Raw genomic sequence first — 54,722 nt, 5'->3', positions numbered from 1 at the left:
GCCGACGTGGAGAAGCTGTTCGCGCTGCTGGGGCGGGCGGAGCTGCTGCAGGACGCGCGTTTCTCGACGCCGGCCTCCCGCCTGCAGAACGCCGAGGCCCTGCGGCGCGAACTCGCGGTGGTTCTGCAGGCGCGGACCGCGGCGCAGTGGGAGCAACTGCTCGCGCCCCAGGGTGTGATGGCCTGCGAGGCCCGCGACATTCCCCACTTCCTCGCATCGCAGCACAGCGACGGGCTCGATCTGATCGAAACCCTGGCGCTGCCCGATGCCGGGCCATGCCCCCTGGTCAGGGTGCCCGGCGCGGCGCCCTGGCATGGGCGCCGCGCGCCGCCGCGCTTCCCTCGGGTGGGCGAGGACCTTCAACACATCCTGGACGGGCTGGACGCGATCGACCCTCCGCCGTCCACCGCCATCGATCAACGCATCGCATGATGAAAACAGACCCCGTCACGTCCTTCTTCAACCGCACGCCGCTGCGCCTGCCCGTGGTGGCCGCGCCGATGTTCCTCGTGTCAGGCCCTGAGCTGGTGCTCGAAGCCTGCAAGGCCGGCATCGTGGGGGCGTTCCCCACGCCGAACGCGCGCCCCATCGAAACGCTGGAGTCGTGGCTGCTCACCATCACCGAAGGGCTGCGGGCGCACCGGCAGGCCCACCCCGATGCCATCGTGGGGCCGTGGGCCGCCAACGTCGTCACGCACTCGTCCAACGCGCGCCTCTCGCAGGACCTGGCCTTGATCGAGAAGCACCAGCCACCGATCGTCATCACGGCGCTGGGCAGCCCCAAGCCCGCGCTGGAGGTGGTGCACGGCTACGGCGGCATCGTGCTGGCCGATGTCGTCAACCTGCGCCTGGCCAAGAAGGCGGCCGACGCGGGCGTGGACGGCCTGGCCTGTGTCAGTGCGGGCGCGGGCGGGCACACCGGCTGGATGTCGCCGTTCGCCTTCGTTCGCGCGCTGCGCGAATTCTTCGACGGCATCGTCGTCATCGGTGGCGGCATCGCCGACGGCTACAGCGTGGCGGGCGCCACCATGGCCGGCGCCGACCTGGTCTACATGGGCACGCGCTTCATTCCGACGCAGGAGAGCATGGCCTCACCCGCCTACAAACAGATGCTGATCGATTCGACGGCGGAAGACCTCGTCATCAGCAGCGGCATCACCGGCACCCCGGCGAGCTGGCTCAAGCCTTCGCTGCGCGCCGCGGGCCTGGACCCGGACGACCTGCCGCCCACACCGCCCCGGAATTACGACAGCAACCGCTCGTTCACCCAGCGCAAGTGGGTCGATACCTGGACCGCCGGCCAGGGCGTGGGCGCCATCAAGCGCATCAGCCCGGTGGCGGCGGTGGTGGACGAGCTGGAGCGCGAGTACGGGGAAGCGACCCGGCAATGGCGCCGGTTCGGTCAGCGGGCGGCCGAGACCGCGTTGTGATGTTTTGATATGCACCAAGGAGACAAGACGTGAAATTCTGGAAAAACTGGCTGGCGGTGGTGGCACTGGCGGTGTCGGGTTCGGCCACGGCCGCCTGGCCCGAGCGGCCCATCACCCTGATCGTTCCCTTCCCCGCGGGGGGCCTGGCCGATGCGGTCAGCCGCTCGCTCTCCGAGGAGGTCAGCCGCATCCTGGGCCAACCGCTGATCCTGGAGAACCGGCCCGGCGCCAACGGCCGCATCGGCCTGGAGCAGCTGTCGCGCGCACCCAAGGACGGTTACACCCTCGCCGCGACGGTGCCGGGCATGATGATCTTCCAGCCCCTGACGGAGAAGACCTACAAGTTCGACCCCCTGAAGGACTTCGAGCCCATCACGATCGCGGTGGACACGTACAACGTGCTGGTCACGCACCCGCGCGTCTCGGCCACGGGGGACCTGCGCGAACTCGTGGCCAAGGCCAAGGCCCACCCCGGGCAGATGAACTACGGCACACCCGGCAGCGGCAGCAGCTTCCACTTCAACACCGTGGTGCTGACGGACAAGCTGGGCATCCAGGCCACGCACGTGTCCTACCGTGGGGAGGCGCCGGCGCTGATCGATCTGGCCGGCGGTTCCATCGAGTTCATGCTGGCCGGGCAGTCGGCGCGGCCCTACATCCAGGACGGCAAGATCAAGCCCATCGCCGTAACGTCCCGCCAGCGCGTGGGCATCCTGCCCAACGTGCCGACCTTCGCCGAACTCGGCGTCGATTTCCGGACGGACGGGTGGGTGGGCTATGTGGCGCCCGCCGGTGTGCCCAAGGAGATCCTCGATCGCGTGAGCGAGGCCTTCCGCGCGGCCATCAAGCTGCCCAAGGTGCGCGAGCAGATCGCCGCGATGGGCTACGAGCCCGTGGGCAATTCCCGCGAGGAATTCCGCAGCCTGATCAAGGACCGGCTGGAGCACTACCGGGGGCTGATCCGCTCGGGCGCCGTGAAGATCGACTGAGCCCTAGCGGCCGCCGGGCACGAACTGGTTGGTGTAGAGCTCTTTCACCGGGGTCTCGCGCGGCACCACGCCGTTGGTGACGTAGAACTTCTGCAGCTCGGCCAGGCGGGCCTCGTCCATCGTGCCGGGCACCTTCTGCGCGGCGTAGACGTACTGGTTGAACATCTCGAAAGCCTTCTGGATGTTGGCTTCCTTGCCCTTGTGCACCGGCACGTGCGCCACGTAGGCGGTGGTGGCGGCCTTGGGGTCGGCCATGATGTCCTTCATGCCCTTGAGCGTGGCGCGCACCAGCTTCTGGATCAGCTGCGGGTTCTTGGCGATGGTCTCGTCGGAGGCGAGGATGGCCTGGGCCATGCTCTTGAAGTAGATGTCGGCCGGCAGGATGTCGACCTGCGCGCCGGCCTCCATCGCGCTCACCGTCCAGTCGGGCACCGTGGCCATGGCGGACGCGCGTTTCGCCGCGAACTGCTGCCACACACCGCCCGGGCCGGCGGCCTGGATGTTGACGTCGTTCTTGGTCAGGCCGACCTTGCTGAGCATGCCCAGCAGGGCGTAGTAGGTGGTGTCGGTGTAGGCCAGGACGGTGACGGTCTTGCCCTTGAGTTCGCGCGGGCTCTCGATCTTCTCGTCCTTGTGGCTCACGAGCTGGGTGAGCGAACCGGCGCCGAGCACGGCCACGGCCTTGACCGGGATGCCCTGGGCGCGGGCGATGATGGGGGTGTCGCCGATGGCGCCGCCGATGACGGCGTTGCCGGCACCGATCTGCTTGGCCACGTCCACGCCGCCGCGCGCGGTGACGAAGTTGACCTTGAGGCCTTCCTGCTCGTAGTAGCCCTTGGCCTGGGCCAGCATCCAGGGGCCGAAGGCCGGCAGCGTGGCCGGCGCGGGCAGCAGGTAGGTGACTTCCTGCGCTTGCGCGTGGGTCAGCAGCGGGAACGCGGTGCCGCTGGCCATGAGCAGTGCCAGCACGCTGCGGCGGCTCGTGCGGGCCAGGGGGCGGAACAGTCGGGGCATGGGAAGTCCTTTCAATGGCTGAGGGTGTGAAGCTGGCGGTAGAAGTCGTCCACGTGGGCCTGGGCGCTGGCGGGCAGCGCCTGCAGGGCCTGGGCATGGCGCGCCGGGTCCTGCTCGGCACCGGCGCGGCCCACGCGGTGCGAAGCCTCCTGCACGAAGCGGCACACGGGCGCGCGGCGCTCGCCGAAGCGGGCCAGGACCGCCGGCACCGGCGCGCCGTCTTCGAGCAGGCGGGCGAGCACCACGGCGTCCTGCACCGCGAGGGCGCCGCCTTGTCCCATGAACGGGGTCGATGCGTGGGCGGCATCGCCGATCAGCACCACGCGGCCCTGGTGCCAGGGCAGGGGCATCACCACCTCTTCCACCGCGGTGTAGAGCACCTCGGTGTCGGGCGAGATCTCGTCGAGGAAGGGGCGCACCGGCCCGCCGAATTCGGTGAAGCTCGCGCGCATGGTCTCGGGCCAGTGGGCGGGCTCGAACCAGGTGTCCTTCGGCTGCGCCACGGTGCCGAAGATGTAGAGGCGCTCCGGCGAAATCGGCATGATGCCCAGCCGCTTGCCCAGGCCCATCATCATGATCTTGTCCACCAGCGCGGGCGGGCGCCGGTGCACGCTGCGCCAGACGCCGAAGCCCGAGTAGGTGGGCTGCACCTCGGGCCAGAGCAGGGCGCGCAGGCCCGAGCGGATGCCGTCGGCGCCCACCACGAGGTCGAAGGACGCCTCACCGCCATCGGAGAAGCGCACTTGCGCGCCGCCCTCGTCCTGCCGCAGGGACAACACCGTGGTGCCCAGGCGCACCGGCACCCCCAGCGCGTCGAGCCGGCCGGACAGCACGCGGTGCATCTCGGCCCGCTTGATGCCCAGGATGGCGGGCGCGGGCGGTGAGCCCAGGCTGGGGTAGACCACGTCCACCAGGTGCCGCCCGTCCTGGTCCAGGTAGACGTTGCGGCCGGAGGCGATGGGAAAACCCGCCTCGACCAGGTCCTGCATCGCGCCGATCTGGCGGAAGTGGTCCAGGCCGTTGCTGTAGACGAAGATGCCCGAACTCTGGAAGCGCCATTGCGGCTGCTTTTCAATCACCTCGACCTGCCAGCCGCGCTGCGCGAGCGCCAGGGCGGCGGAACAGCCGGCAATGCCGGCACCAACGATCAGAACTTTTTTCATGGGGAACCAGAAGACCAACGCGGACGCGGTCGATTCTTGGTCAGGCCCCGCCCGTGTTCAACCTTCGGGGCGCCGGATCTGGGCACCGATCGTCCGCGACTTGATGCACTGGCTGGGCGTCTGCCCGGCCCAGCGCTCGAACGCGCGGGAAAACGCCTTCTCCGAGCCGTAACCCACACCCTGCGCCACGCGCCAGACGTCGTCCGCCCCTTTGAGGAACTGCTGGCGCGCGATGCCCATGCGCACCGAGGTGAGGTAGCGCAGCGGGGTGGTGCCCATGAGTTCCACGAAGCGCTCGCTGAACACCGAGCGCGACTGGTGGCTCACGCGGGCCAGGCTCTCCACCGACCACGGCAGTTCCGGGTGGGCATGCATCTGCGCCAGGGCCTTGCCGATGGCCTTGTCGCGCACGCCGTTGAGCCAGCCCTGGGCGCCGGCGGGGCCATGGTGCAGGTGCTCGCGCAGCACGTGCACCAGCAGCAGGTCGGCCATGCGCGCGGTGGACAGCTGCCAGCCGGGGCGCTGCTCGATGGTCTCGTCCACCATGGCCTGGGTGGCCAGCGCCAGGGTGCGCGTGGTGGCGATCTCGGCCGCGCGCAGCACGATCAGCGGCGGCAGCCAGGACAGCAATGAGACGCCCTGGTGCTGCGGCATCCACAGGTGCAGCGAGAAGAGCTCGGTGGCCGCGCCGCCACCGCCGTGGGCGAAGGTGATGGGGTGGTCGCCGTGCGCGCCGCGCATGTGCCGCTGCAGCAGCGAGCGGAACGGCACGGTGTCCAGGCCGATCTCGGAGGCGGCGACGTGGGGGCCGCCCTGCGGCAGCATCACGATGTCGCCGGGCTGCACGTGCACCGCGTCCAGCCCGTCCATCTGGATCCAGTAGGGCTCGCCGGTGCACACGCGCATCAGCAGGCCTTCCACGCCTTCGGAGCGCAGCGCCCACGGCGCCGTGAGCGAGAAGCGCGCCGTCACGGCGCGGTCCGTGCGCAGGGTGCCCAGGACCAGGCTGATCAGATCGCCGGACGAGGTGCCCATGAAGGTCCGGGAGGCGGGGCCGTCAGGCCGACGGCGCCTCTTCCAGTTGCGCCCGCAACGTGGCCACCTGCTCGCGCAGCGCGGTGTTCTCCGCCTGCAGCGCCGCGACCTTCTGGCGCAGGGCCGTGAGTTCATCGGTGCCTGGCTCGGCCGCTTCGCCGGCCGCGTCCGCATCGGCCTCGGGCGGCTTGCGGCGGGCCTCGCGCACGCGCTTGGCCGCGAGCTTGAGCTCGTCCTTGCCGGCCAGGGCGGCGGCCTTCTGTTCTTCCGGCGGCAGGCTGGCCACGGCCGCGGCGGCGTTGAGCGACACGGCCCCTGCCTTGAGCGCGTCCACGAGCTCGGGCGCGGCCTGCTTCTGGATCTTCTCGATCATCACCACCTGGCTGCTGCTCAGGCGCGCGGCCTTGGCGATGTCTTCGCGGCTGTGCAGCGGCCGGGGTTCGAGCGCGGCGACGGCCGGGTTTTGCGCGGCCACGGGCGCGGGGGCTTCCTCATCGGGCGGCAGGTCCTCCGGCGAGGGCGAGGTCGCCAGGATGCGGGTGCGCCGCTCGGCCAGGATCTCGCGCTTGCGCAGGGCCAGCACGCCGCGCTGGAAGTCCGACACGCTGCGCCGGCCCAGGTGCTGGTCGATCATCCACAGGTGCACGTCCTCCAGGGTCTGGAAGCGCGGGTTCTGCACGGTCTGGAAGGGCAGGCCGTGTTTCTGGCAGATGCCGTAGCGGTTGTGGCCGTCCACCAGCACGTCGCCCCACAGCACCAGCGCATCGCGGCAGCCTTCGGCGAGGATGCTGCGCTCCAGCGCATCGTGCTCGTCGGGCGTGAGGGGGTCGATGTAGGCTTTGAGTTCCGGGTTGACGGTGAGGTGCATGGGTCAGGCTGAGGGAGAGGCTTGGGGGCGCGAATTGTAGATGCCCCGCCCCACGCCCGGACCGGGGCGCGGGCGCCTCAGATGGCCGGTGACCGGCCGATGGCCTGCATGACCTCGGCGTCGCTGGTGTGCGTGGGCACCCACAGCACCAGCGCGTCCTCGGGGCTGACCGAGATGCACAGGTGGCCCATGCGGGCGTCGAAGTAGGCGCTGTCGCCGACGTTGAGCACAGTGGGTTCGTAGAACTCGGTGTGCAGCTCGACGGCGCCTTCCAGGACGATCATGAAGTCGTCGCCGTCATGGCGCACCCAGTCGGGGAAATCCTTGGTCGAGCGCGCGTGCACGCGGGCCTTGGAGGGCACCACGTTCTTGTGCGTGAGGTCGGTGCAGAGGAATTCGTGCGTGTAGTTGGTGGCCGTGTGCTGGCGGCCCTGGCCGGCGCGGGTGATGCTGCGCCGGCCCGAGGGCGGCGGCATGGTCCGGGGGGCCAGCAGCTCGTCCATGGGCACGCCCAGGCCGGTGGCCAGCTTGAGCAGCACCTCGAAGGTCGGCGAGGTCTGCTCGTTCTCGATCTTGGACAGCGTGGAGCGCGCCAGTTCGCCGCGCCGGGCCACTTCTTCCAGGGTGAGTTCCTTGTCCGCCCGGATGCGGCGGACGTGTTCGCCCAGCCGGAAGGAGCGGGCGGTCGGCGCACCCCTCGCCGCGGGCGGGGGAGGGGGGGCGGTCTTGGTGGGGGCGGGGGGCTTCTTGGGCATCGGGCTTGGGTCAGTGCCAGACATTATCGAACGAGAAGCCCCCCGGTTCCGCTGGCGCAGGTCAACCCGCGCTTTGCATGGTCTGGGCGCGCGCGCTCAGGGTCGCCGCGTCGAAGCCCGCCACCTTCTGGTAGCCCTGGGTGATCGCGGCGATTTCCTCGGGTGTGATCAGGTCGCTGACCACGTCGTCGGGCCCCTTGATGCGTTCGCGCGCCAGTTGCAGCACCGCTTCCGGGCCCAGCGTGCGGTTGCTCGCGACGACCTTCGCGGTGGCCGGCAGCCGGCGGCTTTCGTACAGCTTGAGCGCGGCGTGCACGTCCAGGTCCGCCTCGCTGAAGGCGGTGCCCAGCGCGTCCGCGTCCAGAATGGCCTGGGACGCGCCGTTGGCGCCGATGGGGTACATCGGGTGCGCGGCATCGCCCAGCAGCGAGACGCCCCCCTGGCTCCAGAAGGGCAGCGCCTCGCGGTCGGCCATCGGGTACACGAAGATCCGCTCGGTGGCGCGGAACAGCGCCGGCACGTCGAGGAAGTCGAAGTGCCAGTCGGCGAAGGCCGGCAGGAACTCCTCCACCGTGGCGGCGCGGTTCCAGTCCTCGCGCTGGTACTTGGCGTCGCGGCCGATGTTGATCTCGGCCACCCAGTTGATCAGCGAACGGCCGCGCTGGGCCGCCTCGCGCGAGATCGGGTAGATCACGGCCTTGCTGTCGTGGTGGCCGCAGATCACCATGGTCTCGGTGTCGAGGAAGGGCTCGCGCTCCACGGCGCCGCGCCACATCATCGTGCCGGAGAAGACCAGCGGCGATGCGTCGGGGTGCAGTTGCGCGCAGGTCGCCGAGTGGATGCCGTCGGCGCCGATGAGGGCGTCGAAGCGTTCGCTGGTCACCTCCCCGGTGCTGCCCTGGCGCATGTGCACCCGCACCCCGCTGCCTTCGTGCTCGAAGTGGTCCATGCGGTGGTCGGTGCGCACGGCGCCGATCTCGCGCTGCACGGCGCGGTGCAGCAGCATCTGCAGCTGGCCGCGGTGGATGGAGTACTGCGGCCAGGGCGAGCCGGCGTGCAGGCCGCGCGGGTCGCGCTGGATCAGCTGGCCGTACTGCGTGCGGTACTCGATGGCCCGGGTCTGGATGCCCGTGGCCTTGAGCTCGTCACCCAGCCCCAGGCCGTAGAGCACGCCCGCGCCGTGGGGCAGCAGGTTGATGCCCACGCCCAGCGGCTGCAGCTCGCGCGCGGCGTCGATGAGGCTGACCTTGACGCCCAGGCGGTGCAGCTTGAGGGCCGCGGTCAGTCCACCGATCCCCGCGCCGGCGATGAGGACGGACGGCTTCATTGCAGGTCCTCGGGAATGATGCGGCCGCTGTCGGCGATCAGTTCGTCGTCGAGGTAGAACTGGTGGTGGCGCAGCGCGAAGTCCTGGTGGCAGCCCGTGGTGTGCTTGCCGCCGAAGGTGGCGTTCTCGCCCAGCGCGAACAGCGTCGTGCCCCAGGCGGTGCGCCCGTCCTGGCCGATCACGTCCAGCGGATTCTGGAAGTTCAGCGAGTTCCACAGCGCGCGGCGGTGCGAGCCCCAGCCGGTGTGCGAGATCGCGAAGCCTTCGGGGTCCTGCCAGCCCTGGATGTAGTCGCGGATCAGGAAGGCGTCGAGCCCGCCTTCGATGGAGGTCACCGCGCCGTTCTCGAAGCGCATGGTCACCGGGGTGGTGATGTAGCGCTTGGCGGGGTACCAGATGTCGCCCGGGTCCAGCACGATGACGCCGTCGCCCTTGCCTTCGGACGGGATGGTGTACTGGAAGGCGCCGGGCCAGTGGTCCCAGCGGCCCGGCTCGTCGGTGTAGCCGTACTGGCCAATGATGGGGCGCCCGCCGATGTCGAACCAGACGTCCGAGCCGTTCTCCGAGGTGATGCGGATGCGCTTGGCGGCCTTCAGGCGGGCGATGCCGCGCTCCACGCGGGCCTTGTCCTCGATCGTGGGGAACATGCGCTCGAGCGCTTCGACCGGGTCATGGACCATCAGCATGCGCGTGCCGCTCTCCAGGATCAGGCGCTGTTCCTTGGAGTGCAGCAGCCCGCCCGTGGAGAGGTCGATCACCAGATCGGCCTGCTTGAGCGTCTCGATGGCCAGCGTGCCGCCGCTCAGGATGGCGGAGGACACGTTGCCGGTGCGGATCACCGGCACCTGCTCGGGGGGCGCGGAGGGGACCATGAGGATCAGCGTCTCGGCCCCGATGTCGCGCGCGGCACCGTACAGCGCGGCTGCGTAGTCCTGGTTGGCATCCGGCTCGGTCAGCACGATGAGCGATTCGGTGGCCTTGAGCTTGCACAGCTCCAGCATGCGCCTGAACAGCGGAACCAGTTCCGTGGTCTTGAAGGCCGTGGCGGTGGTAACAGACATAAAGCAAAGCTCCTGGTGGTTGAGGGAAAAAAGATTCTAAAAGGAAACTTAGTTTCCGATCAAGAACTTCTTGCCTTTTGCCCTGGCTTGCATATTGCTCACGCGGTCTCCACTGGCGTTGCGACAGCCTTTTCAGGGGCTCTCAGGCGCGGATTCGGGCATGCGAGGCAGCGATTTGCGCTTCAAAAGCACCGTTGATGTGCATGAAAACCCTAATAAGATGCATAAATTTCCTATTGTCATGTTTTGTTCTTTATAGGAAACTTTCGAGTCCAACGCTTGGTTTTTCGTCCGATCCCTCCCCACCACCCTTCAAAAGGAACTCCCCATGTCGACGATTCAACGATGGCTGGCTGCCACCTCCCTGGTTCTGGCTGGCGCCCTGCAGCCGGCCCTGGCCCAGTCCACGGTCACGCTCAAGGTCCATCACTACCTGCCGCCGTACTCGCTGGCCCAGAAGCAATTGATCGAGCCCTGGTGCGAGCGCATCTCGGCGCAGTCGGCCGGCCGGCTGAAGTGCCAGATCTTTCCGGCCATGCAGATGGGTGGCACGCCGCCGCAGCTGTTCGATCAGGCCAAGGACGGCGTGGCCGACGTGGTCTGGACGCTGCCGGGCTACCAGGCCGGCCGCTTCCCGTTGACCGAGGTCTTCGAGCTGCCCTTCATCACCAGCAACGCCGAACGCAGCAGCCGCGCGCTGTGGCGCTATGTGGCCCAGCACTCCAGCGCCGAATTCGCCGGCGTGCGCCCGCTGGTGCTGCACGTCAACGACGGCTTCCTGGTGCACACCACCGGGCGCCAGATCAAGGCGCTGGAAGACTTCCGGGGCCTGAAGCTGCGCGCGGCCACGCGCCTCAACGCCAAGCTGATCACCGCCCTGGGCGCCGCGCCCATCTCCATGCCCATGCCACCGGTGCCGGAGGCGCTGTCCAAGAAGGTCATCGACGGCGCGATCCTGCCGTGGGAGGTGATTCCCGCGCTCAAGCTGCAGGACATCGTGAAGTTCCACACCGACATCGACGCGTCGCTGCCGCGCCTGTCCAACACCGTGTTCGCGATGGTGATGAACAACGCGCGCTACGACTCGCTGCCGGCCGACCTGAAGAAGGTCATCGACGCCAACAGCGGCGAGGAGGCCTCGGCCCTGGCGGGCAAGGCGTTCGATGCGGCCAGCGTGCCCGCGCGCAAGACGGCCGAAGACCGCAACAACGTCTTCCACACCGTGCCCGTCGAGGAGGCGCGCCGCTGGATGGCGGTTGCCCAGCCGATCACCGACGAGTGGATCAAGGAGGTGACGGCCCGTGGCCAGGATGGCAGGAAGCTGCTGGACGCCGCGCGAGCCGCCGAGTAAGCGCATGGCCGCTCTGATTCACAAGACCAGCACGGTCTTCGCCGTGGCCGCGGGCGTGATCGCCTCGGCCGCCGCGCTGTTGACCACGCTGAGCATTCTGGGGCGCTGGTTCTGGTCGGCGCCGATTCCCGGCGACGTGGAACTCACGCAGTTCGGCATCGCCATCAGCATCTCGATGTGCCTGCCATGGTGCCAACTGCAACGCGGCAACATCATCGTGGACTTCTTCACTTCGCGCAGTTCGTCGCGCACGGTGCGGGTGCTTGACGCCATCGGCGCCGTGGCACTGGCCGCGATGATGGGCGTGCTCGCCTGGCAGACCGCCGTGGGCGCGGCCGCCTCGCGCGCCGTGGGGGAGACCACCATGATCCTGGGTCTGCCGATGTGGCTGGTCTACGCGGTGCTCGCACCCGGGCTGGCCATGACGATGCTGATCGCGCTGCTGCAGGCGGCCGGCGTCATCGCCGACCAGGACGAGGCCGCGTGCGAGCCGTTGCTGGGGGTGGCGCCATGAGCATGATGACCATTGCCCTGCTGATGTTCGCCGGCATGCTGCTCCTGATGGCGGTGCGCATCCCGATCGCGGTCGCCATGTTCGTGGCCGGCGCGCTGGGTTACCTCGCGGTCTCCGGGCCGCTGCCGCTGCTCGCCCTGCTCAAGGGCGCCGCCGTCGGGCGGCTGTCGGTGTACGACCTCACGGTGGTGCCGCTGTTCCTGCTGATGGGCCAGTTCGCCACCCAGGGGGGCCTGTCGCGCGCGCTGTTCCAGGCGGCCTCGTCGCTGGTGGGCCACGTGCGCGGCGGCCTGGCCATGGCGTCCATCCTGGCCGCGGGCGGCTTCGGCGCGGTCTGCGGGTCCTCGGTGGCCACCTCGGCCACGATCACCCAGGTGGCCTATCCCGAGATGAAGCGCCACGGCTACAGCGGCCGGCTGTCCACCGCCGCGCTGGCCACCGGCGGCACCATGGGCATCCTGATTCCGCCCTCGGTGCCGCTGGTGATCTACGCGCTGCTGACCGAGCAGAACATGGCCAAGCTGTTCGCGGCCTCGCTGATCCCCGGTCTCATCGCGATGTTCGGCTACCTGGGCGTGGTCTGGCTCTACTGCCGCCTGCGCCCCGATCTGGCCCCGCCGGCCGCGGCGATCGGCTGGCGCGAGCGGCGCCAGGCGCTGGCGAAGATCTGGCCCATCGCGCTGATCTTCCTCTCGGTCTTCGGCGGCATCTACGGCGGCGTGTTCACACCGACCGAGGGCGCGGCCGTGGGCGCCGTGGGCACCTTCGTGGCGGGCGTGGCCTTCGGCGAGCTGCGCAAGCGCGAGATCGCGCGCTCCTTCGTGGGCGCGGCGGAGACGTCGGCGATGGTGTTCATGATCTTCATGGGCGCCGACCTGATGAACGCCGCGCTGGCGCTTACCCGCATGCCGCACGAACTCTCCGAGTGGATCGGCCAGCTCGGCGTGTCGCCCGTGACCATCGTGGCCTGCGTGATGCTGCTCTACATCCTGCTGGGCTGCGTCATGGACGAGCTGTCGATGCTGATGCTCACCATCCCGGTGATCTTCCCGACCATCATGTCGCTCGACCTCTGGGGCCTGGGCGCGGAGGACAAGGCCATCTGGTTCGGCGTGCTGGTGCTGATGACCGTGGGCATCGGGCTGATCGCGCCGCCGATCGGGCTGAACGTCTGCGTCGTCAACGGCATCGTCAAGGACGTGCCCATCGTCGAGACCTACAAGGGCGTGCTGCCCTTCGTGCTCAGCGACATCGTGCGCCTGGCGCTCACGGTGATGTTCCCCAGCATCGCGCTGGTCACCGTCTGGTGGTTGTTCTGATGGGAGCCGACATGCCATGGCCTGTGAATGAAGGCTTCTTCGAACTGGGCGACCACCCGCTGGCCGCGGGTGGCCAGCTGCCACGCGCGCGCCTGGCCTGGAAGACCCACGGCACGCTCTCGCCCTCCGGCGACAACGTGATCCTCTACCCGACCAGCTTTGCCGTGCGCCACGGCGACATCGAATGGCTGATCTCGCCCGAGGGCATCCTGGACCCGACGCGCTGGTTCATCGTGATCGTGGACATGTTCGGCAACGGGCTGTCCTCCAGCCCGTCCAACACGCCGGACTACCCGGCGCTGGTGACGGCCGCCGACAACGTGAGCGCCCAGCGCCGGCTGCTGCGCGAGCACCTGGGCGTGCAGCGGCTGGCCTGTGTCTACGGCTGGTCCATGGGCGCGCAGCAGGCCTACCACTGGGCCGCGCTGTACCCGGACGAGGTGGAGCGGGTCGTCGTCAACTGCGGCAGCGCCCGCACGGCGGTGCACAACCAGGTCTTCCTGGATTCGCTCATCGCCACGCTGGAGGCCGCGCCCGAGCACCTGGGGCAGGGGCGCTTCTCGGCGCCACCGGCCGCCGCGTTGCGCGCCTTCGGCCGCATCTACGCGGCCTGGGCCCTGAGCCAGGACTTCTTCCGCGCGGACCTGCACCGCTCGGCCTTTGGCGCGCCCGACCTGGAGACCTTCCTGCGGGCCAACTGGGACGGGCGTTTTGCCGCGCGCCATGCGCAAGACCTGCTGGCCCATTTGCGCGGCTGGCACGCCAGCGACATCAGCGCCAACGCGCGGCATGGCGGTGATCTCACGGCGGCGCTGCGCGCCATCACGGCGCGCGTGCTGCTGATGCCGGGCGCCACCGACCTCTATTTCCGCGTCGCCGACAACGAACTGGAGCTGCCCCACCTGCGCCACGCGCGCCTGCAGCCCATCCCCAGCGTGTGGGGACACCTGGCCGGCAACCCGCAGCGCAGCCCCGAAGACGCCGCCTTCGTGCGCGCCGCGGTGCGCGAATGGCTGGCATCCTGACCGAGAGCCCGATGACATGAACCCCCAAGACTATGCGCGCCTCGGCGCGCTCGAACTGCGCAAAGCCATCGCCTCGGGCCGCACCTCGGTGCAGGCCGTGGTGGAGGCCGCGTTCGCGCACATCCACGCGCGCGAACCGGCCATCCACGCCTGGCGGCACCTGGACGAGGCCGGCGCGCTGGCCCGCGCCCGCGCGCTCGACCACCAGGGCGCCCCCGGCCTGCTGGGCGGGGTGCCGCTGGCGGTCAAGGACGTGCTCGACACCGCCGACATGCCCACGCGCTACGGTTCCCCCATCTACGCGAACCACCAGCCCACGAAGGACGCGGCCTGCGTGGCGCTGGCGCGCGGCGCCGGTGCCGTGCCCCTGGGCAAGACGGTGACCACCGAGTTCGCCTACTTCTCCCCCGGGCCGACCGCCAACCCGCGCAACACCCGCCATACCCCGGGCGGCTCCTCCAGCGGCTCGGCCGCGGCCGTGGCCGACGGCATGGTGCCGCTGGCCTTCGGCACGCAGACCGCCGGCTCGCTGATCCGGCCCGCGTCCTATTGCGGCGTGTTCGCGCTCAAGCCGACCTTCGGCAGCGTGGACGGGGCCGGCGCCAAGCGCTTCGCGCCCTCGCTGGACACCCTGGGCTGGCTGGCGCGCAACGCCGACGACCTGGAGCTCATGCGCTGCCTGCTCACGGGCCAGGCCCACCGCGAACTCGGTGTGCGGCCGGCCGCCACGCTGCGCCTGGGCCTGTGCCGCACGCACGAATGGGCGCAGGCCGACGCGGGCGGCCAGGCCGCCTTCGCAGAGGCTGCCGAGCGCGCGCAGGCGGCGGGCATGACCGTGGTGCCGGTGCCCATGCCGGACGCCCTGGCGGGCCTGCTGCAGGCGCAGAAGACCGTGATGGCCTACGAGGCGGCGATCGAGCTGGCGGCCGAGGCCGAGCGCCATGCCGATCAGCTGAGCCCGGCCATGCGCGCGCTGCTGGAGACCGGCCGCGCCACGTCGCGTGCCGACCACGAGAGTGCGCAGGCCCTGGCGCACGCCGGCCGGGCGGCACTGTCCGGCCTGGTGCGCGAGGTGGACGCCTGGCTGGTGCCCGCCGCACCCGGCGAAGCGCCCGAAGGCCTGGCGGCCACCGGCGACCCGGTGTTTTCCCGCGTGTGGACGCTGCTGGGCTGGCCCTGCGTGAACGTGCCCGGGCTCGTGGGACCGGGTGGCCTGCCCATCGGCATGCAGCTGGTCGGGCCGCCGGGCAGCGACCGCGCGCTGCTGGAGGCGGCCGCCTGCCTGCACCGCGTGCTGGCGCCCGCGGGCTGAGTCAGGCCTCGAGCAAGGCGGCGCGCAGCCGCTCCAGTTCGAGTGGGCCCAGGCCCATGGCGCTTTCCAGGTAACGGGGCAGGCCGCCGAACTCCTGCTCGATGGTGGTGAAGGCCGCGTCGAGAAAAGCGGGCTGCACGCTCCAGAGCACGTCCATCACATGCGCCGGGCCACGCGCTTCCACCAGCGGGCTGCGCACGTAGAGGTGGTTGGTGAGCAGGTAGTCCTGCACGATGTCGTCGCGCGAAACCCCCAAGGCGCTGAGCAGCAGCGCGGCCGCGAAGCCGGTGCGGTCCTTGCCGGCGGTGCAGTGGAACACCAGTGGCGTGGGCTGGTCGAGCAGGTGGCGGAAGAAGCGCGCGTACACCGGCGCGCCTTCGCGCGCGAAGCCCCGGTAGGTCTGGCACATCAGCGCCACGGTCTCGGCCTCGGTGGGCACCTGCCGGGCCGCGAGCAGTTCCTGCACGCGGTGCACCACGGTGGGTTCGATCGACAGCGCCAGCGTGGTCAGGCCCTCGACCTCGGAGGGCAGGGTGGCGCTTTCGGCCACGCCACGGAAGTCGATGCGGTGCGTGACGCCCAGGCCTTGCAGCGTGGCGCGGTCTTCGGGCGTGAGGCCCGCGAGGTGGTCGGAGCGGTAGACACGGCGCTGGCGCACGCGCCGCCCGTCCAGGCCGGCGTGGCCGCCGAGGTCGCGGAAGTTGGAGGCGCTGCTCAGCAGGCGCGGCGGAATGGCGGAGGGGGGCGGTGTCATGCGGCCATTGTCGCGCCCCGCCGATGTCAGGGTTTTTTGCTCGGCGCGGGGGCGGCCGCCACTGGCACGCACGGGTCGCCTGCGGTCTTGTCGCCTTGTTCGATCAGCGGGATCACGGCGGCCGCCGGGCCCGCTGCCGCGCCCAGCGCGAGGGCGCCGAGCAGCCGACCGGCCAGGCGCCGGCCCTCGATGCCGACATCGGGGTTGCCCAGCGTGCCGGTGACGGTGATGGGCGTGCGCAGCGAGAGCGGCGACCAGTCCTTGGGCTTGGCGACCAGGCGCAGGGCCATCGATTCGTCGCGCAGGTTGACGTGGCCGTCGATGCGCACGGTGCTGTCGCGGTTGTCGATCACCGCCAGCCGGGGTTCGAGCACACCGTTGCGCGCCACCATGTCGAAGCGCGCGCAGTTCAGGGGCAGCGGGTGGTCGCCCCGGATCAGCACGCCCAGGGCCTGCGCCAGGTCCAGGCCCATGGCCTCGGTGGCCAGGTGGGAGATGGTGCCGTCGCGCAGCGTCAGATCGACCGGGCCGTTCAGCGAGCCCAGGATGTCGGCCGTGGAGTTGCCCGCGCCGCGCACGTCCAGCTTGGCGGAGAGCACGCCGGTGACGTAGGAACGCACCGCCTGTTCGCCGCCCTGGCGCGCCTGTTCACGTTCCTTCTTCAGGGCCTTGGTGGCGTTGGCCGAGGGGGCGGGGGGCGCGGCGTCCTTGCGCATCCCGCGCATCCAGCCGGCGATGTCCACGCCGGCGACGTCCAGCCGCGCCTGCCATTTCGCGGGTTGCGCGTTGGCGTCGAGCTGGGTCATGCCCTTGAACTGGCCGCCCGACACCGAGGCCTGCAAGTCGTCCAGGCGCAACACGCCCGCGTCGAGGTGGATGCGGGTCTTGAGTCCCTTCAAGGGCGCCATGGCGTCGGTGCCGAAGTCCACTTCATCGATGGCCACGTTCACGTCGGCGTCCATCACTTTCAGCGAGGGCAGGTCGAAGCGGCGCTGCGGCAGCACGCGGCCCTGGGCTTGCTGCTGCGGTGGCGCCTTGGCGGTGCCGCCTTCGCCACCGATGGCCGGCCCCAGGTCGGCGAACGCGAGTTTGGGGCCGGTGAGCTCGCCCGTGAGGCGGCGCGGGCTGGTGAGCTGGTGAAAGCGCAGGTCGCCCGCGAGGCGGCTGCTGCCGATGGTGGCGCGCGAGGCCTGCAGGCGCCACACGCCGTCGGCTTGCGAGAGCCGGCCGCGCAGGTCGAAGGGCGGGGTCTGCGGCAGGGTGATGCCCAGCGGGCGGCCCACCTCGGCCAGCGAGCGGCCCTGGAACGACAGCGCGCCATCGAGCCGGGGTGTGCCCAGCAAGGCGGCGGCCTGGCCGTCGAACAGCAGCTTGGCCGAGGCCACCGTGCCCGCCACGCGCACCGGCACCCACTGCGCATCGGGCGCGGCCTCGGGGTCCTGCAGCAAGGGCAGGGTGCTGCCCGCGCGCACCTGCAGGTCCATGGGCATGGTGCGGTAGCGGCCCTTGAAGGTGGCCTCATAACCCGAGGCGGCGCCGGTCACGGCCTCGCCTTCGCTGCCTTTCACGCCGATGGCCAGATCGACGTCCTGCACCGCATCCTTCCAGGCGACCTGGCCCTGGCCGATCACGAGCGAACCGAAGCGCGGCAGGCCACCCAGCGGATCGCTGTTCTCTTCGGCGCGAGGCTTGTCGTCCTTATTGCCCAGCTGCCAGTTGGCGTCGCCACCGGCGATGCGCATCAGGTGCGCGTCGAGCTGATCCGCCTGCAGCCGCTGCAGCAGCAGGCGATCCCCGCGCTGCCAGCGCCAGATGTCGCCCCAGTGCCAGACCAGGGTGATGTGGCGCGCATCGAGCAGATGGGGGGCGCCGAAGCGCGCGTCCGAGGCGATGCGCAGGTGCTCCACCTCCAGTCGGGGCCGCCACAGCAGGTGCGTGCGCACCTGGCCCTGCATCTGCACCGGCACGCCGACGCCGCGCGTGGCGGCGTTCTCGATGGGTTGGCGCAGCACGGGCCAGCCGCTGTATTCGCCCCATGCCACGCCCAGAACGAGCACGGTGAGCACGCCACCGGCGATCCAGAGGGTTCGAGGGCGTCGCCTCTTCGATGGGGGAGGGTTGGTCTGAGCGTCCACGCTTCATTGGAACGCAGCATGGGCCGGATCGTTCGGTTTCGGCCCGATGACGCGGCCTTGTCCTACAGGGCGGCGGCGGCCAGCCCGCAGGCCGGTCGATAGAATCCAGATTCCGAATCTGAATGGGTTCTTCCATGCGCGATGCCCCGAGCGGAGATGCCGTGTCGGACACGATGGAGGTGAATGACGAGACGCATGCCCCGGATGCACGCTGGCTCTCACAAGGCGACGACTGGGTGTTGGAACTCAGCGGCGCCTGGCGCGAACACAGCGCCCCTCTCCCCGAGCTTCCGGCCACCGAGGTCGTGGGCGCCGTGCGCGTCCACGCGGACGGCCTGCGCTCGTGGGACGCGCCCCTGGCTTCCGCGCTGTGGCATCAGATCGAACCCTTCGCGCGTCGCGGCGCGGATGTCGACCTGCAGGCCCTGCCCGAAGGCCTGCAGCAGATTCTGGCGCTCGCGCTGGACACCCCGCCCCCCGCCACGGCGGCCCCGGCCGCCACACGCGGCCGCGTGGCCCGCCTGGGTGCGCGCGTCACGGCCTGGTGGGCCCTGCGCCGCAAGACGCTGACCTTCTTCGGCGAGGTGCTGCTGTCCCTGGGGCGGTGGCTGCGCGGGCGCAGCGACATGCGCGCCTCGGACCTCGCGTGGCAGATCGAACAGACGGGGCCGCGCAGCCTGCCCATCGTGGCGCTGGTGTGTTTCCTGGTCGGTCTCATCGTGGCCTACATGGGCGCGGCCCAGCTGCAGCGCTTCGGTGCGCAGAACTACATCGCCGACCTCGTGACGGTGGGCGTGGTGCGCGAGGTCGCGGCCCTGCTGGTGGGCATCGTGCTGGCCGGTCGCGTGGGCGCGGCCTTCGCGGCGCAGATCGGCAGCATGCGCGCCAACGAAGAGGTGGACGCGCTGGCCACCATGGGCGTGAACCCGGTGGACTTCCTGGTGCTGCCCCGCGTGCTGGCGCTGCTCATCGTCGGGCCCATGCTGACCGCCTTCGGCGCGCTGGTGGGCATGGCCGTGGGCTGGCTGGTGGCGGTGGGCATCTATGGCGTCACACCGCTGGAGTACGTGTACGCCAGCGCCCAGGCCATCACGCTGCCGCACGTGGTGGTGGGGCTGATCAAGGGCACCACGTACTCGGTGCTGGTGGCGCTCGCGGGCTGCCTGCAGGGCATGGCGGCGGGGCGCAGCGCGCAGGCCGTGGGCGACGCGACGACGGCCTCGGTGGTGCAGGCCATCGTGTGGATCGTGGTGGTGGCCTCCGCGCTCACCGTGGTGTTTCAACGCCTGGACTTCTAGATGAACGAACACCTGCACGCCCAACCCGCCCCGCCCGAGCCCGGTGCGGAACCGCTGGTGCGCGTGGAGAACCTGACCATGGCGTTCGGCAGCAACGTGATCCAGCGCGACCTGAATTTCGAGATCCTGCCTGGCGAGGTGCTGGCCCTGGCCGGCGGCAGCGGCTGCGGCAAGAGCACGCTGCTGCGCCACCTCATCGGCTTGCAGGTGCCGGCCAAGGGCCGGGTGCTCTACGGTGCGCAGGACCTGTACGCGGCCGACGACAAGGAGAAGGCCGCGCTGCTGCGCTCCTTCGGCGTGATGTTCCAGGCCGGCGCGCTGTGGAGCAGCATGACGGTGGGCGAGAACGTGATGCTGCCCATGCAGGTGCTGACCGACATGGAGCCCGAACGCCGCGAGCAGGAGGCCCGCTTCAAGCTCGCGCTCGTGGGGCTGGCGGGCAGTTTCGAGGCCGAGCCCGCCACGTTGAGCGGCGGCATGCGCAAGCGCGCCGCCATCGCGCGGGCGCTGGCGCTGAATCCGCAGCTGCTGTTCCTGGACGAGCCCTCCGCCGGCCTGGACCCGCTGACCTCCGCCCACCTGGACGAACTGATCATGCACCTGCGGGACGACCTGGGCACCACGGTGGTGATGGTCAGCCACGAACTCGAGAGCATCTTCGCGCTGGCCGACCGCCTGCTGTTCCTGGACGCGCAGAGCAAGACCATGACGGCGCTCGGCCCGCCCAAGGCATTGCGGCAAGACGGCCCGGAGGAAGTCCAGCGCTTCCTTCGGCGAGGCGCCGCCGCCCCCGTCAAAGAGGAAACCCCATCATGAAGCGCAAGGCCAATCCCACCCTCATCGGCACCTTCGTGGTGGCCGGCCTCGCACTCATCGCGGTGGCCATCATCACGCTGGCCGGCAGCAGCTACTTCACGCGCAAGGAGCGCACCGTGATGTACTTCAGCGGCTCCGTCTACGGCCTGCAGGTCGGCGCGCCGGTGGTGTTCCGTGGCGTGCGCGTGGGCAGCGTGGAGTCCATCGAGGTGTCCTACAACCGCGAGACCGACGCCTTCTCCATTCCGGTGGTGGCCTCGCTCGACAGCGATGCGCTGCGCGGGCTCGATGGCAAGCACGGCGATGCCGCCTCCGATTCCGAACTGGCGCTGCCCGCGCTGGTGGAGCGGGGCATGAGCGCGCAGCTTTCCATGCAAAGCCTGCTCACCGGCCTGCTCTATGTGGACCTGGACCTGCGCCCCAAGCGCGTGGCCAGCACGCATGGCACGCGGCGCGGCCTGACCGAAATCCCGACCGCGCCCACGGCGATCCAGACCTTCCGCGATCAGCTCGAAGGCATCGACCTGCGCAAGATCACCGACGACCTGGCGGCGATCGCCGCTTCGGCCCGCGCCGTGATCTCGGGGCCTCAGCTCAACCAGGCCCTGAGCGACCTGGCCGAGATCACCGCGACCTTCAAGCGCGTGTCCGAGCGGCTCGACAAGCGCCTGGACCCGCTGGCCAACGAATTGCAGCGCTCGCTCGTGTCCACCCGCACCGCGATGGACGGCATGGAGAAGGCGGCCAAATCGGTGAACGAGAGCGCCGTCGGTTTTGGCCGCACGTCCGAGCGCGTGTCCGACCTGCTGGCGCCCGACGCGCCCCTGGTGCAGAACCTGCAGCGTGCGGCCAACGAGGTGAGCCGCACCGCGGGCGCGCTGCGCGAGGCCACCGCGGGCGATTCGCAGCTGATGGTGGGGGCCGACCGCGCGCTGGACGACCTCTCGCGCGCCGCCCGCGCGCTGCGCGACCTGGCCGAGGCCCTGGAACAACAACCCGATGCGCTCCTGCGGGGCAGAAAGGTCAACGAATGAACCGCCCAGCCATGAACCGACGCGGCCTGCTCGCCGCCCTGGGCCTGGCGCCCGTGGTGTTCGCCGCCGGTTGCGCCGGCACCGATGCGCCGCCCACGCGCTGGTACGAGCTGCGCGCCGAGCCTCCGGAACCCCGGCCGGCGCCCCGCCCGGGCGATGGCGCGGTGTGGGAGGTCTCCGGCCTGGTGCGCCTGCCCGGCTCCCTGGACCGGGACGTGCTGATGGTCTCCAGCGGCGCGTCGTCCCTGCTGCCGCTGCCCGGGCACCGCTGGGCCGAGCCGCTGCGCGAGAGCGTGCCACGCCGCCTGGTGGCCGACCTGGCCCTGCTGCGGGGGGAGGGCCTGGTCTGGCGCGCGCCCGCGCCCTCGGGGGCGAACGTGACGCGGCAGCTGCGCGTCGAGATCGATTCGCTGATGGCCGACAGCGGCCGGCGCACCCTGCGCCTGCAGGCCCGCTGGTGGCTCACCGACCTGCGCGGCGGCGCCACGCCGCCCACGCTGGGTCAGGCCGACATCGAGGTCCCGCTGGCCGACGGCTCGCCCGACGCCCTGGCGGCCGGCCACCGCCTGGCCGTCTGGCGCCTGGCGCAGCGCATCGCGGGCGGCTGAACGGGGCCTCGAGAGGGCCCGTCCCGAGGGGGACAGCGCGTTCGTCGGCTGGATTTCAGTGCCGGCCGTTCATGTCGATAGGCCGGAGGTGATCCGATCCTTTTGCCTGAACCTCCCAACATGAACCTCTTTCGCCACATGACCGTGAACGCCAAACTCTGGACCGGCGTTCTTGCCATCGTGCTCGCCCTGGGCGCGATGTTGTCCTTCACCGGCACCCGCTCCAGTGCCTTGACCAAGGAAGCCGACGAAGTGCTCGGCCGGATGTCCGACAAGACCGTGATCGCCACGGAATGGGCCGGCCTGACCGAAACCAACGTGACGCGCGTGCAGGCCTCGATCCTGAGCACCGACCCGTCCATCGACCAGCTCTACAAGGACGTCATTCCCGTGGGCGTGGCCTCGATCTCCGCGCTGCAGAAGCGGCTGGACGCGATGCCCATGAACGACGCCGAGAAGGCCCAGCTCGCGAAGATCGCCGGGCTGCGCCAGGCCGTGCTGGGCTCGCTGGCCAAGGCCAACGAGATGAAGAAAAACGGTGACACCGCCGGGGCCGTGGCCGAAATCACGTCCCGCTTCAACGCGGCCGTGCCCCCCTACGTGGCGGCGCTGCGCGAGTTCGCGCAGATGCAGGTGAGCATGCAGGCCGAGGCCCAGGTGAAGTTCGCCGCCGATCGCGCCAGCAACCTGACCATGGCAAGCGCGCAGATCGGCCTGCTGATCCTGGGCATCATCGCGGGCGCCTTCTTCCTCATCCGCAATATCCGCACGCCGCTGCGCGAAGTGGTGGCGTTTGCCGAACGCGTGGCCGGCGGCGACCTGACCGCGCGCATCCGCAACGACCGCCGCGACGAGTTCGGCGCGATGACCAAATCCCTCTCCGACATGCGCGATCGCCTGGTGCACGTGGTGGCCGACGTGAAGCGTGGCACCGAGAACATCACCGTGGCGGCGCGCGAGATCGCTTCGGGCAACAACGACCTCTCGGCCCGCACCGAACAGACCGCCGCCAACCTGCAGCAGACCGCCGCCAGCATCGAGCAGATGTCGGGCGCGATCCGCCAGTCGGCCGACTCGGCGCGCGTGGCCAACCAGCTGGCCGACGTGGCCGGCCAGAGCGCCCAGAAGGGCGGCCAGGTGGTCAACGAAGTGGTGTCCACCATGGAGGAGATCAACCAGGCCTCGCGCAAGATCAGCGACATCATCGGCGTGATCGATGGCATCGCGTTCCAGACCAACATCCTGGCGCTGAACGCGGCGGTGGAAGCCGCGCGGGCGGGCGAACAGGGCCGGGGCTTCGCCGTGGTGGCTGGTGAGGTGCGCAACCTGGCGCAGCGCAGCGCCCAGGCGGCCAAGGAAATCAAGGTGCTGATCGGCGCCAGCGTCGACAAGGTGACCGCCGGCACCGAGCTGGTGGGCCAGGCCGGCCAGACCATGGGCGAGATCGTGGAGAACGTGGTGCGCGTGCGCGACATCATCGGCGAGATCGCCTCGTCGTCGAGCGAGCAGGCCGAAGGCGTCAACCAGATCAACGCCTCCGTCTCCAACCTGGACCAGATGACGCAGCAGAACGCGGCGCTGGTCGAGGAAAGCGCGGCCGCCGCATCGAGCATGAACGACCAGGCGCTGCGCCTGTCCGAGGTGGTGCGCATCTTCCGCGTGGACGCGGCCGATGCGGCCAGCTCGATCGCTCAACTGAGCGCCAACGACCTGCACAAGCGCGGCAACGCCGTGGCCGCCAAGCCGGTGGCCGCTGCGGCCGCCGCGCCGAAAGCGGCGCCTGCTCCCGCGAAGGCCGTGGCCAAGGCACCGGCGGCAAAGCCCGCCGCGGCCCCTGTCGCGGTGGCGAAGAGCCCCAAGCCCGCGCCGGTGGCCGCTCCCGTGCCCGCGACGGCGGGTGGCGCGGACGACTGGGAATCGTTCTGAACGAAGAAGGCCTCGCGGCCTTCTTCAGTTCACCATCACCAGCTTGCCCTTGACCGAACGCGATCCCATGATCGCGTAGGCCTTGTGCAGCTCGCTCATGGGCAGGGTCTGGTCGATCACCGGCTTGACCTGGCCCTTGGCGTACATCCCCGCCAGCGCCTGCATCATCTCGGCGTTGGCCTTGGGTTCGCGGCGCGCGAAATCGCCCCAGAACACGCCCACCAGGCTGGCGCCCTTGAGCAGGGTGAGGTTCAGCGGCAGGGCGGGAATCGGGCCGCTGGCAAAACCCACCACCAGATAACGGCCGCGCCAGGCGATCGAGCGGAACGCGGGCTCGGCGAAGTCCCCACCCACCGGGTCGTAGATCACGTCCGGGCCCTTGCCGTCGGTGAGCTGCTTGATCGCATCGCGCAGGCCCTCCTTGGGGGTGTGCACGCTGTAGTTGATGGTGGCGTCCGCCCCCAGCTGCTGGCACAGCTCGCACTTCTCGTCGCTCGAGGCGGCCGCGATCACGCGCGCCCCGGCGGCCTTGGCGATCTGGATCGCCGCCGTGCCCACGCCGCCGGCCGCGCCCAGCACCAGCACGGTCTCGCCGGCCTTGAGCGCGCCCCGGTCCATCAGCGCGTGCCACGAGGTGGCGTAGATCATGATGAAGGCGGCCGCGTCCACCGCCGGAAAGCCGGGCGGCAGCGGCATGCACAGCGCGGCCGGTGCGATGGTGTGGGTGCCGAAGCCGCCCGTGCCGCTCAGGCAGGCCACGCTCTGGCCCACCTGCAGGTGCTTCACACCTTCGCCCACGGCGCGCACCACGCCGGCGTATTCCGAGCCCGGCACGAAGGGCAGGGCGGGCTTCATCTGGTACTTGTTCTGCACGATGAGCAGGTCGGGGAAGTTCAGGCTCGCGGCCTGGATCTCGATCAGCACCTCGCCCGCCTTGGGCGCTGGCGTGGGCAGTTCCTTCCAGGTCAGGGCGTCGACGCCCACGGGGTTTTCGCAGAGCCAGGCATGCATGGTGTGTCCTCGTTCAAATGGTCATGAAACCGTTCCATGATAGGCAGCGGGGGCCGTCTTCCGCAGCGGGTAAGCCCCTTGCGTGTCCCGGGCGTGACCGGGGCGATCCACCTAAAATCGCGGCAATGAAAATACTCATCTCCAACGACGACGGTTACCAGGCGCCCGGCATCGTGGCGCTCTACGAGGCCCTCAAGGGGCTGGCCGAGGTGGAGGTGGTGGCCCCGGAGCACAACAACAGCGCCAAGTCCAACGCGCTCTCGCTGCATTCGCCGCTTTACGTGCACACGGCCTACAACGGTTTTCGCTATGTGAATGGCACGCCGGCCGACTGCGTGCACATCGCGCTCACCGGCCTGCTGGGCTACCGGCCCGATCTGGTGGTCTCCGGCATCAACAACGGCGCCAACATGGGCGACGACACCATCTATTCCGGCACTGTGGGCGCGGCCATGGAGGGCTACCTGTTCGGCGTGCCCGCCATCGCCTTTTCACAGACCGAAAAGGGCTGGGGCCACCTGGAAGACGCGGGCCAGATGGCCGCGCGCCTGGTCTCGCAGCTGCTGCCCTCGCTGGAAAACGGCCCGCCCGCCGAGCCCTGGTTGCTCAACGTCAACATCCCCAACCGGCCGCTGGCCGAGCTGCGCGGCTTCAAGGTGGCGCGCCTGGGCCGCCGGCACGCGGCCGAGCAGGTGATCTCGCAGACCAACCCGCGCGGCGACACCATGTACTGGATCGGCAGCGCGGGCAAGGCCAAGGACGACGCCGAAGGCACGGATTTCCACGCCTCGCTGCAGGGCTACGCCACCATCACGCCCCTGCAGGTGGACCTGACCGACCACGACCGCCTCGCCTACTGGGCGCCCACGGCCGCGAGCCTGTCCATGGGTGGTGCCGGCTCGTGAAGCGCGGTCTGCCGGTTCCTCCACCGCCGTCTTCCGCCCCCGCGGCGGGCGCGAAGCCCAGGCCGGGTTTTCCGGCGCGCCTGCCCGCCGCCGCGCCCGCACCGGTGCCGCGCAACCATCTGCAGCCCCGGCCGGCGGCGCGCGCCGTGGCACCGCCGGCCCTGCCGCAGCCCAAGGCCGCGCCCCGGGTGCCGGTACACCCGGTGGCGCCCACCGGCGTGGGCATGGAATCGCAGGCGGTGCGCGCCGCCATGGTGCGCAAGATCCAGGGGCAGGGCGTCACGCACCCGGGCGTGCTGGCGGCCCTGCAGGCGGTGGAACGCCACCGCTTCGTCGATTCGGCGCTGGTCAACCAGGCCTATGAAGACACCAGCCTGCCCATCGGCCTGGGGCAGACCATTTCCAAGCCCGGCGTGGTGGCGCGCATGCTGGAGCTGCTCTGCCAGGGCCGCGGCGAGAAGATGGGCCGGGTGCTGGAGATCGGCACCGGTTGTGGTTACCAGGCCGCCTTGCTCAGCCACCTGGCGCGCGAGGTCTACAGCATCGAGCGGCTCAAGGGGCTGCACGAAAAATCGCGCGAGAACCTTCGCTGGTTCCGCCTCTCCAACCTGCACCTGCTGTTTGGCGATGGCATGCTGGGCTACCCCAAAGGGGCACCCTATGCGGCCATCATCGCGGCGGCGGGTGGCAACGACATTCCGCAGGCGTGGATCGACCAGTTGGCCGTGGGTGGCCGGCTGGTGGCGCCCGCGGTCACGGCGGCCGGTCGGCAGAACCTGGTGGTGGTGGACAAAACCGCCACCGGCATCGTCCGCACCGAGCTGGAGGCCGTGCTCTTTGTGCCTCTAAAATCGGGTGTCGCATGATGTTGCACCGCCTCCCGGGCGGTGCAACGTGTCTTTTTCAGGGCCCTGACCGCGCAGGCGGCCAGGGTTCCTTGCAATTCGTGGGAGTTTTCATGAACAAGCGTGTTTTCCAATGCTCGGGGCGTCCCCAGGAGTCGGGTCGTCCTGCATGGCGAGGCGTCGCGGTCATGTCCATGCTGGCGGCGCTGATGGTCGCCGCCGGTTGTTCCTCCACCCGCCTGGACCGCCCGGCGCCCGTGGAAGACCGAGGCGGTTCCGCCGGCCCCCGCCCGGCCGAGGTGGTGCCCATGCCGGGCGCCGAGAACGCCGGCAAGCCGGGCTACTACACCGTCAAGGCGGGCGATACCCTGTTCCGCATCGCGCTGGACAACGGCCAGAACTGGCGCGACATCCAGGCCTGGAACAACCTCACCAACCCGAACGCGCTGGAAGTGGGCCAGGTGCTGCGCGTGCAGCCGCCGGGCGCCACCACCACGGCCACGGCACCGACAGGCCCCACCACGAGCCCGGTGACCAGCTCGGGCGTGGCCTCGCGGCCCCTGTCGGAAACCGCGCCCCCCGCGGCCTCCACCTCGCCCACCACCCCGCCGGCCCCGGCACCCGCCCCGGCCGCGGGCGGCGCCGACGAGATCAGCTTCATCTGGCCGGCCCAGGGCACCGTCATCACGCCGTTCGACGAGGCCAACAACAAGGGCGTGTCCATCGCCGGCAAGATCGGCGACCCGGTGGTCGCGGCGGCCGATGGCCGTGTGGTCTACGCCGGTGCCGGCCTGCGCGGCTATGGCAACCTGATCATCCTCAAGCACAACAACACCTACCTCACCGCCTACGCCCACAACCAGGCGCTGCTGGTGCGTGAGGACCAGGCCGTGCGCCAGGGCCAGAAGATCGCCGAGATGGGCAGCAGCGACACCGATCGCGTGAAGCTGCACTTCGAGGTGCGCCGCCTGGGCAAGCCGGTCGACCCGATGGGCCACCTGCCCAAGCGCTGAACACCGGCGCGGCATGGCCTGGCCGGTTCTCGTCTTCGACATCGAGTCCATTCCCGATGTGGCCGGGCTGCGCGCCCTGCGCGGCGCGGCGCCCGAGTTGACCGACGAGCAGGTCCACGCTGCCTGGCTGGCCGAGCGCAAGGAAAAGGGCCAGAGCGACTTCGTGCCGCTGCACCTGCAGCGCGTGCTGGTCATCAGCTGCGTCTTCCGCAACGCCGAAGGCCTGCGCATCCACTCCTTCGTGGACCGCGACGGGCAGAGCGAAGGCAAGGTGGTGCAGGCCTTCTTCCATTCCATCGAGAAGCACACGCCCCATCTGGTGAGCTGGAACGGGGGCGGCTTCGACCTGCCGGTGTTGCACTACCGCGGCCTGCGCCATGGCGTGGAGGCCAGCAAGTACTGGGACCTGGGCGAGGACGACCGCGAGTTCAAGTGGAACAACTACATCAGCCGGTACCACATGCGGCACCTGGACCTGATGGACCTGCTGGCCATGTACTCGCCCAAGAACAACGCGCCACTGGACGCCATGGCCAAGCTCTGCGGCTTTCCAGGCAAGCTGGGCATGGACGGCTCGCAGGTGTACGCGCAGTACCTGGCGGGGCAGACCGAAGAGATCCGCCGCTATTGCGAGACCGACGTGATGAACACCTACCTGGTGTACTGCCGTTTCCAGAAGATGCGCGGCGGGTTGACCGAGGCCGAATACGAGCAGGAAATCGCCATGGTCAAGGAGACGCTGGGCAACCTGGCCCCGGCCGAGCCGCACTGGGACGAGTACCTGCGGGCCTGGGCCTGAGACAATCGGGGGATGACAGCGTCCTCCCTCCACGAAAACAGCCTTCTCACCACCGCCAGCACCGAGGCGGCCCACGAAACAGCGGCCAGCACCCTGCCTGAGGGCTGGCTCGCGATCGAATCTCTCGACATCGATGCCCAGGGCATCGCCCGCCGGCCCGACGGCAAGGTGGTGTTCATCGAAGGTGCGCTGCCCTTCGAGCAGGTCAGCGTGAACGTGCATCGCAAGAAGAACAACTGGGAAGCCGGCACGGTGACGGCGATCCACCGCGAATCCTCGCAGCGCGTGCGGCCCGGCTGCCCGCACTTCGGCCTGCACGCCGGCGCGTGCGGCGGCTGCAAGATGCAGCACCTGCACGAGGCCGCCCAGGTGGCCGTCAAGCAGCGCGTGCTGGAAGACAACCTCTGGCACCTGGGCAAGGTCAGGGCCGAGACCATGATGCGCCCCATCGAAGGCCCGGCCTGGGGCTACCGCCACCGCGCGCGCCTCTCGGTGCGCCACGTGCACAAGAAGGGCGAGGTGCTGATCGGCTTCCACGAGCGCAAGAGCCGCTACGTGGCCGACATGAAGGTCTGCCCGGTGCTGCCCGCGCACGTGAGCGACATGCTCATGCCCTTGCGCGAACTCATCTTCGGCATGGACGCGCGCGACACCTGCCCGCAGATCGAACTGGCCAGCGGCGACGACGTGACGGCGCTGGTGCTGCGCCACCTGGAGCCGCTGAGCGAGGACGACCGCGCGCGCCTGCGGGCCTTCGGCCTCCAGCATGGCGTGCAATGGTGGCTGCAGGCCAAGGGGCCGGACACGGTCAAGCTGCTCGACGAGGGTGGGGCGGTGCTGTCGTATTCCCTGCCCGAGTTCGGCATCACCATGCCGTTCAAGCCGACCGACTTCACCCAGGTCAACCCGTTCATCAACCGTGTGCTGGTGGTGCGCGCCCTGCGCCTGCTCGACGCCCGGGCCGATGAGCGCGTGATCGACTGGTTCTGCGGCCTGGGCAACTTCACCTTGCCGATCGCCACGACGGCGGGCGAGGTGCTGGGCATCGAAGGCAGCGAGGCCCTGGTGTCGCGCTCCCGCGAAAACCTGGCGGGCAACCAGGCCGGCCGGGACCGCGCGCTCGCGCCCACCACCTTCGCGGCGCGCAACCTGTTCGAGATGACGCCCGAGCAACTGGTGGCCGATGGCGTGGCGCAGAAGTGGCTGGTGGACCCGCCGCGCGAGGGCGCGTTCGCCCTGGCCAAGGCCATGGCCGACCTGCACCAGAACCCGGCCCTGCGCGGTGACTGGACGCCGCCGCAGCGCATCGTCTACGTGAGCTGCAACCCGGCCACGCTCGCGCGCGACGCGGGGCTGCTGGTGCACCAGGCGGGCTACCGCTGCGTGGCGGCGGGGGTGGTCAACATGTTTGCCCACACCGCGCACGTCGAGAGCATGGCGGTGTTCGAGCTGGACCCGTCGAAGGTGCCGGGCGCCGATGCGGCGCCGGCGGTGGCCGACGAGGGCTGAATCAGGACTTCTGCGATTCGGCGCCGGGCTTGGCGCCGTCGGCGGCGGCAGGCGCGGCGCCGGACTCGGGTTCGGAGGGCATGCCCACCACCGAGTTCTCGCGCATGTACTGGTCCATCTCGCGCCAGCCGGCGAACACGGCGGCCTTGCCGGCGCGCGGGTAGTTGCTGAAGCAGCTTTCGATGCTGCGCACCGCATGCCGGCAGGCGCTGCCGATGGCCTTGCCCTCGGCTTCCTTCTTGGCCGCGACCTGCGTGGCGGTCTCGATGCCCAGCGCTTCGCAGCCGGTCAGCAGGCTGACGGCGGCCAGGAGGCAGAGGGTGAGGGCGGTGTGTCGCATGGCTGTGCAGTGGGTTTCAGCCTTGTTTCGGCGCCTGGGGCCCGAACTTGACGCCCCAGGCGGCAAAAATGTCACGTTGCCCGTGCGACAGGCCAAGAAAAAGGACCCGAAGGTCCTTTTTCGATGGGAGAGGGCCCGTTTACTCGCGGTCGCCGCCGAACATGCCCAGCAGCATCAGCAGGCTCTGGAAGATGTTGAACAGGCTCAGGTACAGGCCCAGGGTGGCGGTGATGTAGTTGGTCTCGCCGCCGTCCACGATGCGCTTGAGGTCGTACAGCAGGTACAGGCTGAACACCACGATCGCCAGGGTGGCGATCACGGCCATGCCGGCCGGGCTGCCCACGAACACGTTGATGATCGCGCCGATCATGATGGCCAGGGCGCCCACGAAGAGCCACTTGCCCAGACCGGAGAGGTCGCGCTTGATCACGGCCGAGAGGTTGGCCATGATGAAGAACACGCCGGCCGTGCCGCCAAAGGCGGTCATGATCAGGCTGGAGCCGTTGGAGAAGCCCAGCACCGCCGCCAGCAGGCGCGAGAGCATCAGGCCCATGAAGAAGGTGAAGGCCAGCAGCACGGGCACGCCGGCGGCGGAGTTCTTGGTCTTCTCGATCGCGAACATGAAGGCGAAGGCGCCGCCCAGGAAGACGATCAGGCCCAGGCCGCCCGTGAGCGCGGCGGTGATGCCGGTCTGCACGCCGATCCAGGCGCCCAGCACGGTGGGCAGCATGGACAGGGCCAGCAGCCAGTAGGTGTTGCGCATGACTTTGTTGCGCAGCGCATCGGAAGAGACGGCGGTGCCGAAGCGGCCGCTGGTCTGTGCTTGGTCGGTCATGGTGGTGATCTCCTTCATCATCTGACGCCCTAGGCCGGTCGCTGCGCGTCGGAATGACGCGCAACCGGCGAAATTGCATTGTAGGAGGCTGGTCCGCCGTGAGCATCCGGCGCGGGACAACGCATTTTTGGTATGGTCACTTGTGACCTCTGGTGTGCCAATGCACGCGTTATCGTTCGCACTTTGCGCCCGGGCGGTAAGCTCCCGCTCTGCAATTCCTTCTCTGATCCCCCATTTAGGACCAAGTTCATGAAAAACAAGGCAATGCTCGAAATCGCCGACGTCAAACTCATCGCCGCCGCGGCCGAAGCCGAGGCCGTGAAGAACAACTGGGCCGTGACCATCGCCATCGTGGACGACGGCGGGCACCTGCTCTGGCTGCAGCGGCTGGACGGCGCGGCCGCGATTTCCGCCCACATCGCGCCCGCCAAGGCTCACACGGCCGCCATGGGCCGGCGCGAGAGCAAGATCTACGAAGACGTGATCAACCAGGGCCGCATGTCCTTCCTGAGCGCGCCCACGCTCTCGGGCATGCTCGAAGGCGGTGTGCCCATCCTCAAGGATGGCCAGTGCCTGGGCGCGGTGGGTGTGAGCGGTGTGAAGTCGACCGAAGACGCGCAGATCGCGCGCGCGGGCATTGCCGCAATAAACTTGTGAGCTTTGACGGGTGGCATACCCGAAAAAAGTGCCTGGCTAACGGGGCCTTTGGTCCCTTGGCTGGCTAAAAACGACGCACGGGGATGGTGATGTCCCCGGGTCGCCCCACGATGAAAAACGGTGCGAGGCGGGCTGGCGGTGCCGCCTGGTTACTTGGTGAGGATCAGCTTGCCCTGCCGCGTCGCGTGCAGCCGGTAGAGCGATCCGTTGTGATGGATGGCCACCACCTTCTGGCCGCGAAGCAGTTCAGCGCTGGGCAGCACCGGCACGGGATGGCCTTCGTGCAGGAGCTGCAGCGTCGTCGGCGCATCGGATGCGGCTGCGTTGGCGGGCGCGGGGGTGGTGTCCGGATTCGGGTTCATGGCGTGCCTGGTTCCGTGATGAAGCCGATCTTGCGCACACCGCTGCGCTGCGCGCTGGCCATGGCTTGCGCCACGCGCTCATAGCGCACCGCCTTGTCGCCACGGATGTGCAGCTCGGGCTGGGGATCTTGCGCGGCCGCCGCCGCGAGGCGGTTGGCGAAGTCGGCGTCTTCCACGCGCTGGTCGTTCCAGTAATAGACACCGTCCGCATCCACCGACAGGCGGATGTTCTCGGGCTTGTCCAGCACCTTCTCCATGCTCGCCTGGGGCAGCTCGATGTTGACCGAGTGCTTGATCACGGGCACGGTGATGATGAAGATGATCAGCAGGACCAGCATGACGTCGATGAACGGGATCATGTTGATCTCGCTCATCACCTCGTCGCTGTCCGATTGGGTTCCGATGGCCATGGCGGGTCCTTACGAGGCCTTCTTCATCGGCAGCACCTTGCCGTCGGCCGCGCCGGCGGTGACGCGGGCGCCGGTGACGAAGTAGGCATGCAGGTCGTGTGCGAAGCGGTTGAGCTGGTGGCTGATGCCCTTGTTGCCGCGCACCAGGGCGTTGTAGCCCAGCACGGCGGGAATGGCGACCAGCAGGCCGAGCGCGGTCATGATCAGCGCCTCGCCGATCGGGCCGGCCACGCGGTCGATGCTGACCTGGCCGGCCGCGCCGATGCTCAGCAGGGCGTGGTAGATGCCCCAGACGGTGCCGAACAGGCCCACGAAAGGCGCGGTGGAGGCCACCGAGGCGAGCACCGACAGGCCGCTCTGGGCGCGGGCGGTGTGGTCGTCCACGCTCTTGCGCAGCGAACGCTCGACCCAGTCGCTCACGTCCAGGCTGTCGTGCAGCTGGCGCTGCGGCGGCGTGCCGTTGTGGCCGTCCTTGTGCAGGATGTGGCGGGTGGCTTCGCGGCCTTCCAGGGCCACGCTGCGGAAGGGGTTGCCTTCGGACGAGCCCAGCTTGTCCAGGCCTTCGGCGAAATCGGCGCTGTGCCAGAAGCCTTCGATGCCCTTGGCCTGGGCGCGCTGGGCGCGCTGGTCCAGGGCCTTCCACAGGATGATGACCCAGGTGGTCAGGGACATCGCCAGCAGCACGATGGCCACCGAGCGGGTGACCCAGTCACCTTGTGTCCAGACGTGGGCCAAGCCCGTCGAAGCGATTTGCGGATCCATGATTCTCTGACTCCAGGGGAAGAGGTTTATTCCAAAACGAAATTGATCGGGATGTTGAACCACATGGCTTCAGCCACCCCGTTGCGCTTGCCCGGCACATAGCGCCAGCGCAGCACGGTCTGTACGGCGGTCTGGTCCAGCCGGTCGAAGCCGCTGGAGGTGCGGACCTCGGCCTTGCTGGCCGTGCCGTTGGTCTCGATGAACACGCGCACCACGACCTTGCCCTGTTCGCCCATGCGTTTGGACAAGGCGGGGTAGGGCGGGCGCGGGTTGTTCAGGTAATCGGCGCTGCTGGAGGGCAGCTCCACGCGCGGCGGTGCGGGTGGCGCTGGCGGCGCGGGCGGGGCCGGTGGCGCGGGCTCGGCGGCCACGACGGGCGGCGCGGGTTCCGGGGGCGCCACCACGGGCGCCATGGGCGAGGGCTCCTGCTGCAACACCGGTTGCGGCGTGGGCTCGGGGCGCGCGATGGGCTTTGGCTTGGGCTGGGGCTTTTGCACCGCAGGCGCAGGCGGTGGCGGCTCGGGAATGATCTGCGGCTTCGCCGGCTCGATGATCTCGGCCAGCACTTCGACCGGGATCACCATCTCCACGGCGCGGCGCAGCAGACCGCTCTGCAGAGCCCAGACGGCCAGCACATGAAAGCCCACCACCGCGCCCACCACCAGGATGCGGCGGTTCATGCGGCGCGGTGGGGCGTCAGGCGAGGGGGAGATGGGAGGCGCCATGGTGGCGCTGGCGGTCGGCATGGTGAAGTCGGAAGAGGCTCGGCAGGACGGTGGCGTGGGGCCGTGGTGAAGGCCTCGTTATGAACTATCTGTGTCGAAAAATCCACCACGCGGCGATCAGCATGAGCATGAGGCTGGCGCCGAGGACAGCGAGGCCGGTGGTCATGGAAATCCCTTTCGCGTGGGTCGACAGTGCGACGTGTGACAGGAAACTGCTATCGATTCTAAACGAGAATGTTTCGCATTCTCATGATTGTGCCAAAAAAGAGCGGTTTTTTTAGCGGCCGGTGGGCGCCAGCACCGTGGAGGCCTCTGCCAGCGTGCGGCAACCGGTGAGCGCCATCGCGATTTCCAGCTCGTCGCGCAGCAGGCGCAGCACATGGGCCACGCCGGTCGCGCCCGCCGTGGCCAGGCCGTGCAGCACGGGGCGGCCCACCAGCACCGCGCTCGCGCCCAGGCCGATGGCCTTGAGCACGTCGGTGCCCCGCCGGATGCCGCCGTCCACCAGCAGGGGCAGATCGCCTTGCACGGTTTGCGCGATTCGGGGCAGGGCGTTGGCTGTGGTGATGGCGGTGTCGAGCGTGCGCCCGCCGTGGTTGGACACGATCAGGCCCGAGGCGCCGCAGGCCACCGCCTGGCGGGCATCGTCGGGATGCAGCACGCCCTTGAGCAGCACGGGCAGGAGCGTGATCGAGCGCAGCCAGGCCACGTCGTCCCAGCTGGGCGCGTGGGTGAGCAGGTCGTCGAACAGGGCGCTCTGGCCCGCGGCCAGTGTGCGGGGCGGCGGGTGGCGCAGGCCAGTGAGGTTGACCGCACCGATGCCGGCCGGCAGCCGAAAGCCGCTGCGCCGTTCGCTGTCGCGAGCGCCTTGCACCGGCGCGTCCACCGTGAGCACCAGCGCTTCGAAGCCGGCGGCTTCGGCGCGCTGCACGAGTTCGGCCGTGAAGCCCCGGTCGGGCTGCAGGTAGAGCTGGAACCACAAGGGACCGCGCCCAGGCTCCGGCAGGAAGCGGGCCGCGATCTCGTCCAGCGGTGCCGATGCCTGGGTGCTGAACACCAGGCCCGCGCCCAGTGCGGCGGCGGCCAGGGCGGTGGCGTGTTCGCCATCGGGGTGCGCCAGGCGCTGGTGCGCCATGGGCGCGACCAGGATGGGGTGGGCGAGGGTTCGGCCGAGCAGCTCGACGCGGGTGTGGCCCCCGGCCAGAGGCTTGAGCACGCGGGGCAGCAGCTCCAGCGCGCGCCAGGCCTCGATGTTGCGGGCGAAGGTCAATTCGTCGGCCGCCGCGCCGAACAGGTAGGCCCAGCTGGCCTCGTCCAGCACGCCGCGGGCGTGGCGCTCGTGATCGGCCAGGGTGGTCACGCCCGGGGGCAGGGCTGGGTGCGTGTGTTGGGGCGTCATGGGTTCGTGGGTGGGCGGCGGGCCTGGGAGCGGTGCAGCAAAAACAGGAGCAGAGCCTTTGGGGGATTCAAGCTGCTGTTTATAATGGGAACAATTCTCATTTATCGTTCATTATTGTCCATGCCGGGCCGGTTCGGCCGCTCCGGGCATGTCTCGACGAACCCTGGTCCATGCAAAAACGCTTTCACCCCCTGTTCCTGTCCGCCCTGTTCGTGGGGGCCGCGGCGCTGCCCGGTCTGGCGTCGGCCCACAGCCTGTTGCTGACCTGTAAGCCCGCGGCCGAGAACATGGTGCGCTGCGTCGGGGAGTTCTCCGATGGCAGCGACGCGGTCGGCATGTCGGTGCAGGTGAAGGCCTACGACGAGCGCGTGCTGTTCAAGGGCACGCTGGGCGGCGATTCGGCTTTGCAGTTCAAGCGGCCCGCGGGCGAATTCTTCGTGCGCCTGGAGGACGGCGGCGAGCACTCGGCCGAGGTCGATCACACCGACGTCAAGCCATGACCACGCAAGTGGTGCGCCCCGCCGGCGCGGGACACGAAACCTTGTGGGTGGTGCTGGCCGCGGCCTGCGTGCTGGCGGTGGCCGCGATCCTGATCGGCGCGCGCGCGCAGCCGCTGGCGGCGGCGGCCTTGTCGTCGCACCAGATCGACGCCCGCACGCAGCTCAACGCGGCGGAGCAGGGCGTGCACGCCGACCTGCTGGTGGCGGCCGAGGAAATCACCGCGCTGATCGAGACCGACAAGGCTCTGCCGGCCATCGAGCAGCTGCGTGGCATGGACCTGCCGCCCTTCGTCACCGGTGTCGGTGCCGCCGCGCGCGGTGGCCACGAATGGCGCACCCAGGTGCAAGGCCACGACGTGGCCTATGTGGGCCGCAGCGCGGCACCGGATGTCGCGGCGTCTTTCCTGTTGCGCCTGCCAGCCAAAGGCGAGGGTGAAGCATCGCCCAAGGCGCATGCGCACGACGACGAGGTCGAGGTCTGGGTGCACCGCGAGGGCCCCAACGCCTGGCCCGAGCAGCTGGACGATGCCTCGCTCACGCGCCAGGGCTGGCGCCAGGTCGTGGTGCGCTACGACGCCGGCGTGACGCGCAAGGACACCGCGCACTGACCTCTCTGTCTTTCGCGCTTCCGTTTTCTTTTCTTTCGGGATCCCTCTCATGTCAGACCACCACCCGCCTTCCGCGCGCCGCCGACACCTGCTGTCCGCGCTGGCCTGGGCCCCCATGGCCCTGGCCGCCACCAGCGTGCCGGCCTGGGCGCAGCAGGCGCGCAAGCTGCGCGTCGGCGTCACGCTGCACCCCTACTACAGCTACGTCGCCAACGTGGTGGGCGATCTGGCCGAGGTGGTGCCCGTCATTCCCGCCGGCTTCAACCCGCACGCCTACGAGCCGCGCACCGAAGACATCAAGCGCATCGGTTCGCTCGACGTGATCGTGCTCAACGGCGTGGGCCACGACGACTTCGCCGGCCGCATGATCGCGGCGAGCGAGAAGCCCGACCTGAAGGTGATCGAAGCCAACGCCCAGGTGCCGCTGCTCGCCGCGGTGGGCACCGGCCGGGGCACCTCGGGCAAGGTGGTGAACCCGCACACCTTCCTGTCGGTCACGGCATCGATCTCGCAGGTGAACACCATCGCCCGCGAACTGGGCAAGCTCGATCCCGCGAACGCCAACGCCTACACCGCGAACGCGCGCGCCTACGCGCAGAAGCTGCGCAAGCTGCGCGCCGACGCGCTGGGCCAGCTGGCCCAGGCGCCCGCCAGCGGCCTGCGCATCGCCACCATCCACGGCGCTTACGACTACCTGTTGCGCGAGTTCGGCCTGGAAGTGGCGGCGGTGGTGGAGCCGGCGCACGGCATCGAACCCAGCCCCTCGCAGCTCAAGGGCACCATCGACCAGATCCGCTCGCTCGACGTGAAGGTGATCTTCTCGGAGATGGACTTCCCGTCCGCCTACGTCGACACCATCCGCCGCGAAACCGGCGTGCGCCTGTACGCGCTGACGCACATCTCGCACGGCCCGTACACGGCCGACAAGTTCGAGAACGAGATCGCCCGCAACCTGGCCACTGTGGTGCGCGCGATCAAGGAGTCCGCGTGAGCGCGATCGCGGGTGGACCCGGCATCGCATTCGAATCCGTCGACCTCACCCTGGGCCACACCGACATCCTGCGGCAGGTGAACCTGCGCGTGGCGGCGGGCACCGTGCACGCGCTCGTGGGCCCCAATGGCGGTGGCAAGAGCTCGCTCTTCAAGGCCCTGCTCGGCCAGGTGCCGCACCGGGGGCAGATCAGCCTGACCTGGCCCGGCGAGCTGCCGGGCGTGGTGGGCTACGTGCCGCAGGCCCTGGCTTTCGATGCCGGCCTGCCGATGACGGTGATGGACTTCATGGGCGCCATGTGCCAGCGCCGGCCGGTGTTCCTCGGCCTGTCGCCGCGCTGGCGCGAGCCGGTGGAGCAGGCCTTGCAGCAGGTGGGCATGCTGGAGAAGGCGGGCCGCCGCATGGGCGCGCTCTCCGGCGGTGAGCGCCAGCGCGTGCTGCTGGCGCAGGCGCTGATTCCTTCGCCCGACCTGATCCTGCTCGACGAACCCATGTCCGCGCTGGACGAAGCCGGTGAAGCGATCTTCGAGAAGCTGCTCGCGCACTGGCGCGAGACCCGCGTCACCGTGCTGTGGATCGAGCACGACCTCGACGCCGTCACGCGCCTGGCCGACCACGTCTCCGGCCTGAGCCGGCAGGTGCTGTTCGACGGCCCGGCCGCCGAGACGCTGACCCCGCAGCGCGTGCTCGCGCTGTTCTCCAGCCGGCAGCGGCGCGAAGAAGAAAAAGACAAGGCGGTGGCCTGATGAGCGCATTCGATACCTTCCGCCAGGGCATCCAGCACCTGGCCGAGCAGGGCACGCTGCCCGCGTCGCTGGCCTATGGTTTCGTGGTCAACGCCGTGCTGGCCGGGCTGTTCATCGGCCCCGTGCTCGGTGGCCTGGGCACGCTGGTCGTGGTCAAGCGGCTGGCCTTCTTCTCCGAGGCCGTGGGCCACGCCGCGCTTACCGGGGTGGCCATCGGCATCCTGCTGGGCGAGCCCTACACCGGGCCCTATGGCAGCCTGTTCGCGTACTGCCTGCTGTTCGGCATGCTGCTGAACTACCTGCGCAACCGCACCGGCCTCTCGCCCGACACCCTGATCGGCGTGTTCCTCGCGGTCTCGCTGGCCATGGGGGCCAGCCTGCTGCTGATGCTGTCGGGCCGCGTCAACATCCACATCCTGGAGAACGTGCTGTTCGGCTCGGTGCTCACGGTGGACGCCGGGGACCTGCTGGTGCTTGCGGTGGTCGGCTCGCTGGTGGTGGCGCTCACGGTGCCGCTGTACAACCGCTTCATGCTCGCCAGCTTCAACCCGCAGCTGGCCAGCGTGCGCGGCGTGCGCGTGAAGCTGCTGGACTACCTGTTCGTGGTGCTGGTGACCATCGTGACGGTGGCGTCGGTCAAGGTGATCGGCGCGATCCTGGTCGGTGCCTTGCTCATCATTCCCGCGGCCGCTGCGCGCCTGCTGAGCCTGTCGCTGCGGGGTTTTTTCTGGCTGAGCGTGGCGATCGCCACCGTCAGCACGCAGATCGGCATCCTGGTGCCGATCGAACTCGAACTGCCGGTGCCTTCGGGCGCGGCCATCATCCTCACCGCCGGAGCGCTGTTCGCGCTCGCGGCGGTCATCCGGGGCTTCACCCCGTCACTGAAAGGACATGCTGGATGACCTCGCGTCTTCTGTCCCCGCCGGCCTGGTGCCTGGCCGGTCTGCTGGCCCTGTCGGCCGGTGCCGCCACCGCGCAGGCGCCTGCCGCGCCCGTGGCCGCCGCCGCGGCGCCGGCCCGCCTGCTGGTGGCCCATCCCGTGGTGGCCGCGCTCACCACCTCGCTGGTGCGCGACACCGGCATCGTGGTGCTGCGGCCGGTGCCCGAGACGCTGCCGCCGAACCGGCAGCTGGCTTTCTTCTCCGGCCGTGGCGCGGCCGGGCTCGGTGAGGCCGCGCGCCAGGCCGACGCCGTGATCGCCCTGCGCTCCATCTGGCCCGACGACCCGTTGTTTCCGCTGGCGCGCCGGCAGAACATCCGCCTGGTCGAGATCGACGCGGCGCGCCCGCTCGATGCCTCCCTGCCCGGCATGGCGCTGCAGGAGCAGGACGCCGCGGCGAACGCGCTGCCCTGGCTGGACCCGGTGAACCTGGGCCGCATGGCCGACGTGATCGCCAGCGACGTCGGCCGGCTGGTGCCCGCCGCCAAGCCGCGCCTGCAGGCCAATGTGGGCGCGCTGCGCCAGCAGCTGCTGGGCATCACGGCGCAGAGCGAAGCCCGCCTGGCCAACGCGAGCAACCTCGCGGTGTTCAGCCTCTCGGACCGGCTCGACTACCTCGTCAACGGTTTCAACCTCGACCTCGCGGGCACCGACGCCCGCGCCGACGAAGCCTGGACGCCGGAGGCGCTCACGCAATTGACGCAACGGCTGCGCAGCGCCTCGGTGGCCGCCGTGCTGCACCACCGCGAGCTGCCGCCGCCCGTGGCGCAGGCCGTGCAACAGGCCGGCGTGCGCGCCATCGTGCTGCTGACCGAGGGCCGCGACCCGGTGGGCGAATTGCGCGAGAACGCCCAGCGCCTGGGCGCCATCGCCGCCCGCTGAAGGCACGGAGGAGAAGGGGCGCGTCCGGCGTGCACGGTGTCGATTCCAGAGGCACCGCGGAACTGGCTTCGCCAGGCCGCTGGTGTCGTCCCCTTGAGGGGAAAGCGGCGCAGCCGCTACAGGGGTGGTTCAAATTTGTAGCCCAGGCCGTAGACCGAGTGGATGAGCTCCTGCTCCGGCAGGTGCTCCTGGATCTTGCGGCGCAGCTTCTTGATGTGGCTGTCGACCGTGCGGTCCGAGACGATGCGCTCGTCCTGGTACATCGAGTCCATCAGCTGTTCGCGCGAGAAGATGCGCCCGGGCCGCGCGCTCAGCACCTTGAGCAGCTGGTACTCCACGGCGGTCAGGCCCAGGTCGTGCCCGGCGATGGTGGCGCGCCAGGCGGCGTCGTCCAGCTGCAGGCCATGGGGCAGTTCGTCGGCCGTGGCCTCCACCGCGTGCGTGCCGCGCCGCAGCACCGCCTTCACGCGCGCCACCACTTCGCGCGGGCTGAAGGGCTTGCAGATGTAGTCGTCGGCCCCGAGTTCGAGCCCGAGCAGGCGGTCGATCTCTTCCACGCGCGCCGTGACCATGATGATGGCTGGCGCCTGTTTGCCCGGCGTGCCGGCGCGCAGCGCCTTGCAGACGTCCAGCCCGCTCTTGCCGGGCAGCATCAGGTCCAGCAGCACCAGGTCCACCGGGTGGTGTTCCAGCCAGTCTTCCACCTCGTCGCCGCGCGTGAGGTGGTGCGTGTCGAAGCCGGACTGTTTCAGGTAGTCCAGCAGCACGCCGGCGATCTTGTTTTCGTCCTCGACGATGAGGATGCGGCTGGCCATCATGCTGCGCTCAGCCATGCGCGGCTTCCGTGTTCAGGGGCAGCCAGATGTCCCAGCGCAGGCCGCCGAGCGCGCTGGCCGAGGCCTGCATGCGCCCGCCGTGGCCGACGATGATGGCGTGCGCGATCGCCAGGCCCAGGCCCGAACCACCGCTGGCGCTGGCGCGCGACTCGTCCACGCGGTAGAGCCGCTCGGTCAGGCGGGGCAGGGCGTCGGGCGGCACGCCCGGCGAGGTGTCTTCCCAGGTCAGCTGGGCCTCGGTGTCTTGGCGGCGCACCTGCACGCTGAGCGTGGCGGGGTCGGCGCTGTAGCGCTGCGTGTTCTGCAGCAGGTTGTTGAGCACCTGGTCGAGCCGATCGCCATCGGCGCGGATCTCCACGCCGTCGGCCAGTTCGGTGCGCACCTGCAGGCGCCTGCCGGGCAGGCCCGCGGCGTCGCTGAGATGGTGGCCGACGAAGCGGCCGAGGTCGAGCGGCGCGAAGCGGTAGTCCAGCGCGCCCAGGTCGGACAGGGAGAGCAGCCGCAGGTCTTCCACCAGCCGCGTCAGGCGGCTGACCTCCTGCGCCAGCGAGTCGAGGTTGGCCGTGTCGGGCTGGCGGATGCCGTCCTGCAAGGCCTCGATCTCGGCGCGCAAGGTCGCCAGCGGCGTGCGCAGCTCGTGGGCGATGTCGGCGATCCATTGCTGCCGCGCCTGTTGCGCGGCCTGCAGCGAGGTGGCCATGTGGTTGAAGGCATCGGCCAATTGCGCGAGTTCGTCGTGGCCGCGCGCGGGCAGGCGCACGCTGTAGTCGCCCTGGGCCACGGCCGCCGTGCCCTCGCCGAGCACGTGCAGGCGCCGGGAGAGCCAGCGCGCGATCAGCGCGGCGTTGAGCAACACGGCCGCGAGCATGCCCAGCGCGATGGCGGCGAAGGTGCGGGTCTGCTGGGCCAGGAACACGCGTTCGAGCGAGGCCACCATCTGCAGGCGCGGCACGTAGCCCAGGTAGCCCACCAGCTGCCCGTTGACCTGGATGGGTTTGAGCACGGCCTGTTCGGTGCGGCCTTCCGGGCCGGCGAGCAGGTTGCGCCCGGGGTCGAGCAGCAGCAGCCGGGGGTCGATGGTGAGGGGCGGCGGCACGCTCGGCGTGCCGGGTGCCGGCTGCGCGGATGGCGGCGGCGGTGGTGGATGCGCATGGGGCTGCACGTCGGCCGGCGTCTGCGCCGGAGGGAGGCCGGGTGAGCTTGCCTGCGGCTCGGCGGGGCGGCGCTGCATGCGGCCGGTGCCCAGCACTTCGCGCGAAAGGTCCTGCCAGCGCTGGCGGTCTTCGGTGATCCAGGCCCAGCTGCCCTGCTGGCGGTACCCCTCGGCGAGCCGCACGATCATGGGCTGCAGCCGGTTTTCGTCGGCCTTGTTCAGGTACTCGACCAGGCCCTTGTCGAAACTCCAGCTGTAGATGAGGTAGGCGGACATGACCAGCACCACGTTGGCGCCCGCGATGGCCAGGAAGAGCTTGACGCGCAGGGTGTCGAAGCGCGAAAGCCAGGCCCGGCGGCTGGACGAGGGGGTGGCACGGTCGGTCTGCATGGTGTGGTCGAGACTAAACCCAAATCTTTCAAACTTTGTGCAAGCCAGGGCGTTCTGCTTGCTCATTCTTTCCATATTTCGCGGGCAATATCCCGCATCATCCCGGCAAGCCCTGCGGGCGCCCTCCATCCAGAACCTCAACGCATTGTCATGAACGAAGTCCAACGTGAAGGGGGCAAGGCCCCCGCCGCCCGCCGCCGCAAGACCTGGAAGCTGGCGCTGATCGCGCTCGTGGGCCTGGCCGTGCTCGGGGGGGGCGGTTTTGCGTACTACCGCTGGGGGCCGGGCGCCAAGACCGAGAGCGCCTACATCACCGCCACGGTGCAGCGCGGCGACATCGAGGACCAGGTCAGCGCCACCGGTTCGCTGCAGCCGCGCGACTATGTGGACGTGGGCGCTCAGGTGTCGGGCCAGTTGCGCAAGATCCACGTGGAGGTGGGCAGCGAGGTCAAGGAGGGCGACCTGCTGGCCGAGATCGACGCCGAGACCTCGATGGCGCGCGTGGACGCCAGCCGCGCCCAGCTGCGCTCGCAACAGGCCCAGATGGGCGAGCGCGAACTCACACTGGCCAAGGCCGAGCGCGACCTGCAGCGCCAGAAGAACTTGATGGCCGAAGAGGCGACCACCGCCGAGACGCTGCAGAACGCGGAAACCGCGGTGAAGACGGCGCGTGCGCAGATCCAGTCGCTCAAGGCCTCGATGGAGCAGTTGCAGGCCAGCATGCGGGTGGAAGAGGCCAACCTCAAGTACACCAAGATCTACGCGCCCATGGCCGGCACGGTGGTGAGCATCACCGCGCGCCAGGGCCAGACGCTGAACACCAACCAGCAGGCCCCCACGCTGATGCGCATCGCCGACCTCTCGGTGATGACGGTGCAGACCCAGGTGTCCGAGGCCGACGTGAGCAAGCTGCGCGGCGGCATGCCGGTGTACTTCACCACCCTGGGTGGCCAGGGCCGCCGCTGGTACGGCGAACTCAAGAAGATCGAACCCACGCCCACGGTGACCAACAACGTGGTGCTCTACAACGCGCTGTTCGAGGTGCCCAACAACAACCGCAGCCTGATGACGCAGATGACCGCGCAGGTGTTCTTCGTGGTGGCCGAGGCCAAGGACGTGCTGGTGGTGCCGATGTCGGCGCTGACGATCCAGCGCGGCGCCCAGGGCAACCGCGGCGGGCAGCAAGGCGGGCCGGGCGGGGCGCGCAACAACCCGGGCGCCGGCGCTGCGCCCACGCCGGCCGCGCCTTCCGGTGCCACGCCCGCTCCCTCCACCCCGGGCGCCGCCCCGGCGGCGCCGACGCAGCGGGGCACGAGCACGTCCGCCATTCCGTCGGCGTCCTTCAAGACGGTGGCCGACACCGTGGTCGCGCAGGCGGGCGGCGAGCGTCCTCGCATGGACCGCGAGGCGTTCGAGAAAATGACGGACGAGGAGCGCGCGCGCTTTCGCGAGCAGCGCCGCAAGGAACGCGAAGCCGCCGGTGGTGCCGCGCCGGGCGGTGCGGGCGCGGCGGCGGGTGCGGGCGGCGATCGCCCGCGCATGAGCCCCGAAGCGTTCCAGAACATGAGCGAAGAGGAGCGTGCCCGCTTCCGCGAGCAGCGCCGCAAGGAGCGCGAGCAGGCGCAGGCCAACGGTGGCAGCGCGGCCACGGCACCCGGCAGCGCCAATGGTGCGGCTCCCACGCAGAAGCGGGCCGCCTCGGGCACCGATGCCGGCGGCAAGGACGCCGCGGCCGCCAAGCCCACGGCGCCGAACGTGAGCGGCATGCCCCGCAACGACGGGCCCACCCGCCCGGCGCGCGGCCCCCGCCAGGCCAAGGTCAAGGTCATGGCCGAGGACGGCACGATCGAAGAGCGTGACGTCACCATCGGCATCAGCAACCGGGTGCATGCCGAGGTGCTGTCGGGCCTGAAGGAAGGCGACCGCGTGATCGCCGGCGTGCGCGAACCCGAGCGCCGTCCTGCCAACCCGACACAGGGCACGGGCCTGGGGCAGCCGCAGGGCATGGGTGGTCCTGGTGGCATGCCGGGTGGCGCCGCCGGTGGGGCGCGCCGATGAGCCAGCTGCCGCAGTCGCATGAGGCCGAGGCGCTGCGCGCCGCGCCGCAGAGCGCGGGCGTGCCGCTGATCGACCTGAGCGGCATCACCAAGACCTACCACAACGGTGACCTGTCGGTCGAGGTGCTGCACGGCATCGACCTGCAGATCTACCCCGGTGAGCTGGTGGCCATCATGGGCGCGTCCGGTTCGGGCAAGTCCACCCTGATGAACATCCTGGGCTGCCTTGACAAGCCCACCACCGGCCGCTACCTCTTCATGGGCCGCGATGTCTCCGAACTGGAGCGCGACGAGCTCGCCGAGCTGCGCCGCGATGCCTTCGGCTTCGTGTTCCAGAGCTACAACCTCATCGCCACCGGCACCGCGGCGGACAACGTCGAGGTGCCCGCCGTCTACGCGGGCATCCCCCCGGCCGAGCGCCATCAGCGTGCCAGCGAATTGCTCGGCTCGCTGGGCCTGGGCGAGCGCATGCACCACCGGCCGAACCAGCTCTCGGGTGGCCAGCAGCAGCGCGTGTCGATCGCCCGCGCCTTGATGAACGGCGGCCGCGTGATCCTCGCCGACGAACCCACCGGCGCGCTGGACAGCAAGAGCGGCGCCGACGTGATGGTCCTGCTCAAGGAGCTGGCGGCGCAGGGGCACACGGTGATCCTCATCACCCACGCCGCCGAGGTCGCGCAACACGCGCAGCGCGTGATCGAGATCAAGGACGGCCACATCCTGGCCGACCCGGGCCCACGCCCGCCCGAAGGCCAGGCCGCGCTGGCGGCGCAGAACTGGACGGCGCGCGCCGGCCGCATCTCGCACCTGAGCGATGTGGTCGAGGCCGCCAAGACCGCGCTGCGCGCCCTGCGCGCCAACGTGTTCCGCGCCATCCTCACGCTGCTGGGCATCGTGATCGGCGTGGCCTCGGTGATCGCCATGCTGGCCATCGGTGACGGCGCCAAGCAGGTGGTGATCGACCGCATCAGCGCCATGGGCTCCAACCTGTTGCTGGTGCGCCCGGGCGCGCCCAACCAGCGGGGCTTCTCCAACACCGCGACGCTGGTGCTCGCCGACGTGAACGCGATCGACAAGGAAGTGCCCAACGTGCTGGCGGCCGTGCCCGAGCAGAGCAGCAACGCGACCTTGCGCTATGGCGAGTCCGACTATTCGAGCAGCATCCTGGGCACCTCATCCAAGTTCCCGCTCGCGCGCCAGTGGAAGGTGCAGCGCGGCACCTTCTTCACGGACGAGGACGAGCAGGAATACGCCACCGTGGCGGTGCTGGGCCAGACCGTGGCCAAGGCCCTGTTCCCTGGTGGCGAGGAGCCGCTGGGCAAGTTCGTGCTGGTGAACAACCTGATCTTCCAGGTGGTGGGCGTGATGAGCACGCGCGGCGCCTCGCCCAACGGGCAGGACCAGGACGACGTGGTGCTGGTGCCCTACGCCACCAGCCAGTTGCGCCTGTCGGGTCAGCGCTTCCTGCGCAACGTGACGGTGGCGGTGTCCGACGTGAGCCGCATCGACGAAACCCAGTCGGCGGTGGAATCCCTGCTGGCCGAGCGCCATGGCGTGATCGACTTCCAGATCCGCAACATGGCGTCGATCATCGACACCGCGACCGAGACGCAGAACACCATGACCATCCTGCTGGGCTCGATCGCGGCGATCTCGCTGCTGGTCGGTGGCATCGGGGTCATGAACATCATGCTGGTGAGCGTGACCGAGCGCACCCGCGAAATCGGCATCCGCATGGCCACGGGCGCGCGCATGCGCAACATCCTCCAGCAGTTCCTGATCGAGGCGCTGGTGGTCTCCGCGCTGGGCGGCCTGATCGGCGTCGTCATCGGCCTGGGCGTGGCCTTCGTGATCGGTGCCACCGGCACGGCGGTGCAGTTCTCCGTCACCCCGGTCGTGCTGGCGTTCGGCTGCGCCTTCGCCACCGGCCTGATCTTTGGCTACCTGCCCGCGCGCAAGGCCGCGCGGCTCGACCCCGTCGTGGCCCTGTCTTCCGAATGAACACCGTGATGAAACCGTCAATGTTCCCCTTGGCCAAACCGCTGCTCCTGGCCGCCGTGCTGGCCTTGCAGGCCTGTGCCAGCACCGAGCCGGCGCGTGGGCCGGTGGTCGAGATGCCCGCCGCCTTCGCGCCCGCGCTGCCCGCGACCGACGCGCCGCAGCTGACCACCGCCTGGTGGCAGTCCTTCGGCTCGCAGCCGCTGGAGCGCCTGATCGAAGAGGCGCAGGCCGGCAGCCCGGACCTGCGCATCGCGATCGAACGCATGCGCCAGGCCGACATCGCCCTGCAGCAGGCGGGCGTCTCGCGCCTGCCGTCGGTCAACGGCAGCCTGGGCAGCACGGCCGGCCGGACCGACGCGCCGGGCACCGCGTCTACCTCCCGCGAGTCGAGCAGTGCCGGGCTGTCCGTCAGCTACGAGGTTGATCTCTGGGGCCGCATCGCGGCCGGCGTGCGCGCGGGCGAGGCCTCGTTCCAGGCCAGCCAGTACGACTGGAAGACCGCGCGCCTGACGCTGCTCACGGCCGTGGCCAACAACTATTTCCTGTGGCTCAACACCGCCGAGCGCCTGCGCATCGCGCGCGAGAACCTGGCCATCGCCGAGCGCGTGCTGGCGATCGTGGAAGCGCGCCAGCGCAACGGCGTGGCCACGGCGCTGGAAGTGTCGCAACAGCGCACGACGGTGCTGTCGCAGCGCACGGCCTTGTTGCCCATCGAATTGCAGCAGCGCCAGACCGCCACCGCGCTCGCGCTGTTGCTGGGACGCGTGCCGCAAGGCTACGCGCCTGAAGCGGGTGAATTCACGCAGCTGCGTGTGCCCGCGCTGTCGCCGGGCCTGCCGTCCTCGCTGCTCACGCGCCGCCCCGATCTGGCGTCCGCGGAAGCGCAGCTGGCCGCGTCCGATGCCAACGTGGAAGTCGCGCGCAAGGCGCTGCTGCCGAGCCTGTCGCTGTCGGCGTCGGGCAGCCTGGGCACCTCGGCCCTGATCAGCCTGGCCGACCCCACGCGCAGCGTGTCGCTGGGCATTTCGCTGGCGCAATCGATCTTCGATGGCGGGCGCCAGCGCCTGCAGATCCGCAGCACCGAGTCCCAGCGCGTGGTGCTGATCGAGAACTACGGCAAGGCCATCCGCACCGCGCTCAAGGAGGTGGACGACGGCCTGGGCAACGTGGCGCGCAGCGAGCGCCAGGAAGCGCTGCAGCGCGAGGTGGTGGCGCAGGCGCGCCGCTCGCTGCAGCTGGCCGAGCTGCGGTATCGCGAGGGCAGTGGCGATCTGCTCTCGGTGCTGGACGCGCAGCGCACCCTGTTCGCCGCCCTGGACGCCCTGGCCACGCAAAGCCTCTCGCGCCTGACCGCCGCGCTGGACATGTACAAGGCCCTGGGCGGTGACTGGGCCGGTCCGCCGCCGCCGATTTCCTGAAAAACAGAAGCAGGACAGCAACTTTTTGCGGGGCTCCGAGGGCTTTTCTAAATGAGAATAGTTATAATTCTCAGGCTGATGAGCGCAGGCGGTTTCCGCCCTCGCGATGTCCCGCCTTCCGTTGGCTTCCGATCCGTTTCTGCGTTGTCTCTACTCCCGTGAAGAACCCCCCAGCCGCCCAAGCGGCGTCCAACCGTGCCTACTGGCTCAAGACCCTGCACCAGTGGCACTGGATCAGTTCGGCGCTGTGCCTGATCGGCATGCTGCTGTTCGCCTTCACGGGCATCACCCTCAACCACGCGGCCGACATCGCGGCCGCTCCCCAGGTGCAGCAGAAGCTGGTGCAATTGCCCGCCGAACTGCAGACGGCGCTCGCACCCAAGGACGACGAGCCTGACAACGCGGTGCTGCCGCCCGAGGTGCACCGCTGGCTGGCCGAGGCGCTGGACGTGCCCCTGCCCGGCACCACCGCCGAGTGGTCGCCCGAAGAGATCTACCTTTCGCTGCCGCGCCCCGGTGGCGATGCCTGGCTGCGCATCGAGCGCGAGTCGGGCAGCGTGGAGTACGAGCGCACCGACCGAGGCTGGATCTCCTACCTGAACGACCTGCACAAGGGCCGCCACACCGGCCTGGCCTGGAAGTGGTTTCTCGACATCTTCTCGGTGGCCTGCCTGGTGTTCTGCATCACCGGCCTGTTCATCCTCAAGTTCCACGCGACAAGCCGCCCCACGACCTGGCCCATGGTCGGCGCGGGCCTGGTGATTCCCTTGTTGCTCGTGATCCTGTTCATCCATTGATTGCCGAAGGAGCTGCGTTCCCATGTTGATCCGATACGCCACCGCCATTTCCGCGGCTGGGTTTGCCTTCCCCGCCCTGGCCGCCGACATGGCGCTCAAAGTCGAGATTCCGCGCTTGACCGTGGCGGAGTACCACCGCCCCTACGTGGCGATCTGGATCGAGAAGAACGACCAGTCCTTCGCGGGCAACCTCGCGGTCTGGTACGACATCAAGATGCGCAACAACGAGGGCACCAAGTGGCTCAAGGACATGCGCGCCTGGTGGCGCAAGAGCGGCCGCGAGCTCACGATGCCGGTGGACGGCATCAGTGGCGCCACGCGCGCGCCCGGCGAGCAGTCGGTGCAGTTCGCCGACAGCACCGCGCTGGGCAAGCTGGCCCCGGGTGAATACAGCCTCGTGCTCGAAGCCGCGCGCGAAGTGGGTGGCCGCGAGGTGGTGAAGGTGCCCTTCGTGTGGCCCCCCAAGGCCGCCACCACCACACAAGCCCGTGGCGAACACGAACTCGGCGCGATCAGCGTCACCGTCAAACCCTGACCCCGACTGGAGACCCTCATGAAAACCACCACCGTTCGCGCCCGCGTTCTCACCCTGGCCGCCGCGGCCGTGCTGGCCCTGCCGGCCGCCGTGCATGCGCACCGCTCCTGGCTGCTGCCCTCGGGCACCATCTACTCGGGCCAGCTGCCCTGGGTGTCGGTCGATGCCGCCGTCTCCAACGACATCTTCTACTATGAGCACAACGCCGCCGGCCTGGACAACTTGGTGGTGATCGGTCCCGATGGCCAGCCGGTGCAGGCCGAGAACCAGGCCAAGGGCCGCTACCGCAGCATGTTCGACGTGAAGCTCGACAAGCCCGGCACCTACCGCCTCGCGCTGGTGAACGACGCCCTCATCGCCAGCTTCAAGGTGGGCACCGAGAGCAAGCGCCTGCGCGGCACCGCCGAGTCGCTGGCCAAGGAAATCCCTGCCAATGCGGAAGACCTGCGCGTGAGCCAGTCGCAGAACCGCGTGGAGACCTTCGTGACCTCCGGCAAGCCCACCACCGAAGCCCTCAAGCCCACGGGCCGCGGCATCGAGTTGGTGCCGGTGACGCACCCGAACGATCTGGTGGAAGGCGACACCGCCACCTTCCGTTTCATCGACAACGGCAAGCCCGCGGCCGGTTACGCGGCCACCGTCATCCTGGCCGGCCTGCGCTACCGCAGCGAGCTGGGTGAAATCCGCACCACGACCGACGACAAGGGCGAGATCAAGGTCAAGTGGCCAGCGGCCGGCATGTACTGGGTGAACATCGCGCCGCCGCGCGCGCCTGGCATGGGCGGTCCCGGCGGCGCTGGCGGTCCTGGCGCCGGTGGCCCCGCTGCGCCTGCCGCCGCGGGCGCAGCCCCTGCCGCCGACGCACCGCGTCCCGCGCCCACGGGCCCGGCAGGCACGCTGGCCGAGCCGGTCCGCCGCTCGGGCTACAGCCTGACGCTGGAAGTCCTGCCCCGTTGATGCCCCGGCGCAAGCCGGCATGCCCCAGACCATGCAGATGGCTGGGGTTGTTTTTTGGTTTTCTGACCCACGCAACATGAACCGTGTGCTGGTGCCCCTGGAGCTGGATGCTTCGATGCCCATGCTGGGTGCCCAGGCACACTGCCTGGACGGCCAGACCATGGGCACGACCTGGCAGGTGCGGTGGGTGGCGGCCGGTGCCTCGCCCAGCGGGCTGGTGCGCGTCGCCGTTCAGGACGAGCTGGATCTGGTCGTGGCCCAGATGAGCACCTGGCTGGAGAGCGCCGACCTGGAGCGCTTCAACCGCGCCCCGGCCGGCACGTGGCACACCGTGCCCGAGGCCATGGCCGAGGTGCTGGCGGCGGCCCTGTGGCTGGCCGAGATTTCCGGCGGCGCGTTCAACCCCGCTGCGGGCGCGCTGGTGAACCTCTGGGGCTTCGGCCCCAGCCCGCGCTACACCGACCCCGGCTTCACCCCTCCCACGGAGGGCGCGGTGCAGCACGCCCTGGCGCTCAACGACTGGCGCGCCCTGCAATGGCAAGCGGCCAGCCGCCAGCTTCACCAGCCCGGTGGCGTGCGGCTGGACTTCTCGGCGATCGCCAAGGGTTACGCGGTGGACCGGGTGTCGCGGCGGTTGAGCGGCATGGGCTTGCCCCACAGCCTGGTGGAGGTGGGGGGCGAGCTGCGGGGCCAGGGCTTGCGGCTGGGTGGCCAACCCTGGTGGGTGGACCTCGAATCGCCGCCCACCGCGCCTGGACAGGCACCGCTGCCCACCACACGCGTGGCCCTGCATGGGCTGTGCGTCGCCACCTCGGGCGATTACCGGCGCGTGTACACACACGATGGCGCGCGCTGGCCGCACACCATCGATCCGCGCAACGGCCGGCCGCTGGCGAATGGTCTGGCGTCCGTGAGCGTGCTGCACACCGAATGCCTGTGGGCCGATGCCTGGTCCACCGCGCTGACCGTGCTCGGAAGAGAGCAGGGCCTGGCCCTGGCCACCGCGCACGGCATCGCGGCCTTGTTCGTGCAGCGCGAGCCCGATGGCCGATTGACCGAAACCCTCACACCCGCGATGAAGGAACTCGCCGGATGACCAGCGAAAAATGGCTCTACGCCCTGGCCACGCTGCTGTGCTACGCCCTGCTGTGCGGCGCCATCGCCTGGCAGCACCGCAACCGGCAGCGCGCCGCGCAGCGCCGGGTGGATGCGCTGCTGCCGGCCACGCCAGGTGTGCCCGCGTGGTGGGTGGCGTACGCGAGCCAGACCGGCCAGGCCGAAGAGCTGGCCTTGCAGACCGCGCAGGCCTTGCACACGGCGGGCGTGCCGGTGCGCCTGGCGCCGCTGAGCCAGATCAGCCTGGCCGACCTGCAGCAGGCCGATCGCCTGCTCTGCATCGCGAGCACCTACGGCGAGGGCGATCCGCCCGACAGCGCCGTGCTGTTCGCCCGGCAGGTGATGGCCAACGCGGGTGTGACGCTGTCGCACCTGCACGTGGGCCTGCTCGCGCTGGGCGACAAGACCTACGCCCACTTCTGCGGCTTCGGCCGCCAGCTGGACCAGTGGCTGATGGACCGCGGCGCGCAGGCCCTGTTCGAGCGCATCGACGTGGACAAGAGCGATCCCGACGCGCTGCAGCGCTGGCGCCAGCACCTCGCGCACCTGGCCGGCACCAGCGACCTGCCGGATTGGGAGGCACCGGCCTTGCAGCCTTGGCGGCTGCGCGCGCGCCAGCACCTCAACCCCGGCAGCGCGGGCGAGGAGGTGCATCACCTGGAACTGGTGCCTGCTGAGGCCGGCGCGGCGTTGCCCGAGTGGCAGGCGGGCGACCTGGTGCAGGTGGAGGTGCCCACCGCGCCGGGCGAACCGCGCGACTACTCCATCGCTTCCGTGCCGCAGGATGGCGCCGTGCACCTGCTGGTGCGCCGAACGCGCCGCGCCGACGGCAGCCCCGGCCTGGCCTCGGGCTGGCTGACGCAAGCTGCGCAGACCGGCGACACCGTCACGCTGCGCGTGCGCTCGCATGGCGGTTTTCGCATTGGTGACAACGCTCAGCGTCCGTTGATCCTGATTGGCAACGGCACGGGCCTGGCGGGTTTGCGCGGGCACATGCGGGCGCGTATTGCGGCGGGGAAGGGGCAGGTGCCCATGTGGTTGTTGTTCGGCGAACGCAACGCGACGTGCGACGCGCACTACCGCGACGAGATCGACGCCTGGCAGCGCGATGGCTGGCTCCGCCGTGTGGACTGGGTGTTCTCGCGCGACCAGGCCGAGCGGCGCTATGTGCAACACGCCTTGGCCGAGGCCGCAGCGGACGTGAAGGAATGGGTCGGGCAGGGCGCTGCGGTGTACGTGTGCGGCAGCCTTGAAGGCATGGCCGGCGAAGTCAACGGCACGCTGCAGACCATCCTGGGCGAAGAGGCGCTGCAGCAGCTCACCGCCGACGGTCGCTACCGCCGCGACGTGTATTGAACCGGGTGGCGCATCCGGCGCGGGGGGATCAAGTCTCTGCCCATTGCTGCAACAGCTTGTGGTAGTGGCCGGTCAGCGCCACCACCTCGGCGGTGTCGCCCAGCTGGTTGCGCAGCTTGAGGATGGTCATGTCCAGATCGAACAGCATCGAGCGCCGCCACGCGTCGCGCACCAGACTTTGCGTCCAGAGGAACGAGGCCACGCGCACGCCGCTGGTCACCGGCTCCACGCGGTGCAGGCTGGTGGACGGATAGACGATCGCGTCGCCCGCATCGAGCTTGATCTCGTGCATGCCGAAGCTGTCCTCGGCGATCAGCTCGCCGCCTTGGTACTCGTCGGGTGAACTGAGGAACACGGTGGTGGACACGTCGGTGCGCACCTTCTGGCCGCTGAAGCGGTCGGTCTGGATCGTGTTGTCGATGTGGTTGCCATAGTGCCCACCGCCTTCGTAGCGGTTGAACATCGGCGGCAGCATGGTGGCTGGCAGCACGGCCGAGACGAACAGCGGATGGCGTTGCAGCGCCTGCGCGATGCGCTGCGAGAGCGGCGCGAACACGGGGGACGCGGTGTCGAGCTGCAGGTTGCGCTTGACGTTGGCCGCCTGCGGACCGGTGGAGCGCAGACCGTCCACCCAGCCCTGGGTGTCGAGCACCTGGCGGATCTCGGCCACTTCGGCTGGTGTGAGGACCTGGGGAATGTGCAGCAGCATGGACAGGGTTCCTGAAACGGGAAAAGGCCCGCCATGGGGCGGGCCTTTTCGATGGTAGCGTTCTGACGGGTGGTCGGGATCAGAACTTGACGTTGGCGGTCAGCGCAGCGGAGCGGGGCAGGCCCAGCGCCAGTCGGCCACCACCGTTGTTCAGGGCCATCAGGTATTCCTTGTCGAACAGGTTGTAGACGTTCAGGCGCAGGCTGACCTTGTCGGTGAGTTGGTAGGCGACCATCGCGTCGGCGACCCAGGACGAGGGGATGTTGGGCACGTTGCCCGTGCCGCCCACGGTGACGACGCGCTTTTGCTCGGAGGTGTAGCGAGCACCCAGGCCCAGCGTCAGCTTGTCCAGTTGGTACGAGCTCCACACGGTGGCTGTCAGGTCGGGCGACCAGCGCACGCCGTCGGTGACCGTGACCACGCCGGTGGTGGCGTTGCGCGAGCGCTGACTGAGCGCCTTCGTGCTGGTCTTGGCCAGGCCGGCCGTGATCTGCCAGAAGTTGGTGATCTGGCCCACGGCCGACAGCTCAAGACCTTGCACACGCGTCTTGCCGTACTGGAACACCTGGCCGGTGATGGGGTCTTGCGACGTCTGACCATCGTTCTCGGTGCGGAACACGGCCGCGGCCACGTTCATGCGCTTGTTCAGCAGTTCCCACTTCGTGCCCAGTTCGATCGTGTCGGTCTTTTGCGGATCCAGCGTCGAATTGGCCTGGTTGCCTGCGGCGTTGCTCAACTGGAAGTTGCTGGTACCGGGCGGGGTGGCCGAGGTGGCGTACGAGGCGTAGACGCTGCCGTTTTCCGCCGGCTTGTAGACGCTGCCGACGCTCCAGCTCACGAGGCTGCGCGAATCGTCCAACAAGGTGCGAACGCCCCCTGAGGTGACGTTGTCGGTGCTCAGCTTGTAGACGTCCACACGCAGACCACCGTTGATCGACCAACGCTCGTTGAGCTTGGCGTTGTCAAACGCATAGGCGCTGATGGTGTTGGTGGTGCCGCCCGTTTCGCCTCCCGTGCGCCCGCCGAAGTTGGCCATGGTCTGGAACGGGTTCGGGTTGTACAGGTTGGCTGATGGCGTCGTGCCCACGGCGGTGCCATGGTCGAAGGAGTTCTGCTTTTCATGCAGCAACTCGACACCGGCTGCCAGGGAGTGCTCCATGCCGCCCGCCTTGAACTCGGTGTTCACGCTGGTCTGGTTGGCGAGGATGGTGTTTTCCTGATCGACGCGCTGGCGTGAGCGGGCCACCAGCCAGGTGGCCGGGTTGGCGGCCACCACGGCCGGGTTCACAGCGGTGGCGGCGGTGTTCGTGGCGGTGATGCCAATGATGCCGGTCAGCGTGCGGTCCATGTGGGTCTTGCCGAAACGCGTGATGTTGCGGATCGTCGTGCCTTGGCCCAGGTCGTGCTCGATCTTGGCCGTGATC

54 protein-coding genes (2 of these 54 only partly in view) are annotated in these 54,722 nt (G+C 69.6%); 33 read left to right on the top strand and 21 right to left on the bottom strand.

Going from position 1 to position 54,722, the window contains the following annotated elements:
* The 3 genes in view from AC1Q9M_RS10350 to AC1Q9M_RS10340 are tightly spaced (at most 29 nt apart) and all read left to right on the top strand, a layout consistent with a single transcriptional unit that may run on beyond the window.
* On the top strand, positions 1-432 hold the final stretch of the coding sequence (locus AC1Q9M_RS10350) for a CaiB/BaiF CoA transferase family protein (protein ID WP_382320507.1). It extends 756 nt beyond the left edge of the window; the window shows 432 of its 1,188 coding nt (coding positions 757-1,188); the start codon falls outside the window, past its left edge; the stop codon is at positions 430-432.
* Positions 429-1,430, top strand: a complete 1,002-nt coding sequence (locus AC1Q9M_RS10345) for an NAD(P)H-dependent flavin oxidoreductase (protein WP_492433646.1) — start codon at positions 429-431, stop codon at positions 1,428-1,430. Before AC1Q9M_RS10350 ends, AC1Q9M_RS10345 begins: the two co-directional genes overlap by 4 nt.
* Positions 1,431-1,459: 29 nt before the next feature.
* On the top strand, positions 1,460-2,419 hold the full coding sequence (locus tag AC1Q9M_RS10340) for a Bug family tripartite tricarboxylate transporter substrate binding protein (RefSeq protein WP_444686867.1): 960 nt from the start codon (positions 1,460-1,462) through the stop codon (positions 2,417-2,419).
* Positions 2,420-2,422: 3 nt separating this feature from the next.
* On the opposite strand, the gene AC1Q9M_RS10335 is transcribed toward AC1Q9M_RS10340, so the two are convergent.
* From AC1Q9M_RS10335 to AC1Q9M_RS10305, 7 genes are all read right to left on the bottom strand, one after another.
* Entirely contained in the window at positions 2,423-3,433 is a 1,011-nt protein-coding gene (locus tag AC1Q9M_RS10335; RefSeq protein ID WP_492433644.1) for an ABC transporter substrate-binding protein, read from the bottom strand.
* 11 nt (positions 3,434-3,444) lie between these two features.
* Positions 3,445-4,596 carry an FAD-dependent oxidoreductase gene (locus AC1Q9M_RS10330; protein ID WP_492433642.1) on the bottom strand — a complete coding sequence of 384 codons (1,152 nt, stop codon included), beginning with the start codon at positions 4,594-4,596 and terminating at the stop codon, positions 3,445-3,447.
* 57 nt (positions 4,597-4,653) lie between these two features.
* The gene (locus tag AC1Q9M_RS10325; RefSeq protein WP_492433640.1) at positions 4,654-5,631 is read right to left on the bottom strand and encodes a cupin domain-containing protein; all 978 of its coding nucleotides are present in this window, start codon (positions 5,629-5,631) and stop codon (positions 4,654-4,656) included.
* A 22-nt stretch (positions 5,632-5,653) separates the two neighbouring features.
* Positions 5,654-6,499, bottom strand: a complete 846-nt coding sequence (locus tag AC1Q9M_RS10320) for a plasmid replication/partition related protein (RefSeq protein WP_382156864.1) — start codon at positions 6,497-6,499, stop codon at positions 5,654-5,656.
* A gap of 77 nt (positions 6,500-6,576) precedes the next feature.
* Positions 6,577-7,254 (bottom strand): helix-turn-helix domain-containing protein, encoded by a 678-nt coding sequence (locus AC1Q9M_RS10315; RefSeq protein WP_382320500.1) that lies wholly within the window; start codon positions 7,252-7,254, stop codon positions 6,577-6,579.
* 61 nt (positions 7,255-7,315) lie between these two features.
* On the bottom strand, positions 7,316-8,581 hold the full coding sequence (locus tag AC1Q9M_RS10310; protein WP_382320498.1) for a flavin-dependent oxidoreductase: 1,266 nt from the start codon (positions 8,579-8,581) through the stop codon (positions 7,316-7,318).
* Complete coding sequence (locus AC1Q9M_RS10305; RefSeq protein WP_382326417.1) at positions 8,578-9,642, bottom strand: 2,5-dihydroxypyridine 5,6-dioxygenase NicX family protein; 1,065 nt, start codon at positions 9,640-9,642, stop codon at positions 8,578-8,580. Before AC1Q9M_RS10305 ends, AC1Q9M_RS10310 begins: the two co-directional genes overlap by 4 nt.
* A gap of 328 nt (positions 9,643-9,970) precedes the next feature.
* Here AC1Q9M_RS10305 and AC1Q9M_RS10300 point away from each other — a divergent pair, with 328 nt between their 5' ends.
* From AC1Q9M_RS10300 to AC1Q9M_RS10280, 5 genes are read left to right on the top strand one after another with little or no spacing between them, the layout of a single operon-like run.
* Complete coding sequence (locus tag AC1Q9M_RS10300; protein WP_382320494.1) at positions 9,971-10,993, top strand: TRAP transporter substrate-binding protein; 1,023 nt, start codon at positions 9,971-9,973, stop codon at positions 10,991-10,993.
* Positions 10,994-10,997: 4 nt separating this feature from the next.
* On the top strand, positions 10,998-11,507 hold the full coding sequence (locus AC1Q9M_RS10295; protein WP_382320492.1) for a TRAP transporter small permease: 510 nt from the start codon (positions 10,998-11,000) through the stop codon (positions 11,505-11,507).
* Positions 11,504-12,826, top strand: coding sequence for a TRAP transporter large permease (locus AC1Q9M_RS10290; RefSeq protein ID WP_444686862.1), 1,323 nt, complete (start codon positions 11,504-11,506; stop codon positions 12,824-12,826). The genes AC1Q9M_RS10295 and AC1Q9M_RS10290 overlap by 4 nt, the downstream gene beginning before the upstream one ends.
* A gap of 11 nt (positions 12,827-12,837) precedes the next feature.
* Positions 12,838-13,851, top strand: a complete 1,014-nt coding sequence (locus AC1Q9M_RS10285; RefSeq protein ID WP_492433635.1) for an alpha/beta fold hydrolase — start codon at positions 12,838-12,840, stop codon at positions 13,849-13,851.
* 16 nt (positions 13,852-13,867) lie between these two features.
* Complete coding sequence (locus AC1Q9M_RS10280; protein WP_492433633.1) at positions 13,868-15,163, top strand: amidase; 1,296 nt, start codon at positions 13,868-13,870, stop codon at positions 15,161-15,163.
* A 1-nt stretch (position 15,164) separates the two neighbouring features.
* On the opposite strand, the gene AC1Q9M_RS10275 is transcribed toward AC1Q9M_RS10280, so the two are convergent.
* Positions 15,165-15,917, bottom strand: coding sequence for a tyrosine-protein phosphatase (locus AC1Q9M_RS10275; protein WP_492433631.1), 753 nt, complete (start codon positions 15,915-15,917; stop codon positions 15,165-15,167).
* A gap of 26 nt (positions 15,918-15,943) precedes the next feature.
* Positions 15,944-18,052, bottom strand: coding sequence for an AsmA family protein (locus AC1Q9M_RS10270; protein WP_492433629.1), 2,109 nt, complete (start codon positions 18,050-18,052; stop codon positions 15,944-15,946).
* Between the two features lie 134 nt (positions 18,053-18,186).
* On the opposite strand from AC1Q9M_RS10270, the gene AC1Q9M_RS10265 reads away from it, so the two are divergent.
* From AC1Q9M_RS10265 to AC1Q9M_RS10245, 5 genes are all read left to right on the top strand, one after another.
* Positions 18,187-19,350, top strand: a complete 1,164-nt coding sequence (locus AC1Q9M_RS10265) for an MlaE family ABC transporter permease (protein WP_444691254.1) — start codon at positions 18,187-18,189, stop codon at positions 19,348-19,350.
* Entirely contained in the window at positions 19,351-20,166 is an 816-nt protein-coding gene (locus AC1Q9M_RS10260; protein ID WP_492433627.1) for an ABC transporter ATP-binding protein, read from the top strand.
* Positions 20,163-21,200 carry an MlaD family protein gene (locus tag AC1Q9M_RS10255; protein WP_382156880.1) on the top strand — a complete coding sequence of 346 codons (1,038 nt, stop codon included), beginning with the start codon at positions 20,163-20,165 and terminating at the stop codon, positions 21,198-21,200. The genes AC1Q9M_RS10260 and AC1Q9M_RS10255 overlap by 4 nt, the downstream gene beginning before the upstream one ends.
* A gap of 11 nt (positions 21,201-21,211) precedes the next feature.
* Entirely contained in the window at positions 21,212-21,808 is a 597-nt protein-coding gene (locus AC1Q9M_RS10250; RefSeq protein ID WP_382156882.1) for a PqiC family protein, read from the top strand.
* Between the two features lie 120 nt (positions 21,809-21,928).
* On the top strand, positions 21,929-23,734 hold the full coding sequence (locus AC1Q9M_RS10245; protein WP_444686856.1) for a methyl-accepting chemotaxis protein: 1,806 nt from the start codon (positions 21,929-21,931) through the stop codon (positions 23,732-23,734).
* Positions 23,735-23,758: 24 nt separating this feature from the next.
* Here the strand turns inward: AC1Q9M_RS10245 and AC1Q9M_RS10240 are convergent, their stop codons facing one another.
* Positions 23,759-24,745 (bottom strand): NADPH:quinone oxidoreductase family protein, encoded by a 987-nt coding sequence (locus AC1Q9M_RS10240; protein WP_382156886.1) that lies wholly within the window; start codon positions 24,743-24,745, stop codon positions 23,759-23,761.
* A 125-nt stretch (positions 24,746-24,870) separates the two neighbouring features.
* On the opposite strand from AC1Q9M_RS10240, the gene surE reads away from it, so the two are divergent.
* The 5 genes from surE to rlmD all read left to right on the top strand — a co-directional run bounded on the left by surE (position 24,871) and on the right by rlmD (position 29,816).
* Positions 24,871-25,650 (top strand): 5'/3'-nucleotidase SurE, encoded by a 780-nt coding sequence (gene surE / locus AC1Q9M_RS10235; RefSeq protein ID WP_444686855.1) that lies wholly within the window; start codon positions 24,871-24,873, stop codon positions 25,648-25,650.
* A complete protein-coding gene (locus AC1Q9M_RS10230; RefSeq protein ID WP_492433624.1) occupies positions 25,647-26,516 on the top strand; it encodes a protein-L-isoaspartate(D-aspartate) O-methyltransferase in 870 nt (289 codons plus the stop codon). Before surE ends, AC1Q9M_RS10230 begins: the two co-directional genes overlap by 4 nt.
* 167 nt (positions 26,517-26,683) lie before the next feature.
* Positions 26,684-27,508 (top strand): peptidoglycan DD-metalloendopeptidase family protein, encoded by an 825-nt coding sequence (locus AC1Q9M_RS10225; RefSeq protein ID WP_382320467.1) that lies wholly within the window; start codon positions 26,684-26,686, stop codon positions 27,506-27,508.
* Positions 27,509-27,521: 13 nt separating this feature from the next.
* Positions 27,522-28,307: a 3'-5' exonuclease gene (locus AC1Q9M_RS10220; protein WP_382320465.1), complete on the top strand. Its 786-nt coding sequence runs from the start codon at positions 27,522-27,524 to the stop codon at positions 28,305-28,307.
* A 12-nt stretch (positions 28,308-28,319) separates the two neighbouring features.
* Positions 28,320-29,816, top strand: a complete 1,497-nt coding sequence (gene rlmD / locus AC1Q9M_RS10215) for a 23S rRNA (uracil(1939)-C(5))-methyltransferase RlmD (protein WP_492433622.1) — start codon at positions 28,320-28,322, stop codon at positions 29,814-29,816.
* 1 nt (position 29,817) lies between these two features.
* On the opposite strand, the gene AC1Q9M_RS10210 is transcribed toward rlmD, so the two are convergent.
* Both AC1Q9M_RS10210 and AC1Q9M_RS10205 read right to left on the bottom strand, forming a co-directional pair.
* Positions 29,818-30,156, bottom strand: a complete 339-nt coding sequence (locus AC1Q9M_RS10210) for a hypothetical protein (protein WP_492433620.1) — start codon at positions 30,154-30,156, stop codon at positions 29,818-29,820.
* A gap of 139 nt (positions 30,157-30,295) precedes the next feature.
* Positions 30,296-30,991 (bottom strand): Bax inhibitor-1 family protein, encoded by a 696-nt coding sequence (locus AC1Q9M_RS10205; protein ID WP_382156898.1) that lies wholly within the window; start codon positions 30,989-30,991, stop codon positions 30,296-30,298.
* A gap of 249 nt (positions 30,992-31,240) precedes the next feature.
* Between AC1Q9M_RS10205 and AC1Q9M_RS10200 the strand changes: the two genes are divergently transcribed.
* A complete protein-coding gene (locus tag AC1Q9M_RS10200; RefSeq protein ID WP_382156900.1) occupies positions 31,241-31,648 on the top strand; it encodes a GlcG/HbpS family heme-binding protein in 408 nt (135 codons plus the stop codon).
* A 149-nt stretch (positions 31,649-31,797) separates the two neighbouring features.
* On the opposite strand, the gene hemP is transcribed toward AC1Q9M_RS10200, so the two are convergent.
* The 5 genes from hemP to AC1Q9M_RS10175 form a co-directional block, all read right to left on the bottom strand.
* Positions 31,798-32,010 carry a hemin uptake protein HemP gene (gene hemP / locus AC1Q9M_RS10195; protein ID WP_492433617.1) on the bottom strand — a complete coding sequence of 71 codons (213 nt, stop codon included), beginning with the start codon at positions 32,008-32,010 and terminating at the stop codon, positions 31,798-31,800.
* Positions 32,007-32,420, bottom strand: coding sequence for an ExbD/TolR family protein (locus tag AC1Q9M_RS10190; protein WP_382156904.1), 414 nt, complete (start codon positions 32,418-32,420; stop codon positions 32,007-32,009). Before AC1Q9M_RS10190 ends, hemP begins: the two co-directional genes overlap by 4 nt.
* Before the next feature lie 9 nt (positions 32,421-32,429).
* Positions 32,430-33,182 carry a MotA/TolQ/ExbB proton channel family protein gene (locus AC1Q9M_RS10185; protein WP_382156906.1) on the bottom strand — a complete coding sequence of 251 codons (753 nt, stop codon included), beginning with the start codon at positions 33,180-33,182 and terminating at the stop codon, positions 32,430-32,432.
* Between the two features lie 26 nt (positions 33,183-33,208).
* The gene (locus tag AC1Q9M_RS10180) at positions 33,209-33,907 is read right to left on the bottom strand and encodes an energy transducer TonB (RefSeq protein ID WP_444691259.1); all 699 of its coding nucleotides are present in this window, start codon (positions 33,905-33,907) and stop codon (positions 33,209-33,211) included.
* Positions 33,908-34,184: 277 nt separating this feature from the next.
* Positions 34,185-35,306 (bottom strand): alpha-hydroxy acid oxidase, encoded by a 1,122-nt coding sequence (locus AC1Q9M_RS10175; protein ID WP_492433614.1) that lies wholly within the window; start codon positions 35,304-35,306, stop codon positions 34,185-34,187.
* Between the two features lie 170 nt (positions 35,307-35,476).
* Between AC1Q9M_RS10175 and AC1Q9M_RS10170 the strand changes: the two genes are divergently transcribed.
* From AC1Q9M_RS10170 to AC1Q9M_RS10145, 6 genes are read left to right on the top strand one after another with little or no spacing between them, the layout of a single operon-like run.
* Entirely contained in the window at positions 35,477-35,806 is a 330-nt protein-coding gene (locus AC1Q9M_RS10170; protein WP_382156912.1) for a hypothetical protein, read from the top strand.
* Positions 35,803-36,414: a DUF6162 family protein gene (locus AC1Q9M_RS10165; protein ID WP_444686851.1), complete on the top strand. Its 612-nt coding sequence runs from the start codon at positions 35,803-35,805 to the stop codon at positions 36,412-36,414. The genes AC1Q9M_RS10170 and AC1Q9M_RS10165 overlap by 4 nt, the downstream gene beginning before the upstream one ends.
* A 49-nt stretch (positions 36,415-36,463) precedes the next feature.
* Positions 36,464-37,405 carry a metal ABC transporter solute-binding protein, Zn/Mn family gene (locus tag AC1Q9M_RS10160; protein ID WP_382156916.1) on the top strand — a complete coding sequence of 314 codons (942 nt, stop codon included), beginning with the start codon at positions 36,464-36,466 and terminating at the stop codon, positions 37,403-37,405.
* Positions 37,402-38,151, top strand: coding sequence for a metal ABC transporter ATP-binding protein (locus AC1Q9M_RS10155; protein ID WP_382156918.1), 750 nt, complete (start codon positions 37,402-37,404; stop codon positions 38,149-38,151). The genes AC1Q9M_RS10160 and AC1Q9M_RS10155 overlap by 4 nt, the downstream gene beginning before the upstream one ends.
* Positions 38,151-39,053 (top strand): metal ABC transporter permease, encoded by a 903-nt coding sequence (locus AC1Q9M_RS10150; RefSeq protein ID WP_444686850.1) that lies wholly within the window; start codon positions 38,151-38,153, stop codon positions 39,051-39,053. The genes AC1Q9M_RS10155 and AC1Q9M_RS10150 overlap by 1 nt, the downstream gene beginning before the upstream one ends.
* A complete protein-coding gene (locus AC1Q9M_RS10145; RefSeq protein WP_492433611.1) occupies positions 39,050-39,973 on the top strand; it encodes a metal ABC transporter solute-binding protein, Zn/Mn family in 924 nt (307 codons plus the stop codon). Before AC1Q9M_RS10150 ends, AC1Q9M_RS10145 begins: the two co-directional genes overlap by 4 nt.
* Positions 39,974-40,089: 116 nt before the next feature.
* Here AC1Q9M_RS10145 and AC1Q9M_RS10140 read toward each other — a convergent pair whose 3' ends face one another.
* Together AC1Q9M_RS10140 and AC1Q9M_RS10135 are read right to left on the bottom strand one after the other, a co-directional pair.
* Positions 40,090-40,806: a response regulator gene (locus AC1Q9M_RS10140; protein WP_492433609.1), complete on the bottom strand. Its 717-nt coding sequence runs from the start codon at positions 40,804-40,806 to the stop codon at positions 40,090-40,092.
* The gene (locus tag AC1Q9M_RS10135; protein WP_492433607.1) at positions 40,799-42,352 is read right to left on the bottom strand and encodes an ATP-binding protein; all 1,554 of its coding nucleotides are present in this window, start codon (positions 42,350-42,352) and stop codon (positions 40,799-40,801) included. Before AC1Q9M_RS10135 ends, AC1Q9M_RS10140 begins: the two co-directional genes overlap by 8 nt.
* 150 nt (positions 42,353-42,502) lie before the next feature.
* Between AC1Q9M_RS10135 and AC1Q9M_RS10130 the strand changes: the two genes are divergently transcribed.
* The 8 genes from AC1Q9M_RS10130 to AC1Q9M_RS10095 all read left to right on the top strand — a co-directional run bounded on the left by AC1Q9M_RS10130 (position 42,503) and on the right by AC1Q9M_RS10095 (position 52,589).
* Positions 42,503-44,410 (top strand): efflux RND transporter periplasmic adaptor subunit, encoded by a 1,908-nt coding sequence (locus AC1Q9M_RS10130; protein ID WP_444686846.1) that lies wholly within the window; start codon positions 42,503-42,505, stop codon positions 44,408-44,410.
* Complete coding sequence (locus AC1Q9M_RS10125) at positions 44,407-46,410, top strand: MacB family efflux pump subunit (protein WP_444686845.1); 2,004 nt, start codon at positions 44,407-44,409, stop codon at positions 46,408-46,410. Before AC1Q9M_RS10130 ends, AC1Q9M_RS10125 begins: the two co-directional genes overlap by 4 nt.
* An 8-nt stretch (positions 46,411-46,418) precedes the next feature.
* On the top strand, positions 46,419-47,828 hold the full coding sequence (locus AC1Q9M_RS10120) for an efflux transporter outer membrane subunit (RefSeq protein WP_444687488.1): 1,410 nt from the start codon (positions 46,419-46,421) through the stop codon (positions 47,826-47,828).
* A gap of 158 nt (positions 47,829-47,986) precedes the next feature.
* Positions 47,987-48,625, top strand: coding sequence for a PepSY-associated TM helix domain-containing protein (locus AC1Q9M_RS10115; protein WP_382320426.1), 639 nt, complete (start codon positions 47,987-47,989; stop codon positions 48,623-48,625).
* Between the two features lie 22 nt (positions 48,626-48,647).
* Positions 48,648-49,160 carry a DUF2271 domain-containing protein gene (locus AC1Q9M_RS10110; RefSeq protein WP_291118744.1) on the top strand — a complete coding sequence of 171 codons (513 nt, stop codon included), beginning with the start codon at positions 48,648-48,650 and terminating at the stop codon, positions 49,158-49,160.
* 18 nt (positions 49,161-49,178) lie between these two features.
* On the top strand, positions 49,179-50,117 hold the full coding sequence (locus AC1Q9M_RS10105; RefSeq protein WP_382156934.1) for a DUF4198 domain-containing protein: 939 nt from the start codon (positions 49,179-49,181) through the stop codon (positions 50,115-50,117).
* A gap of 76 nt (positions 50,118-50,193) precedes the next feature.
* Positions 50,194-51,213, top strand: a complete 1,020-nt coding sequence (locus tag AC1Q9M_RS10100) for an FAD:protein FMN transferase (RefSeq protein ID WP_492433604.1) — start codon at positions 50,194-50,196, stop codon at positions 51,211-51,213.
* Positions 51,210-52,589, top strand: a complete 1,380-nt coding sequence (locus AC1Q9M_RS10095) for a sulfite reductase subunit alpha (RefSeq protein ID WP_444686843.1) — start codon at positions 51,210-51,212, stop codon at positions 52,587-52,589. Before AC1Q9M_RS10100 ends, AC1Q9M_RS10095 begins: the two co-directional genes overlap by 4 nt.
* Positions 52,590-52,617: 28 nt before the next feature.
* Here AC1Q9M_RS10095 and AC1Q9M_RS10090 read toward each other — a convergent pair whose 3' ends face one another.
* Positions 52,618-53,298, bottom strand: a complete 681-nt coding sequence (locus AC1Q9M_RS10090; protein WP_444686842.1) for a Fe2+-dependent dioxygenase — start codon at positions 53,296-53,298, stop codon at positions 52,618-52,620.
* 79 nt (positions 53,299-53,377) lie between these two features.
* A protein-coding gene (locus AC1Q9M_RS10085; RefSeq protein ID WP_492433601.1) for a catecholate siderophore receptor Fiu crosses the window boundary here: on the bottom strand, positions 53,378-54,722 show its 3' portion. 881 nt of this gene lie beyond the right edge of the window; only the last 1,345 of its 2,226 coding nucleotides appear in the window; the start codon falls outside the window, past its right edge; the stop codon is at positions 53,378-53,380.

This window comes from Hydrogenophaga sp. GW823-FHT04C09, assembly GCF_058796355.1.
Note: the sequence above shows the minus strand (reverse complement) of the source record. Positions and strands in the feature narration are given on the sequence as shown.

What these genes read in the sequence shown, in the direction of transcription:
- AC1Q9M_RS10345 (WP_492433646.1), top strand. Translation starts at nt 429, where the DNA reads ATGATGAAAACAGACCCCGTCACGTCCTTCTTCAACCGCACGCCGCTG.
- AC1Q9M_RS10335 (WP_492433644.1), bottom strand. Translation starts at nt 3,433, where the DNA reads ATGCCCCGACTGTTCCGCCCCCTGGCCCGCACGAGCCGCCGCAGCGTG.
- AC1Q9M_RS10330 (WP_492433642.1), bottom strand. Translation starts at nt 4,596, where the DNA reads ATGAAAAAAGTTCTGATCGTTGGTGCCGGCATTGCCGGCTGTTCCGCC.
- AC1Q9M_RS10325 (WP_492433640.1), bottom strand. Translation starts at nt 5,631, where the DNA reads ATGGGCACCTCGTCCGGCGATCTGATCAGCCTGGTCCTGGGCACCCTG.
- AC1Q9M_RS10320 (WP_382156864.1), bottom strand. Translation starts at nt 6,499, where the DNA reads ATGCACCTCACCGTCAACCCGGAACTCAAAGCCTACATCGACCCCCTC.
- AC1Q9M_RS10315 (WP_382320500.1), bottom strand. Translation starts at nt 7,254, where the DNA reads ATGCCCAAGAAGCCCCCCGCCCCCACCAAGACCGCCCCCCCTCCCCCG.
- AC1Q9M_RS10310 (WP_382320498.1), bottom strand. Translation starts at nt 8,581, where the DNA reads ATGAAGCCGTCCGTCCTCATCGCCGGCGCGGGGATCGGTGGACTGACC.
- AC1Q9M_RS10305 (WP_382326417.1), bottom strand. Translation starts at nt 9,642, where the DNA reads ATGTCTGTTACCACCGCCACGGCCTTCAAGACCACGGAACTGGTTCCG.
- AC1Q9M_RS10300 (WP_382320494.1), top strand. Translation starts at nt 9,971, where the DNA reads ATGTCGACGATTCAACGATGGCTGGCTGCCACCTCCCTGGTTCTGGCT.
- AC1Q9M_RS10295 (WP_382320492.1), top strand. Translation starts at nt 10,998, where the DNA reads ATGGCCGCTCTGATTCACAAGACCAGCACGGTCTTCGCCGTGGCCGCG.
- AC1Q9M_RS10290 (WP_444686862.1), top strand. Translation starts at nt 11,504, where the DNA reads ATGAGCATGATGACCATTGCCCTGCTGATGTTCGCCGGCATGCTGCTC.
- AC1Q9M_RS10285 (WP_492433635.1), top strand. Translation starts at nt 12,838, where the DNA reads ATGCCATGGCCTGTGAATGAAGGCTTCTTCGAACTGGGCGACCACCCG.
- AC1Q9M_RS10280 (WP_492433633.1), top strand. Translation starts at nt 13,868, where the DNA reads ATGAACCCCCAAGACTATGCGCGCCTCGGCGCGCTCGAACTGCGCAAA.
- AC1Q9M_RS10275 (WP_492433631.1), bottom strand. Translation starts at nt 15,917, where the DNA reads ATGACACCGCCCCCCTCCGCCATTCCGCCGCGCCTGCTGAGCAGCGCC.
- AC1Q9M_RS10265 (WP_444691254.1), top strand. Translation starts at nt 18,187, where the DNA reads ATGCGCGATGCCCCGAGCGGAGATGCCGTGTCGGACACGATGGAGGTG.
- AC1Q9M_RS10260 (WP_492433627.1), top strand. Translation starts at nt 19,351, where the DNA reads ATGAACGAACACCTGCACGCCCAACCCGCCCCGCCCGAGCCCGGTGCG.
- AC1Q9M_RS10255 (WP_382156880.1), top strand. Translation starts at nt 20,163, where the DNA reads ATGAAGCGCAAGGCCAATCCCACCCTCATCGGCACCTTCGTGGTGGCC.
- AC1Q9M_RS10250 (WP_382156882.1), top strand. Translation starts at nt 21,212, where the DNA reads ATGAACCGACGCGGCCTGCTCGCCGCCCTGGGCCTGGCGCCCGTGGTG.
- AC1Q9M_RS10245 (WP_444686856.1), top strand. Translation starts at nt 21,929, where the DNA reads ATGAACCTCTTTCGCCACATGACCGTGAACGCCAAACTCTGGACCGGC.
- AC1Q9M_RS10240 (WP_382156886.1), bottom strand. Translation starts at nt 24,745, where the DNA reads ATGCATGCCTGGCTCTGCGAAAACCCCGTGGGCGTCGACGCCCTGACC.
- surE (WP_444686855.1), top strand. Translation starts at nt 24,871, where the DNA reads ATGAAAATACTCATCTCCAACGACGACGGTTACCAGGCGCCCGGCATC.
- AC1Q9M_RS10225 (WP_382320467.1), top strand. Translation starts at nt 26,684, where the DNA reads ATGTCCATGCTGGCGGCGCTGATGGTCGCCGCCGGTTGTTCCTCCACC.
- AC1Q9M_RS10220 (WP_382320465.1), top strand. Translation starts at nt 27,522, where the DNA reads ATGGCCTGGCCGGTTCTCGTCTTCGACATCGAGTCCATTCCCGATGTG.
- rlmD (WP_492433622.1), top strand. Translation starts at nt 28,320, where the DNA reads ATGACAGCGTCCTCCCTCCACGAAAACAGCCTTCTCACCACCGCCAGC.
- AC1Q9M_RS10210 (WP_492433620.1), bottom strand. Translation starts at nt 30,156, where the DNA reads ATGCGACACACCGCCCTCACCCTCTGCCTCCTGGCCGCCGTCAGCCTG.
- AC1Q9M_RS10205 (WP_382156898.1), bottom strand. Translation starts at nt 30,991, where the DNA reads ATGACCGACCAAGCACAGACCAGCGGCCGCTTCGGCACCGCCGTCTCT.
- AC1Q9M_RS10200 (WP_382156900.1), top strand. Translation starts at nt 31,241, where the DNA reads ATGAAAAACAAGGCAATGCTCGAAATCGCCGACGTCAAACTCATCGCC.
- hemP (WP_492433617.1), bottom strand. Translation starts at nt 32,010, where the DNA reads ATGAACCCGAATCCGGACACCACCCCCGCGCCCGCCAACGCAGCCGCA.
- AC1Q9M_RS10190 (WP_382156904.1), bottom strand. Translation starts at nt 32,420, where the DNA reads ATGGCCATCGGAACCCAATCGGACAGCGACGAGGTGATGAGCGAGATC.
- AC1Q9M_RS10185 (WP_382156906.1), bottom strand. Translation starts at nt 33,182, where the DNA reads ATGGATCCGCAAATCGCTTCGACGGGCTTGGCCCACGTCTGGACACAA.
- AC1Q9M_RS10180 (WP_444691259.1), bottom strand. Translation starts at nt 33,907, where the DNA reads ATGGCGCCTCCCATCTCCCCCTCGCCTGACGCCCCACCGCGCCGCATG.
- AC1Q9M_RS10175 (WP_492433614.1), bottom strand. Translation starts at nt 35,306, where the DNA reads ATGACGCCCCAACACACGCACCCAGCCCTGCCCCCGGGCGTGACCACC.
- AC1Q9M_RS10170 (WP_382156912.1), top strand. Translation starts at nt 35,477, where the DNA reads ATGCAAAAACGCTTTCACCCCCTGTTCCTGTCCGCCCTGTTCGTGGGG.
- AC1Q9M_RS10165 (WP_444686851.1), top strand. Translation starts at nt 35,803, where the DNA reads ATGACCACGCAAGTGGTGCGCCCCGCCGGCGCGGGACACGAAACCTTG.
- AC1Q9M_RS10160 (WP_382156916.1), top strand. Translation starts at nt 36,464, where the DNA reads ATGTCAGACCACCACCCGCCTTCCGCGCGCCGCCGACACCTGCTGTCC.
- AC1Q9M_RS10150 (WP_444686850.1), top strand. Translation starts at nt 38,151, where the DNA reads ATGAGCGCATTCGATACCTTCCGCCAGGGCATCCAGCACCTGGCCGAG.
- AC1Q9M_RS10145 (WP_492433611.1), top strand. Translation starts at nt 39,050, where the DNA reads ATGACCTCGCGTCTTCTGTCCCCGCCGGCCTGGTGCCTGGCCGGTCTG.
- AC1Q9M_RS10140 (WP_492433609.1), bottom strand. Translation starts at nt 40,806, where the DNA reads ATGGCTGAGCGCAGCATGATGGCCAGCCGCATCCTCATCGTCGAGGAC.
- AC1Q9M_RS10135 (WP_492433607.1), bottom strand. Translation starts at nt 42,352, where the DNA reads ATGCAGACCGACCGTGCCACCCCCTCGTCCAGCCGCCGGGCCTGGCTT.
- AC1Q9M_RS10130 (WP_444686846.1), top strand. Translation starts at nt 42,503, where the DNA reads ATGAACGAAGTCCAACGTGAAGGGGGCAAGGCCCCCGCCGCCCGCCGC.
- AC1Q9M_RS10125 (WP_444686845.1), top strand. Translation starts at nt 44,407, where the DNA reads ATGAGCCAGCTGCCGCAGTCGCATGAGGCCGAGGCGCTGCGCGCCGCG.
- AC1Q9M_RS10120 (WP_444687488.1), top strand. Translation starts at nt 46,419, where the DNA reads ATGAAACCGTCAATGTTCCCCTTGGCCAAACCGCTGCTCCTGGCCGCC.
- AC1Q9M_RS10110 (WP_291118744.1), top strand. Translation starts at nt 48,648, where the DNA reads ATGTTGATCCGATACGCCACCGCCATTTCCGCGGCTGGGTTTGCCTTC.
- AC1Q9M_RS10105 (WP_382156934.1), top strand. Translation starts at nt 49,179, where the DNA reads ATGAAAACCACCACCGTTCGCGCCCGCGTTCTCACCCTGGCCGCCGCG.
- AC1Q9M_RS10100 (WP_492433604.1), top strand. Translation starts at nt 50,194, where the DNA reads ATGAACCGTGTGCTGGTGCCCCTGGAGCTGGATGCTTCGATGCCCATG.
- AC1Q9M_RS10095 (WP_444686843.1), top strand. Translation starts at nt 51,210, where the DNA reads ATGACCAGCGAAAAATGGCTCTACGCCCTGGCCACGCTGCTGTGCTAC.
- AC1Q9M_RS10090 (WP_444686842.1), bottom strand. Translation starts at nt 53,298, where the DNA reads ATGCTGCTGCACATTCCCCAGGTCCTCACACCAGCCGAAGTGGCCGAG.